Raw genomic sequence first — 57,671 nt, forward strand, 5'->3', positions numbered from 1 at the left:
CTCCTTATTTCTGTGCAGGAGGGAGATTTTTTATAGTTGGTTGGAATAATGAAAGCACTACGACAACAAGTAATGGACCAATTAATATCCCAAGAAATCCAAAGATTTTAAAACCAATAAACATAGCAATAAAGGTATTCAAGGAAGAAAGTCCAATTTTATCGCCAATAATTTTGGGCTCGATCATTCGGCGGATTAGAAATTGCCCAAAGGTTAATAAAATTAAGATAGCTGCATATAAATAATCGCCAGCAAATACCTGATAGATTGCCCATGGGACTAATAAAATAAATGAATCAAGAAAAGGGATAAAGTCTAAAACAACAAGTAAAAGTGCTAATAGTATAGGAAATGGTGTTTTTAAAAAATAAAATGCAGCGAATGATATGGTAAAGATCCCTATCCCTACAAGTAATTGAGCTTTCAGAAATCCAAATAAGGCTAGCTTAACACGTTGTCCAATAAAGATAATTTTTTGATGGTAATGAAAAGGAACAGGCGTTAATAATTTGCGATTAATTGTTGGTAATTCTAAAAGCAACATATACAACACAATCCAATAAACAAAAATATCAAATAGACGTGTGGGAATATATGTTAGTAATGTGGACCAAACATTGATGTTAGTTAAGGATAAGGAAAATTTTTCGATGGATGCTAAGGCTTTTGCAATCATGAATTGAATTTGTGAAACTAGCTCTACAGGTAAATGATAGGTGTAGTTGCTGAGCTTAGATTGCATTTGTATCCATAGGGCAGACAATTGATTAAGATAATCTGGTATATCAATAATAAAGGAAGAAAATTGTTTCCAGCTTATATAGAGGATAAGTGTACATAATAATAAAGATATACTTAGAAAAAATAAAAAAAAGAAGAAAACAACGATTTTCCGTTTTTTTCTAAACCGTTTGCACATTCGAACAATGATTGGTTCTAAAAGTAACGCGGTTAAGTAGGCAAGTAGAATTGGTAACGATATAGAGATTGACCAAAGGATAAGTATACCCATTGCGATAACAATAATGGGATGACGAAAAAAAGGACGATTAAAAAATGATAACATTTTTCCCACCTACATCTTGTAATAGATATAGGTAGTATGAGAAGAAAAAATTTTTTTACTCAAAATAAAAAAGACTGGACCACCAGTCTTTTTACAACCATGAAGCTATTTACACTTACTTGTAGTCACTTTAATGTACGAAAGATTAGCGTGCGTTAACAGGTTCAAAGTTATTTTTATTTGTAGGTTCGATTGAGAATTGATCTAATTCTAATTTAACCTTTTTTAAGATTTCTTCACATTTTTTTACAAGGTGTGCTGGATAAACTTCGTCATCGCCATATTCAACACCATGTGGATAATAGTATTTACCAAGGACTGGTTTCATTAATGTAAGGATGGCATCGTGTGCACCTACGTCACCAGAAATAGCATATGCGAATACGCGTAGGTAATAACGACCTTCACGAGTATCGAATCGTTTATCGAATGTCATACGCTCGTAATCCCAGCCGCCATCACATTCTAAACCATGTTTTTTCATAATGCTGACAAGTAGTTCTTGATCAGCTGTTAAATTTTCAAGGTTAGTATTTTCAAAATACATGTATAGTCCTCCTTTAGGTTCTCGTACAAAGTATACGCTCATTTTTATAATAGAGCATATTCGACATTGTTGCAATGACAACATTGTGTCAACCCAATTACAATTGATATAATAACTTACAATAATGGTGATGAAAAGGAGTCCTGTATGAAAGCTTTATTCCGCATTTTAATGGTTTGTGGTGCAGTTGCATTAATTGGCTTTATGTTCTTTAATACCCCTAAGGAAAATGAGCCACTAGAAGGCCCAAATACCAACTCGAATATCATACCTCAAACACAACTAAAGCAGGAACCTGCAATAGGAGCAATGACACGTCCACAAACGGGTATCTCCACATTGATAGGAAAAAGCACGCAAACTGTTTTAGAACAATATGGGGAGCCAGCAAGAAAAGAGCCATCTTCATTTGGTTATCAATGGTGGGTCTACAATAAAGATGTGTCAACTTTTTTTATGATTGGTATTGATAATAATATTGTGACACAAATTTACATAGCAGGACAAGAAATTGATGCATTTCCTTTTAAAGTGGGCCAAAAACGTGATGAAATATACAGAATGACAATCATTGATTATGAGGTAGCGGCCACTGTAGGCGAAAATATTTTCATTTTCTCGATGAGTGAAGAAGATATGCAAACAAGGCTGCTGATCAAATTTGATGGTCTTTATGCACAGCTTTATATAGATAGAGAGACGAGTGAGTTACAAGGGATACGATATACAGACAGTGAAACACTTGTCCTTCATCAGCCATATGAAATGAGCTACCAAGGGGAGCTTGTAAGACGTACGCCTCCTTCCTCATTTTTACAGCAAGAAATTGATGTGGCTAGCGCTAAACAATTAGATGATTTATTAAATGTAACAAGAGTCCATCATGATTTACTTCCTTTAGAAATGGATGAATCGTTAGAGGAAGCGGCAAGGATGCATAGTGAGGACATGAAGGTGCAAAATTTTTTAGCGCATGAATCTCCAACCTATGGCGATCTAAAAAAGCGATTACAGACGCAACATATCGAGTATAGTGAAGCGAATGAAAACCTGGCAACTGCCTATTTTGATGCGATTGAAGCCATGCATGGCTGGACAAATTCTCCTGAACACAGAAAAGTTCTTTTGAATGATCGATATACCCGCGTTGGTTCTGGCGTTTTTGTAGATTATTACACGCAAATATATATTGAACCTACTACGCAAGAACTGGAAAGAGAAAAGCAAGATGATGATGAAGAGACAAAAAATGAAAAACAAGATAGCGAAGATTCTACAGAGAAATCAGATCAAACCTCACCATAACAGAATAATATTCAAATGAAGACAAGCTTTCAGCAAAAGGGCTTGTCTTCATTTTTTATGTGCATTTCTCCTTCTTTGAGGCTTCTACATTTTTCGTCACACCGTTACAAACGCCGTCATATGATAGAGAACTGAGAGGGGGAATGAGGTTTGCAATTAGCAGAGTTATTAAAAGACTGGCCATGCAGCGTGACAGGGGGATCTATACGGACAGAAATTACTGGTGTAGAGGACTATGCACAGGCAGTACAGCCTGGTGACATATTTATTGTGAGAAAAGGTAAGAAAACATCGGGAAGTCGGTTTGTCAAAGAAGCATTGGCACGCGGAGCAGCTGCCATCGTTTCAGAAGAAAGTATTTCTTTGCCAATTATAGATAAAGAAATTCCTTTTGTATGGGTTCCAAATACAGCATTATTTTTATCGTATGCAAGTGCGAAGCTTGCTGCTTTTCCAGCAGAAGCTTTAACTGTTATCGCCATTACGGGTACAAATGGGAAGACTACAGTGAGTCATTTTGTCAGTCAGCTACTAAATGCACTACATAAACAAGCAGCAGTTATTGGAACAGTTGGCTTTTTCATCAATGGTGAGAAACAACAAACAGCTTATGAGCAATTAACAACATTGCAGGCTAAAGAATTACATCCCATTCTTAAACAGTGTGTGCGAAAAGGTGTGACTCATGTTGTATTAGAAGCTTCTTCAATGGGGTTGCAGCAGCATAGGCTCGATCATTGTGACATTGACTGTGGTGTATTTTTAAATTTATCAGAAGATCATTTAGAAGATCATGGAGGGTTAGAAGCTTATAAACGTGCTAAAAAGCGTTTAGCGGATTTATCAAAAAAGCTAGTATTAAATGGAGATGATAATTTTTGCCGTTCTGTTGGCATTTATGATAAGAAAAAATCTTGCTCATTTGGTTTTGATAATCACAATGATTTACATATCCAAATCGTCAGTGAATCAGTTGGGAAAACCGTTCTTTGTTTACAGACTACAGCGAGTGAACATATTGTAGAAATTCCTTTTGTCGGAAAATATCATGTGCAAAATGCTGTAGCTTCTTTAATGGCAGTATGGCGCTTAGGTGTACCTATGGAAGATATAGTTGGACATATGTGGTCATTAAGGCTACCAGAGGGCAGGCTAGAAAAGATTGAAAATCCATTAGGTATTGATGTATATGTAGATTATGCCCATACAGCAGAAGCTTTACAAGCGGTGTTACAAACCTTTGATCGCTCCAAAACAATTTACCTTGTCTTCAGTTGTGGGGGAAATCGAGATAAGGCGAAACGCTTTGCAATGGGAGCAGTTGCAAGTAAATACGCTGATGTTATTTATTTAACAACAGATAATCCACGTGATGAAGATCCTATTGTGATTAATGAAAGTATTATTGCTGGTTTTTCAGAGCAACAATATTATGAAATTTATTTAGATCGCAAACTCGCTATCCATCAAGCGTTAGCAAAGGCAGAAAAAGGTGACATTGTCCTTGTTGCCGGAAAAGGGCATGAACAAACACAGCAAATTAAAAATCAAAAATTCCCTTTTTCCGATCAACAATGTATTAAAGACTATTTTGCGAGTTTAATTACGGACGACGCTGAATAACAAAGAAAGATCCTGTAGCGATGGCAAGCCTACGACCAGTCTCATCTTCGATATCACATTCCATGACAAGTGTTTGGCGTCCCTTATGGACAAAACGACCACGTGCAATCAATTCTTTATTGGTTGTGGTAGCAATATACGATACATTCATATTCGTAGTAACTACATTATAGCCCTCAGGCACAGACCGCGAAGCAAGCCCTCCCATAGCAGCATCAGCAATCGTGGCAATAATACCTCCATGTGGCACCTTTATCGTATTGTGGATGACAGGTGTAATAGGGATACGAACCTCACTGGCCTCAGGCTCAAATATACCTACCATATGTAAAGTAGCATTAAGATAACGACGGTGAATGCCTTGCTGTTTCTCCCGTAGTCCATTTAAAAGATGTAATAAAACTTCTTCATCTTCCTCGGTACTATCTTGTAAAATCTCGGCAACTAATTGTTCAATCTGACCTTTAGATGTTGTCATCATTTGGAAAACCTCTTTCATTAAAATTATCAATAATGTAAAATTACCATAAAATCTGTTATGATGGGAAAGAGATTGGGGGAATTAAAAATGATGATGACCTCTGACTGGGTAATCATTTTGGATGAGGCGGAAGCGCTTTGTGAGATGATTCTTTCCTCAGAACCTGCGATGGCGCTACAACAAGCTTATGAAGCAGTATATAGTGATGCACAAATTGTTGAAGCTATATATGCATTTAATCGCATGAAAGAGCAGTACGAAGATGTACAACGTTTCGGAAAATATCATCCGGACTACCATACAATTATGAAGTCGATTCGCCAACAGAAAAGGGCCCTTGACTTAAATGAGAAAGTTTCGGCCTTGAAAATTGCTGAAAACGATTTCCAGGATTTACTTGATGAGATTAGCTTATTAATAGGAAAAACAGTCTCTGAAGCGGTAAAAGTTCCTGTTAGTAATCCATTCTTTGCATCTAGTTCATCTTGCGGAGGTGGATGCGGCTCGGGCGGTTCATGCTCTTGCTCAGCGTAAATCGGATGTGTATATAACATATCTCTTCTAGACTGTAGACAACTCGAAGGCAACAACTGAGTTAGTTTACAGTCTTTTTTATCATTAAATTGAAGGAGGAAGCATGAATGAAAACATATCGTATCGCTGTGATACCTGGGGATGGAATAGGAAAAGAGGTTGTGCCAGCTGCAATAAAAGTTCTAGATCAGGCAGCGTTATTAGATGGTCGCTTTCAATTTGAATGGACAACTTTTCCCTGGGGCTGTGAATACTATTTAGAGACAGGGAAAATGATGCCTGATAATGGCATTGAGCTGTTAAAACAGTATGATCAAATTTTTTTAGGTGCAGTCGGAATGCCTAACTTGGTTCCGGATCATGTATCATTATGGGGTCTGCTCATTAAAATTCGGCGCGAGCTACAGCAATCTATTAATGTACGACCAGCAAAGCTTCTACAAGGGCTACCATCACCTTTACGACAACCAAATGGCTTTGATTTTATTGTTGTAAGGGAAAATTCTGAAGGGGAATATGCGGAAAGCGGAGGAAGAATACATAGTGGTCAAGATGAAGTAGCAATCCAAAATGCTGTTTTTACAAGAAAGGGAACAGAACGGGCGATGCGCTATGCATTTGAACTAGCCAAAACACGTAATGGGCATGTGACTAGTGCTACAAAATCAAATGGGATTACATATAGCATGCCTTTTTGGGATGAAGTGTTTGCTCAAGTAGGAAAAGAATATGAAGAGGTAGGTCAAGCATCTAATCATATTGACGCACTAGCGGCATTTTTAGTGATGAAACCAGAAAACTTTGATGTTATCGTAGCATCGAATTTATTTGGGGATATTTTGACAGATCTAGGCGGTGCCATTATGGGAAGCATCGGTATTGCACCTGCAGCAAATCTAAACATTGAAGGGCAATATCCATCAATGTTTGAGCCTGTCCATGGTTCTGCACCAGATATAGCTGGTCAAGGAATCGCCAATCCTATTGGACAAATTTGGACAGGTAAGATGATGCTCGATTTCCTTGGTTATCAAGATATGGGAACAAGGATATTAGATGCTATTGAGCAAACATTAGCGCAGGATATAAAAACGCCTGATTTGGGTGGAACTGCCACACTACAAGAAGTAACTGATGCAATCATAAACTATTTAACATAACGTTTAATGATATGGAAAGTAATAATGGGTCTAACATTTAAATGAAAGGGAAGCACATTCGTTCAGTGTGCTTCCCTTTTATGTCTTGTCTTATTTAGATTCTTGAGCTTGTAATAACTCAACAGCAATATCAGGACGATCGGTAATAATGCCCTTTGCCCCATTATGGAGTAATTTTTTCATCGTATCTATGTCATTGATTGTCCAATAGTGGACTGGAATATTGAGGTTATTTAAAAACTGAATAAATTTAGGAGAATCTAATGCAATAACCCCTGACTTTGGAGGGATTTGAAAAACATCCACCTTAGGGTGATATAAATGTCCAAACTGACTTGAGAAGGAAGCAAATGCTTTTCTTACATCTGATTCACCTGCACCAAGTGCTACTTGATTTTGCGCATATAAATTAAAGCGATCTATTTGCTCACCATAAAAGCTTGTCACAACGACACGATGTTCAGCTTGAAGCTCTTCAATTAAGCGCCAAAGTTTAGAAGGCATTAGACTCCCTTCGTAAGTATCAGGAGCATCTTTGATATCAATGTTGATTAGCATGTTGGGATAGGTTTCAAGCAACTCTCGTAAAGTGACGACATCTAATTTATCCTCTCGATATAGGAAATTTCCTTCTAAATCTTCAAATTGGTAGCCGTGGTTTAAGGCATTGATTTCTGCCAACGTCATATCTGCAATAAGCCCATAGCCGTCCGTTGTACGTTCAACTGTCTCGTCATGAAAAACAATAATTTCCTCATCTTTCGTTAGGCGAATGTCGATTTCAAAGCCATCAACACCTAGCTGTGCAGCTTTTTCAAATGCAACCATTGTATGTTCTGGTGCTAAAAGAGCTCCGCCACGATGTGCAAGAATTATGGGGCGTTCGAATTGTAATGCTTGTTTACCTTCGCGTTGCTGTGGTTTTGAAATAGCTTTACTGCCTGCCCAAGCTGCTGCACTTGCTGCTGCAATTGCAAGCGCAATTTTTGTTTTCTTACCCATATTCGTCCTCCTTAACAATTATCCTCATATAAAAAGTAGTAGTGAATTCATTGTTTAATCAATAGTAGTAAGTACAGGTCCTACTATTAAATGAGTTACTAGTATAAGTGAATGATGATTTTTTTTATGCCGATTTTTGCCATCCTATTTGAAAAACAATCATTATGGAGATGCAAATGTCTTGTAAAGGGTTCATTTGTGGCATGATCATCTTTCAACATTCTTCTGTTCCTGTAATGATGCTACAATTGAATTTAATTAAAACCACTGATTCATCTTCACGATGTTCAACGTCGTATGCTTTTCCATTATAACGGAAAATTGAGCGTTCTGTCAGCTAAACTCTGTTGCTATCATTTTCTGGTCTATGGTATTCTTTTATGTAAGAAATGAGGGAATCCAATATGAACGAACGACAAGGGCTAATCGTTTACGTCCATCAATTAAAACATGCGAAGTCACTTCGGAAATATGGTCATGTTCTTTATATTTCTAGAAGGCAAAAATACGTAGTGCTTTACTGCGATCTTGAGGATATTGACATGATGACAACAAAACTACAACGCCTTCCATTTGTGAAAGACGTTGTGGCGTCTTATCGTCCATTTGTAAAAACTGAATATGAAAATGCAAAACCAGATAAAGCAAAGGAATATGACTATAAAGTAGGTCTATAAACTTATGTCAATGCAGGTATATAGTTATTTAGTCTTAATATACCTATTAAGTATTGATAAAATAGTTTTGATTCCGAAAATATAGATGAGTGCTTTATTTCTACAACTACTGCTTTTCGACCGAGTTGTTCTATTTGTGCTTCAAACATTTTTTGTCGCTGTGTTGGCTGTTCTTCATTGTATGGGATGCCCTCTCGACAAATATAAATAGGCATGAACTTACTTTCGCCGACTGGTTTAAGGGCGACAGCTAAAGAAATCACCTTCTTGTCTTCTTTTGTAGATGTTAGTAAAAAGGCTTGATGAAAACGTTCCTGGTTGGTTTTAATAATTTCGAGTAGCTCGTAAACATCACCATAGCCTTCACCTAATTCTATAAATTGTTGTGGCATAATAATTGCACATCCTTTCCAATATTCATAGTATCATGCTGCGGGAGGTCAAGCACATGAAATTTGCATTAAGCTTTTTTTCTATTTTAGCACTAATCATTACAGGAACGGTATTTTTCCAATACCATGCTTATTCATCTGATTTAGAAACAGGCATAGGAGATTTTCATTATTCTCAGGAAATAGAAATTGTCTATCGCGAAAATAGCTTAGATATTCGTCAACATTTTAAAAACCTACCAAATCAAAAGGTGAAAATTAAATGGCCTGAAAAAGCAACAAACGCTAGTTGCTTTATTGAAAATGAAAAAAGCTGTGATCGTTTATCAGATGAAGTCTCTTATTTTGCAAAAGGGGAGACAAAATCACAATCTGTGTCATACATAATTCCAATTGAAGGTGGCTTAAAAAATAAGATGCTCCTTCAAAATGTTTTTGCTACACTAATAAATGGTGAAGCGTCCTATTCAATTGTTTCGATTTCTACAGACAGTAAAGTGAAAGGACAATGGGTTACAGGTTTACCCCTAGTAGGTCAACAACAACTTGTACTTGTCAATTACACAATGTTTAGAGGAAACGGTACTGTTCAAGATTTATATTGGCAAGCTGGGGAGCTTAAAGCGCAAGAGCAAACACCTGTATTATCAATTTATGCACAGCAAGAAGTCCCTAATGATTTTCTGAAATCAGTAGAAAATATACAGCTTCTAAGTGATGAACATATTGCAATTATTCAAGAAAAAAGTCCAGTAGCAGTTCATGACGAAAGATTGTTATTTTTACCAACACTTACTGCACAAGCTGTAGAGCAGGAAGTAATTTTATCACAAATAAAATCACAATATAATTTTGTAGATTCTCCAGAATGGTTGCCTGAGGTTGTGGCATCCTATTTAATAAACGATCCAATTGGTGGAGAAAAAACAAAGAAAATCATCAAGACATTAAATGATTACATGACGGATAGTCAACAACAAGCTTGGCAGGAAACATTGAAAAAGCTTGGAGATGAATCGATTTCACCAGATACAATGGACAAGTACTTATCACAGGTATTAGATGCCAAAACATCTTATTTTGCCTTAAATGCAGCTCAGCAAAATGGAACCTATCCACTTTTATTTGAGGATGCACGTGATATCTATGTGGATGATACGTTGAAAGAAGATGTACATGTTATTCTATATGATGGACAGGTGTTATATACGGCAGATACATTATTGCCTTACCTTGGCTACTCGGCTGAGGAAGGAAAGAATGGCTATTATGTAAATAGTGAGCATCGGACATTCCGCTTTCCGAAAGAGCCTGGATTTTATGTATTCAACCAACGTAGATATTCATCAATCTCTGAACCAATTATTAAGATTGCTGATCATTATTATGTAGAAGAAGCTTGGTTACAGCGATTATTCCAAGTTGAACTGCAAAAAAAGGATGAGCGTATTCAAATATTAACACAAGAGCAACAATAACTTTTGCAGCGGAGGGCCAACCTTTCGCTGCAAAATACTTTATATAGACGAAAGCACGGTGAGATATTGATATGAGAGTTGTAGCAGGAGAGCGCAAAGGAATGCCGCTTAAAGCAATAGCAGGAAATACGACAAGGCCTACAACTGACAAAGTAAAGGAATCCATTTTTAATATAATTGGGCCGTTTTTTGATGGAGGTTTCGCGCTAGATCTGTTTGCTGGAAGCGGTGGCTTGGGGATTGAATCATTAAGCAGAGGGGCGGAGCGTGCCGTTTTTATTGAGAAAGATCCTAAAGCATTCCAGGTGCTACAAGAAAATATAAAAAAATGCCGTTATGAAGAATATACAGAGCTTTTTCGTATAGATGCAAAACGCGCTGTGAAAGCGCTATTAAAACGTGACATTACGTTTAAACTCGTTTTTTTAGATCCACCATACCATCAGCAGGAATATTATGACCTCGTACAGATTTTGGTCGATAACAGTAAAATACAACAAGATGGTATTATTTTATGTGAACATGCAAAAGAGGTACAATTACCTCAAAATTTTGGGGAATTTGTTTTAACAAGACAAGAAACATATGGCGGAACAATTATTTCTGTTTATCGCTGTACAGAGGAAGAGGGAGAATAAGTTGTCTGAAAAAATTGCTGTAGTTCCTGGAAGTTTTGACCCTGTAACATTCGGCCATTTAGATATAATTAAACGTGCGGCGGATGTGTTTGATATCGTATATGTAGCAGTATTAAACAATTCAGCAAAGAATCCTTTGTTTTCTGTAGAGGAACGTATGGCTTTGATGGCTGAAGTGACAAACACCTTACCTAATGTTCGTATAGAGAGTTCTTCAGGCTTATTGATTGATTATGCTAAGGAAAAAAAGGCGAAGGCAATTGTTCGTGGCTTACGAGCAGTGTCAGATTTTGAATATGAGATGCAAATTACATCGATGAACCGTTTCCTGGATGAAACAATCGAAACATTTTTCATCATGACGAAAAATCAATATTCATTCCTAAGTTCTAGTATAGTAAAAGAGGTTGCGAAATACGGTAGTGATGTTAACGAGCTAGTCCCTACATGTGTCGTAAAGGCTTTAAAAGAAAAATATGGTTTTGCACAATAAGGATGCAGAGGATGTCAAAAGAACAACGACATCCTCTTTTTAATATTTAGAGCGATTGTTATTTTAGAAAAAATAGAGCATAAATAGTAGGTACAATGATTATGCTAAGGAGGCGGAATTTAATATAAGGTCGTACAGAAAGTTTTGCAGATTTGGCGATAACAAAAATTTGTAAGTGAATACTTATACTTTGCATCGTTAAAAAAATCACAACAAGTAAATGGATATACGGAAGATCTGGAAATGCTGTAACTGTCATTTTAAGACCGTTCGTTACCTCCAGAACAGCTGCTATGGAAAGCTCAAGCGTATAGGGAAGCTTTGGTATCAGCTGATCTAAGCCTTGTTGTACGATGGTTTGAATCGTTGTGAAAAAGATGATGGTTGTACCAACTAGCAGAATTGTTGGGGCTGTTTCTTTAATACTTTCCGAAAATGGAGCACTATAGAGTGGTGTGTTGTGTACGGAGATATTAGGTGAATCAGTTTTGCGAAAGAAAAAGTAGCCAGTTACTAGGCAACAAATATTAAACGTATGTAGTAAACATAAAAACAACCATCCAAATGTATTATTGTGTAGTAAATCAAGACTTACAAAACCTAATACAAAAAGTGGACTGGGGGCATGACAAACAGCTAGCAAAAAATTTGCCTCTTTAGGGTGTAGTTGACCACTATTTTTCAAATAAACAATAGTGGTTGCGCCAGTTGGATAGCCTCCAAGAGCACTAATAATGTAGGCTTGTACGTATAAAGAAGCCCTTTTTGTTTTGGTACGCATAGGGGCTGTTAAACGCAGAAGCCATTGTGTTAACACAAGATACGGCAATAAGTACGGAAAAAGTGCTTCCATGAAAAGATTTAAGCCTAAATCAGTACCACTGTGAGCGGTTTGTGGGAATAACAAGAGTAAGAGAATTAGAATTACGCAGAGCACTATTTGAATTGTAGCAAACATGTTATCATCTCGTTTCAACTTTTTGTCATTCACATAGGCAAATGCTAAAATCAATATATGTGAGAAAGGCAAAAACATGAACGTATGGTTTTGCAAGCGTCCTAGGAGGTGTTTTCAAGTGAAGAAAAAAATTAGTATTTATGCAGTGTTAATAGTCGTGATTTGTTTTATGATGTTATACCGACTAGACGCGTATATTATGAAACCTGGAAGTGCCTATGATGTCAGTAAATTCGTTACTGTGGATAGTAAAGAGGCAGATAGTGAGGGGTCTTTAAGTTTAATGACAGTTGCTATGCAGCAAGCCACACCATTTTCGTATTTGTGGGCGAAAGTTCAAAAATATCAAAAGCTAATGGATATTGAGCAAGTACGAAATCCTTTAGAGGATGATGAGGAATATAATATTCGACAGTTAAAGTTAATGTCTGATTCACAATTTAATGCCAAATATGTAGCCTTCCAAAGAGCAGGACTAGAGACAAAGGTTCTTTTTAATGGTGTATTCATATTAAATGTATTAGACGGAGGAGCTTCTGACGGTATTTTAAAAGCTGGTGATGAAATTATCGAGGTTGATGGTCAAAGAATAACTAGCCAGCAAATGCTTGTGGATCTATTAAAACCTAAGCAGTTTGGCGATAAAGTAACCATTCAATTTATACGTAATGAAGAACAACATCAGGAGACTATTACACTACAGGAAATTCCAAACGCCCAAGAACATAGAGCGGGTTTAGGTATTTCCTATACAGAAAGCAAATCAATTGAAACGAATCCGAAAGTGACGATGAAAACAGAGGATATTGGGGGACCTTCTGCTGGGCTGATGTTTACACTTGAAATATTAGACCAACTGCTTGATGAAGATTTAACAAAAGGTTATGCAATTGCTGGTACAGGTGAAATGCTAATAGATGGATCGGTTGGCAGAATTGGTGGAATAGATTATAAGGTTATTGCCGCTGATCGTGACGGTATGGAAATCTTTTTTGCACCAGATGATGAAATCACTCAAGAAATGAAAGCGAAGTATCCAGAGCTAGAATCGAATTATGCAACGGCTGTCAAAACGGCCAAAGAGATTAAAACAAAAATGAAAATCGTTCCCGTGAAAAGCGTTGACGATGCAATCAATTATTTAAAGCAACTTCAACCAAAATAATGTAAAGGGATGCTAAGAGGACTTTAGCATCCCTTTTGATGTCTTTAGCAACGAATAGGTGGTGTTTGATAATCCCTTGGCAGCGTAAGCCCCTTTGTTCCTTGCTCGATACTTAAATTATAAAGCTCTGCTGCATGAATATCGATAGCTAACATCGCATCATTTGTAGCTGCAACTCGACTGATTAAGGGTAATTCTATATTCTTTTTTTGCTTACCTAAATAAGCTTGTCCCATCGAACTCATCCCCAATAGCCGAATAAAAGAGGGCAAGTTAAAACTTTGAAGCTGCTCTTTGGTAAACCCTGTGTAGATATGTGTTATCATGCGTTGAAGGCGGGTCCAAGTATAACGCTTAGACTTTATTTTTTCCATAAAGCTATTAAATGTAGAGCTCGTTTTGGCTGCTTTCACAATTGCGTTTTCAATCCCCTCTGTTACTTCTGCATAACGGGTAAGTTCTGAAGGGGTATGTCTTATAATGGTGAACTGTAATAACGGCCAAAAGGTTTCCCAGCTTGCAAATTGGTTATACTTTGTATGCCAGTCTGTTAAATAATCAAAAGTAGCAGTAGGAACAACATTTTGTACACTTTGTAAAGAATTTGTAGAGGCAAGGGCTTTACGTATGCCAGTGGCACTGGCGATCGATGCATCTTCCTTTAATGCATCATGATATCCTGCTGCAACGCGAGGAATTGTTAATGGTTTAATGTTGCTGTTAAGTGCCCTTGCTGCTTCAAGATAATGAAAACCCAATATATTATTTGGTTGTGCAAGATCGATGTATGGAGCAGGGTACATCTGAGAAAGCTGTTCATAGGCGTAATGTAGGCTTTTTGGGTAGCTTGCACCTGTTTTAAGGCTGTCTTTAATGAACTGGTCATATTCTGTACGGTGGCTGTCAATCAGCTCAAAAGTGTTTTGAAAGGGCTGAATAGAGCCGTCTTCACTTCCAAAGGCAAAAGAGTTGCAACCAACAGCACTTAATAAGGAAATGGCTCCTTTTGCGAAGTCTGTGGCAGGTGCTGTACTATAGACATAAGGCAGTTCAATAACAATATCTACACCGCCAGAAAGTGCCATTTTCGTACGTGTCCATTTATCTACCATGGCAGGTTCTCCACGTTGTAAAAATGTGCCGCTCATAACAGCGATTACGAGATCTGCCTGTGCTGCTTTTTTAGCCTGTTCTAAATGATAAGCATGTCCGTTGTGAAAAGGATTATATTCAACAACAATTCCAACTGCTTGCATGCTTCTCCCCCTTATAATTTGTGTCTTTATTTTAAACTGTTAGGAGTAAATACACTTCTCATAGTATATAATTATAGGTGGGTTTTAAAGTGGTGACAAGAAATTATCTTGACATCTATTTTTACACATTATATAATCAACAGTGTTGTCTCGAGGTGATTAAACGAATGAAATGGTCAATTCATCAATTATCTAAATACCGCCAAAACGGGATGCCAATCGATGCCTTTGTCCAGCTGGACGAAGTGATGGAGCGAAACCAGGATATTCGAGCAATTTCGCCCGTTCATGTAAAAGGGCTATGTACTTTTGGTGCATCGCAAATGACATGTCAGTTAACTGTGACAGCAACGTTAACACTACCATGTGCTCGCACATGGGAGGATGTTGAGTTTCCAATTGAAGTTGAGACAGTTGAAATTTTTAGCTGGATTGACGAAGATAAACGAGGAGACGATGACGGAGACATTCACTATATTGACGGTGAAGTCATCGACATGAAACCAGTTCTTGAGGAATTAGTTTTGCTTGAGGTACCAATGCAAGTGTTCAAGGAAGATTCTGAAGGACAAGTGCATGGTGGTAAAAACTGGTCTTATGCAACAGATGAAGACGTAGAGCTACACAAAAAAGCTGACGAACAAAAAGTGGATCCAAGACTAGCTGCTTTAGCTAAGTATTTTGATCAAACAGACGAATAGACGATCTGTAAGGAGGTGCCATCAATGGCTGTACCATTTAGAAGAACTTCTAAAACTGCAAAAAGAAAGCGTCGTACGCATTTCAAATTATCTGTACCTGGTATGGTAACTTGCCCTAACTGTGGTGAGGCTAAATTATCACACCGTGTTTGCAAAGCTTGCGGACAATACAAAGGTAAAGAAGTAGTAAGCAAATAATACAGTGTTTGCTCACTTAAAAGGCTAGTAGAGAGACCATGGCTCTTTACTAGCCTTTTTGTTTGCTTGAAAAGACGGAATATTTCGTTGATTATGAAGTTCTTTACAATAGTGAAATAATTGTGTGATACAATTTATTCATTGCGACAAAGGGGGTAGTAATATGTCTTATACAATTGACAATCATGATGGCATTATGACGTTTACCATTAACCGAGAAGAGAAACGGAATGCGGTCAATGATGAAGTGATGAACGGTCTTCAAGAAGTCATTACATATATTCGTGGGCACGAAGATGTGCGTTTCTTAGTAGTGACTGGTGCTGGCGATAAATCGTTTTGCTCAGGAGGGGATTTATCTGAGTTTCATTCATTGGAAACAGAGGATGAGGCATTTGGTATGTTAAGTAAGATGGGGAAAATATTATATGACCTTGCTACACTTCCTGTACCAACTATAGCACTTATAAATGGTACTGCTGTTGGAGGGGGTTGTGAGATTGCAACAGCTTGTGATTTTCGTTTAGTCGCTAGCCATGCAAAATGTGGTTTTATTCAAGGAACACTAGCCATTACAAGTGGCTGGGGTGGTGGTACATATTTGTTTGAACGAGGTTTGCGTCACGATCGTGCAATGAAGATGCTAGTGGATGCGAAGCCTTACCCTGCGCAATTATTATATGAGATAGGATGGGCTATGCGTGTGTTTGAAGGCTCAAAAGAAGATGCCTTGAACGATTTTATTGAACATATGCGAAAAATTCACCCTTCTGTTCATAAAGCTTATAAGGAGATCGAGCTTCGAAAGTGGCGTGAACGAAATATGTATGAGCGTGTGATGGAAGAAGTTCGTACCTGTGCAAAGTTGTGGGAAAGCGAAGCGCACCATCAGGCGGTTAATAATTTCTTGACAAAGAAGAATAATAAGTAATGTATAAAGACAGTGATGAGAGTAAAAACATCATCTCTGTCTTTTTTCATGCAATGATTCTATTTTGCTTGCTTTTGCATATAGTAGTAAAAAATGCGAGGGTGATAGATTATGGAATTGAAAAAAAGAAAAGATCAATGGACAAAGGAAGATGATGAAAGACTAGCAGAAATCGTATTGCATAATGTGCAAAATGGCAAAACACAGCTAGAGGCCTTTGAAATGGCGGCCATAGAACTAGGTCGTACAAAACAAGCGTGTGGTTTCCGTTGGAATAAAACATTGCGTGGTCAATATAGTCAGTCACTATTAGCTGTGCGAAATCAGCCCCAACAATCTATGCGAAGTCATTTGAAATTAGCGTTGACAAGTTTTGACGAATTAACGGAGGCTTATCAAACGCTTGAAATGAAGCATCGTGAATTGCAAAATGAGCATGATAAGCTAGTGAAATGGCTTCAGCAAGGTTATTCATTAATGAAAGATTAAAATTATGCTTACGAGGCTTTTGGAACATGAATTACATTGCTTTTCTTTTATGGACATAAAACCCTTTCTGTATATCGTCAATAATCAGTCTATCCTGTATAATAAAAGAACCTGCGTAGAAGGTGCCTTAGATGTATTCTAAGGCACCTTATTCTTATAGTTTTATGAATGTATTATTCAGAGGTGAAGCATCAGATGGGTGTTTTAGAAGTCTACTGATATAAGGGCATGCAAAAAAAGTGCGTAACCCTCTTTGATGGTGTGAATAATATCGTGTTGCTTCAAAGTATCCAGAGTGTTTCAATTTTTTTGAACAATCTGGATGTAAAGACCTCGAGGTAACATTGATCAGTAAAGATGGAAAGGGTGTAGACAATGAAAGTAGCGATAATTGGGGCAGGGGCGGTTGGTCAATTAACAGCAAGCTTTTTAGCGGAGTCTGGTGTACCGGTAACGTTGGTTGCCAGGAGGCAGGAACAAGTAAATGAACTAAATGCCAAGAAGTTAACACGTATCAACGTTGATGGGACTAAAACTGTGCAAAGGATTGTTTCTACTACGGATTTGGCTAATCTCCCAAAGCAAGATTTACTAGTGATTGCTGTTAAATATGGACATTTGCAAAAGCTCTACAATCAATTATCCTTATTCTCAAGTGATATGCCGTTGCTTTTTATGCAAAACGGCTTAGCGCATTTTGAGGAGGCGCTACTCTTGCCACAAAAAAATATCGCCTTTGGTTCAGTGACCTTTGGAGCTCAATTGTTGGACCAATCAACAGTTCAGCATAGAGGAGTAGGACTATGTAAAATAGCGATAGAACGAGGAGAACACCAGGCTTTTCAACAGCTACTACAATTACAACATTCCTCATTTCCTATTGAATTGGCTAGTAATGCAGAGCAAATGCTTTTTGCAAAAGCGGTACTTAATAGCTTAATTAATCCATTGACAGCTGTATTGCAAGTAAAGAACGGAGAGTTAGTGACTAATCAACAAGCATTTATACTGCTAGAGAATATTTATCGAGAGCTTACGGAAGCTTTTGATGAGATTGAACACACCATATCTTTTAGTGATGTGATAGACTTATGTAGGAAAACGGCCAACAATACTTCATCTATGCTAGCAGATCGTCTGCAGGGGAGAAAAAGTGAAATCGAAACAATTGTTGGTGTCATTCTAAATAAAGCTTTAGCAAACGGTCATAATTTACCTACTTTGCGTACTTTATATCATCAAGTGCTTGCAATAGAGGAGAGCGGTGAAAGAAGTTGAAAGACCTTTTACATATAGTTATTAGTATTATAATTTTTTGTCCAATTGTTCTTTTCATCATTGTTTATCTGGTTGGCAGGAAAGTTAAAATTCGTGGCACACATGCTTTTGGAGCAGCCTCTGATGTTACGACATTGTGCTTGTTTTTTTCTGTTCCATTAGCTATCGGTGTGCTTTGGCGTGTGAATGTTGGGGCGCTTTTGGTGATACTCGCGATAATGATGGCCATGATTTTTACATATATTGATTGGCGGACAAAAAAGGAAATAGAAGTAAAGCCGTTATTAAAGAAAATTTGGCGTTTTTTATTCTTATTACTTAGTACAGCTTATCTAGTGATATGTATCGTGGGTGTTATTCAATCCATTATGGAATATTTACAGGTTGTCTAAGCATTTTCTTTTCATGTTGAAGCTTTAAGCGTTAAAATAATAGCATTAAAATAGTTATAAAAATCATTCTATGGGGATGAGAATATTGATTGCATTCATAAACCTTCGTAACAAGAAGTGTAGTTTAGTAACATGGACGAAGTGAACCAGCACATGTTTTTTGTACCAAAAGCAAAGTTGGGTATAGAAAATCCTGCTTGAGGGAGATTGATGGCTTTTTAATGAGTTTGAAATGTCTGCTGAAACATTGTCAAAAAGTGTTTGATGATACACTGTTACCTCAAAGCCGCTAGATCGCGGATTTTTTTGAGCTATTTGAACGTCAAGGCGACATTGGAAGCCTCATGTGCATAGTATGAATGAAATTCAATTTCTTGTTATGAGTAAGGAAATGATTTAGTGAGTAGAGGAGTTTATGTTAAATGAAACTGGAGTCAATCCAAGTACCTATAAAAAATCATGTACTAGCAGATTACTGGTCGCCAAATACTGCCATTCATCAATTTTTTGAGTATGAATACAATGATCAAGCTTTTGAGAAAAGAGCGGAGCATTTAGCGAGAAATTCCCGTGATCAAAAAGAATTAACAACAATCATCCGTCAATTTATGGAGCCGCTGGGGTTATCAAAAAAAGCGAATGAACATTTAGAACAACTAGAGCAAGGAGCTATGGTAATAGTCGGTGGACAACAAGCAGGTATCTTAACAGGCCCTCTTTACTCCGTTCATAAAGCGATTTCAGTTATTGCATTAGCGAAAGAGCAAAGTACGAAGCTTCAACAGCCTGTTATTCCTGTTTTCTGGATAGCTGGAGAAGATCATGACTTAGAAGAAATCAATCACACCTATACGGTACATGGGGAATTGCTGAAAAAAAGAGCTTATGGGGAGCGCTCTAGACGTAAAACGATGGCTTCTGCAACAGCCCTAAACAAAGAGTCGATGACGCAATTAATTAATACGATTATTCGTGATATTGGAGAAACAGAGTATACAGAAACGCTGATTAAGCAATTAGTTGACGCATTGAACAATAGTGAAACATTTACAGATTTCTTTGCCTGTCTTATGAATCAATTATTCAAAGAGGAAGGCTTATTATTAATCGATGCCGCCAACTTTCATTTCCGTCAATTTGAACATAAATATTTTGCACAAATCATTCAATCCAATGAAGAAATTGCTAGAGTAGTAACGGAAAAGGAAGAGGAGCTTGAACGTGCTGGCTACGGTAAGCCTATTTTAGCAACATATGAAGCCGCTAATTTATTTTATGTAGAAGATGGCGAGCGATATCTTTTAGAAAGAAAAAATGATCTGTTTGTTAATTTAGCGGCAAACCTTAAATTTACAAAAGAAGAACTATTAGAAGTGGCAAATAATCATCCTGAACGTTTAAGTAATAACGTAGTAACGCGTCCATTGATGCAGGAGATGACATTGCCAGTATTAGCGTTTGTTGGGGGGCCAGGAGAGTTAGCTTATTGGGCAACACTGAAAAATGCATTTTCAGCGTTAGGTTTACAAATGCCGATTTTTGCTCCACGCCTACATATTACTATTGTGACTCGTCATGTAGAGCAATTATTACGTGAGCATCAACTAACCGTTACTGACGTATGGGAAGGAAAAGCGTTACAACTGAAAGAACGTTTTATTGCAGATGTACAGGACAGTGAAGCCAAACGTCAAATTCAAGCTATGCAGCAGTTGTTAACAGAAAAATATGAAGAGCTTGCCTACTATTTAGAGAAACAGCATCTCCAATTAAATAAGATTCTTGAGAAAAATCAAGAAAATCATGCGAAGCAATTTGATTATTTGCAGCAAAAAATTGAACAAACTGTATTGAGTAAGCATGAAACGACGATTCGTAAATTTATGACGCTACAAAATGAATTGTATCCAAATGATGGTTTCCAAGAGAGATCCTTTAATCCGTATCAATATTTCAATGAGTTTGGACCTATGTTAATTACTGAAATGCTGAAGCAAAATTATAGTATCGGTAAACACCACTATTTACTTTATTTATAAAATTAATAAATAGATACTTTTTACCTAAGTAGTAATTTGATATCCTGTGAATTTGATGAATAATGTCGAGATAAATAGTATTTAAAGAGCTATCCTACTAGGGGTGGCTCTTTTTTTGTATCATTTAGCATATGTCAAAAAAATTCCTAAAGGTCTAATTGCACATTAAGTGATAAAATGTCAAGTTTTTTTTAAAAAAAGTGGAGGAAAGTGGGGGGATGTGGTACATTATTTAATAAAGTGGGGTGAGTAGTATGTTCATGGGAGAATATCAACACTCCGTTGATGCGAAAGGGCGATTAATCGTACCGGCAAAATTTCGTGAAGCTTTAGGCGAAACGTTTGTTGTCACAAGAGGTCTCGATAACTGTCTATTTGGCTATCCTATGAATGAATGGCGAAAACTCGAAGAGAAATTAAAAGGTTTACCAATGACCAAAAAAGATACACGAGCATTTGCGAGGTTTTTCTTTTCTGGAGCAACAGAGGTAGAGATAGACAAGCAGGGGCGCATCAATATCCCAACTACCCTTATGCATCATGCGCATCTAGTAAAAGAATGTGTGGTGCTGGGTGTTTCAAATCGAATAGAGATTTGGGCTAAGGATGCTTGGGAAGCTTACTTTAGTGAGTCTGAACAATCTTTTAATGAAATTGCAGAAAATATGATTGGCTTTGATTTTTAACTTGTAATAGGCATTGCAACGTGATAGTTGAATGAGGTTAAGGCCTGAGAGGAGCGAGTGGTATGTTCGATCATACAACCGTGTTATTAAAAGAAACTGTTGATGGGTTGAACATAGATCCTGATGGTGTATATGTGGACTGTACACTTGGTGGTGCGGGACACAGTGAATATCTAGTACAACAATTATCAGATAAAGGCCGCTTAATTTGTTTTGATCAAGATATGACGGCTATTGAAAATGCGAAAATTCGATTAGCACCTTATATACAGCGTGTTACATTTATCCATTCGAATTTCCGTTACTTAAAAGAAGAACTATTAGCTCATGGCATTAAGCAGGTTGATGGTATTTTATATGACTTAGGCGTATCTTCTCCACAATTAGATACACCTGAGAGAGGCTTTAGTTATCACCACGATGCACCACTTGATATGCGTATGGATCAAACTGCAACACTGACAGCGTCAGATGTTGTTAATCAATGGGCATACGAGGATCTTGTTCGTATATTTTTCCGTTATGGAGAAGAAAAGTTTTCTAAACAAGTTGCCCGTAAAATTGAAGAGGCTCGAAAAACAGCACCGATTGAAACAACTGGTCAACTTGTAGAATTAATTAAAGAGGGTATTCCAGCAGCGGCACGCCGAAAAGGTGGACATCCGGCAAAGCGCATTTTCCAAGCAATACGAATTGCTGTTAATGATGAGCTAGGCGCAGCAGAGGATTCTTTAGTCGATGCGATTGATATGATTAACGTAGGGGGGCGCATTAGTGTCATTACGTTCCATTCATTGGAGGACCGCCTATGCAAGACAATCTTTAAGGAAGCGTCATCATTACCGGAATTACCACCAAATTTACCTGTAATTCCTGATGACATGAAGCCAACTTTAAAGCTTATCACACGAAAGCCTATTATTCCATCTGATGAAGAATTGGCAGTTAATAATCGTGCGCGTTCAGCGAAGCTTAGAGTGGTGGAGAAAATTAACGACAAAGGGCGTGAGTAAATGGCAGCAGTTCGTGTAAGGCAACAGCACCAACATCAACAAGTGCAACAACCGATAACACCACCTAGTCCACAACCCACTATCATACGTCGTAAAAAAACGAACCAGAAGTTTGAAAAGACAATGCTAATTGTTTTAATTGGCATTATTGCTGTACTAGGAATACTTGTATTAAATAAACAAGCAGCGATTCAAACAACAAGTATAGACATTCAAAAAATCGAATCAGAAGCAGAAGAGATTGCGAAACAGAATGTTGACTTAACGGTTCGTGTAAGTGAACTTTCTACATACGAAAACATATGGAAAAAAGCCAAAGAACTCGGTTTAACTCAAAATGAGAAAAATGTAAAGGTAGTGCCGGGAGAATGAAAAAAAAGAGATTTCGATTCCAATGGGGAGCCTTTCTATTATTAATTTTTTATGGAGGGCTCTTTTTTCTATTATTCACAAGAATGGTGACATTACAGGCTACAGGTGAAGTAGAAGGACAAGAGCTTGCAGCGAGAGCAGCAGCTAAGTATGGTAAGGAAAGTGTAATTACAGCTAATCGTGGGAAGATTTATGATCAAAATGGACAAGTAATTGCAGAGGATACATTAAGTTATCGCATGATTGCCATTGTAAGTGAAAAGGCTACAACAGATCCTAAGAATCCCCGACATGTAGTGGATTCGGAGAAAACGGCAAAAGTACTAGCGAAATATATACCAGCGATGAAGGATAAGGAAGACGAGATTGTTAAAAAGTTGAACAATCGATATAGAAGTGATGGTGAACCTTTATATCAAGTTGAGTTTGGTAGCGCAGGCCGTGGCATTAGTCACGAGGTCATGAGTAAAATAAAGGAAGAAAAATTACCAGGAATTCTCTTTGTAAGTGACTTAAAACGGTATTATCCAAATGGTGTATTTGCCTCTCATTTAATTGGCTATGCTCTCAAAAAAGATAATGAAGACGGTACGGTTACAACCAAGGGAGAAATGGGTCTAGAATATACGTATGATAAAGAACTAACAGGCGTTAATGGCAAAGTGGAATATGAGACAGATGCTTTCCGCTATTTGCTTCCGAACAGTGAGAAAATGATTACTCCTGCAAAAAATGGGGACGACATTTATTTAACACTTGATAAAACAATCCAAAGCTTCTTAGAGGAAGCAATGACAAAGGTTGAACAGGAATATAATCCTGAGTCCATGACCGCGGTTGTGGCAGATCCGAAGACTGGAAAGATTTTAGCAATGTCACAGCGTCCTACATTTAACCCAGAAACACGTGAGAGTCAAAATATGAAGTGGCTGAATGAGGTGATTGAGGAGACAATTGAGCCTGGATCAACGATGAAAACTTTCACGCTTGCTTCAGCTATCGATACGGGAAAATGGACACCGAATGACTTATTTAAATCAGGATCATATACAGTATTTGACCGTACGATTCGAGATCACAATAGATATGGTTGGGGTTATATCACTTATTTACAAGGGTTCCAACGCTCTGCCAATACTGCTATGGCCCATTTATTAACAAAGATTGGCGATGACGTATTTATTGATTATCTGGACCGCTTTGGTTTTGGGCACAAAACGGGTATTGACTTACCGAATGAAGCAACAGGTACTATATTATCGAAGTACCCTATTCAAAGAGTAACAACAACCTACGGCCAAGGTTCTACAGTAACACCTATTCAGTTAATCCAAGCGATGACTGCTATTGCGAATGATGGCAAAATGATGCAACCGTATGTTATCGACCGTATTGTGGATTCTTCTACTGGGAAAATTATTCAAAATCATGAGCCTGTTGAAAAAGGGCAGCCGATTAAAGCTGATACAGCGAAACAAGTACGAGAAATCCTAGCTTCAACATTAACATCAGAATATGGTACTGCTAAGGATTTTATATTGGAGGATTATGAGGTTGCAGGGAAAACCGGTACTGCCCAAATTCCAAAAGCTAGCGGTGGATATCTTTCAAACCAATATCTTTATTCATTTTTAGGCTTGGCTCCTGTAGATGATCCACAGCTAATTGTCTATGTCTCAGTGAAAAAACCTAAGCTGAACAATGAGCTTGGCTCCGTACCAGTATCAAAAGTCTTTAATCCAGTTATGTTAAATAGCTTAAAGCACCTTAATATCAATCCAGACGATGTTCAACATGTCAATAAAGTCAGCATTCAAGATTATACAGGTCAAAGTTCTGAAGCAGTTGAGGTAGAATTAGCGAATGATGGTTTACAACCAATCGTTGTAGGTAGTGGCGGTAAAATTATTGAACAATATCCAACAAACACTCAAAAACTCGTAAAAGGTAGTTTTGTATTTTTAAAGACTGAAGGCGAGATAACATTGCCAGACTTCACGAATTGGTCATTACGTAATCTACTAGTCTTCAAATCTATGACTGGACTAGAGATGGAAATATTCGGTGAAGGTTTTGTTGCAAGTCAAAGTGTTTCAGCTGGAACCGTCATCACCGATAGTTCACCGATAGTCGTCAAGCTCAAAACACCTGCTGAGAGCTTTGTACAAGACGTTGAGTCTGCTTCTGAGGGCGAAGTTGAAGAAGTAGAGGGTGAATAATACTGAATAGAAGTCCACTTTATTTCATACGTTGTAAAAAACAAGGTGTGATGTCGAATGAAGTGGATTTCTATCCATTCTAAAAAGCGTTTACGTATTTTATATGTGTTGTTTATGTGTGTAGCAGTGGCAATTGTTGTTAGGTTGTTTTTTTTGCAAGTGTTAGATCAAAAAGAACTAACTACCAAGGCAGAGGAGAACTGGGACAGGGAAATTCCATTCGCGAATGAACGAGGGCATATAACAGATCGAGATGGAGAGAGTATTGTAACTAATAAGCTAGCGCCTACTTTATATTTCATGCCTTCACAAAGTAATGATATTGAAGGAGCTGCAGAAAAAATTGCGCAAGTTCTCGAAGTGGATAAAGCGAAGCTATTAGAAAAAATGCAAAAAAAAGCCTACTTAGTGAAACTAGCGCCTGAAGGCAAAAATATACCTTATGAAAAAGCGGTAGAATTACAAGGTATGCAAATTGAAGGATTGTATAGTGGAGTTGATTATTCAAGGGATTATCCTTACGGCACGCTCTTATCTCGATTTTTAGGTTTTACGGGCTATGATGCTCAAGGATTAGCTGGAATAGAATATGAATATGATAAATTCCTGCAGGCCAATTCTTCTGCTATCCGTCTATTCACAGATGCAAAGGGTAATAATTTGCCTAATGTTTCAAGTGCTTGGAAAGCAGGAGAAGATGGTGCCACAATTGAGCTAACAATTGATGTCGATGTACAACAAGTCGTAGAGCGTGAAATATCGCAAGCTATGAAGCGCTATGAAGCTGACCAAGCATTGGCCATTGCTATGAATCCAAACACTGGCGAAATCTTGGCATTAGCCTCTTATCCGACTTTCCATCCAGCTGAATATCAATTAGTAGAGCCAGCCATCTACAATCGTAATTTGCCTGTATGGATGACGTATGAGCCAGGTTCAACTTTTAAAATTATTACCCTTAGTGCTGCGTTGGAAGAAAACTTAGTGGATTTGGAGCATGATACATTTTATGATCCAGGTTATACAATGGTGGCGGGAGCAAAGCTACGCTGTTGGAAACGTGAAGGGCATGGTCATGAAACATTTTTAGAGGTAGTTGAAAACTCCTGTAACCCAGGCTTTATAGAATTAGGTCAGCGTCTAGGCAATGAGCGACTACTTCAATATATTAAAGATTTTGGTTTTGGAAAAAAGACAGGATCTAATATAGCTGGTGAAGCATCAGGGATTTTATTTTCTAGGGAAGCCTTTGGTCCTGTCGAGCAGGCAACCACTTCATTTGGTCAAGGAGTAGCCGTGACACCTATTCAACAAGTTCAAGCAGTTGCTGCTGCCATAAATGGAGGCAAGCTTTATACGCCATATGTTGTGAAAAAGGTATTTAATCCAAATACAGGGGAAGTCATACAAGAAACGCAGCCAGTTGTTAAAAATCAGGTAATTCGTGAAGAAACCTCTGCTAAGGTTCGAGGTGCCTTGGAATCAGTAGTAGCGAATGGTTCAGGTCGACAAGCCTTTCGAGATGGATTGCGTATTGGTGGTAAAACTGGAACAGCACAAAAAGTTGAAAATGGCCGTTATAAAAGTGGAGAATACATCGTATCCTTTATTGGCTTTGCACCAGCAGACAATCCGCAAATTGTTGTCTATGTAGCTGTTGACAATCCGAAAAAGACTACCCAGTTTGGTGGTGTTGTAGCAGCACCTATAGTGGGGCAAATTATTGAGGATGTTGCGCCTTTTGTAGGTATTGAAAAATCGAAGGAACAACTTGAAAAGGATTATCGTTATGGTGACCCAATTACTGTGAAGGTACCGAATTTTATTGGTCAAACGAAGGATGATATTGCCAAGCAATTTTACCCATTCCGTATTGAATGGCATGGAGAAGGGACCAAAATTGGTAATCAGTTACCTGAAGTGGATAGTGTTATCAAACAAGATGGTACCATTCATTTATATTTGGAGAACTAGAATAACTTTACCTTTAAAAAATGGGAAAGAACCACTATTATTATGAAGGGTAGTAATAATAAAATGAAAGTTAATGCTTTTTTCTTAAAGAAGAAAGTGAAACAAGATTTAAAGGAGATTTTTCAATGAAACTCGCAACAACACTTACCATTTTAGCTCTTGCTTTCTTAGTAACAGTTATCCTGGCACCAATAAGTATTCCACTTCTTCGTCGTCTAAAGTTTGGGCAAAGTATTCGAGAAGAGGGACCAAAATCACATATGAAAAAAGCTGGTACACCAACAATGGGAGGAATTATTTTCTTAATATCCATCCTCCTTACAACTGTTGGTGTAGGTAGCTTTTTAGATTTATTAACGACACAGACCGTAGTACTTTTATTAGTATTAGCAGGATTCGGCTTAATAGGTTTATTAGATGATGGTTTAAAGGTTGTATTTAAAAGAAATCTAGGTTTAACCTCTCTTCAAAAATTGATTGGGCAAATTGTTATTGCTATTCTTGCGTATTTCCTTCTACATGTAGGATCGTTTGATACAACGCTAGCCATTCCATTTACGGAGTGGACAATTGATCTTGACGTATTCTATGTAGCCTTTTTAATTTTCTGGTTAGTAGGCTTCTCTAATGCAGTGAATTTGACGGATGGACTAGACGGGCTAGTGGCAGGTACTGCTTCGATTGCCTTTGCAGCATTTGGGGTTATTGCGCTATTCCAAAGTCAGGCAGATATTGCACTATTTTCGTTTGCAGTAACAGGTGCTTTATTAGGCTTTTTATTATTTAATGCTAATCCTGCCAAGGTATTTATGGGGGATACGGGGTCATTAGCATTAGGTGGTGCATTGGCTATGGTATCTGTTTTAGTAAAAGAAGAGTTCTTGCTTTTACTAGTTGGCTTAGTGTTTGTTATCGAAACACTTTCCGTTATTTTGCAGGTAGGTAGCTTTAAGCTTCGAAAAAAGCGTATTTTTAAAATGAGCCCTATTCATCATCATTTTGAATTATCAGGTTGGTCAGAATGGAAAGTGGTGCTTGTCTTCTGGTCAACGGCCTTAGCAGTAGCATTAATTGCAGTTTTATCGGAGGCGTTCTAATGAAAAACTATACAGATTTACAACATAAAAAAGTACTTGTGTTAGGTCTAGCAAAAAGTGGTGTGGCTGCTGCTGAAATTTTACACGAGCTTGGCGCATTCGTAACAGTTAATGATTCGAAGCCATTTGATGAAAGTCCAGATGCACAAAGGCTATTACAAAAGGGGATTACAGTAATCTGTGGTCGCCATCCTGAAGATCTACTTGATGAAGGCTTTGAGCTAGTGGTGAAAAATCCAGGTATACCTTATAGCAATCGAATTGTGGCAGATGCCCTTAGTCGAGAGATTCCGGTCTGGACAGAGATTGAGCTAGCTTATTTAATTAGTGATGCACCATTTATTGGTATAACGGGCTCGAATGGCAAAACAACGACGACAACTTTAATATTCGACATGTTAAATAATGGAAGTAAAAATCCGTTAATTGCTGGAAATATTGGAACAGTTGCATGTGGCGTCGCAAAAGAAGCTAAACAAGATGACATCATTGTAACAGAATTGTCTTCATTCCAATTGATGGGGATCAAAACGTTTAAGCCTAAAATTGCTATTTTGACAAACCTTTATGATGCGCATCTAGACTATCATGGAACATTTAATAACTATGCTGAAGCGAAGTTTGGTGTTACTCGAAATCAAGATGACAGTGATTATTTTATTTACAATGCCGATCAACCGATAGTGGTTGGATATGCAGCACAATCTCATGCACAGAAGATTCCATTCAGTTCAAAGGGACGTACTGAAAATGGCATTAGTGCAGATGAGACAACAATTTATTGGCAAGGTGAACCGTATATGGATCGCGCCAACATAGCCTTGCCTGGCAAGCATAATTTAGAAAACATCTTGGCAGCCGTCGCAGCTTGTATTTTAGTAGGCTGTGACAAAGAGAAGATGGAAGAGGTTTTAGCGACATTTGGGGGAGTTAGACACCGTACACAATTCGTACGTGAATGGAACGGTCGAAAGATTTATAACGACTCTAAGGCAACCAATTGTTTAGCAACAAAGAGTGCTTTAGATGCTTTCCAAGCTCCTGTCATTTTACTCGCAGGTGGCTTAGATCGTGGACATTCTTTTGAAGAACTTCGCCCTTGTATGAGTCATGTAAAGGGTGTTGTTGCATTTGGAGAAACTGGCTTACGCTTTGTAGAATTTGCAAAATCGTGTGGTGTCCAACAAACCGTCATTGCTCAAAATGTAGAAGACGCTGTTCAATATGCAGCACCGATGTCTGCAGAAGGAGATATTATCTTACTATCTCCTGCATGTGCAAGCTGGGATCAATATGACAGCTTTGAAATACGTGGAGATGTTTTTATTGATGCTGTAATGAAGCTGTAATGAGCCTGTAACTATTTTAGAATATACTTGACTTGGAAGGATGGCATTACTGAGAGGTAAAGAAAGCTACTTATTGCTCGTCACAACTTTGATGCTATCAATAATCGGCATTATTTTCGTCTATTCTGCAGGTACCTATTGGAGTGCCGTTCATTATAGTGGAAAAATGCCGTTTTATATGAAGCAAAGCGTATACTTTGTGGTAGCCATTGTCGTATTTTTAATCACGATTCGATTAAATATTTTGAGAGAGCAGTCCTTTTGGAAAATGGCCTATATATTTTCGTTAATATTACTCGTTCTCGTACTGATTCCTGGTATAGGACTCGTGCGAAATGGTTCGCAAAGCTGGATTGGTGTAGGTCCATTAACAATACAGCCAGCAGAGTTAGCGAAAATTACCGTCATTGTGTACTTGAGCCATATATTAGCCCAACATAAAACGGGCACTCCTGTTGTTAACTGGCGACATGGTTTCATCCTGTTATTACCTGTTGTTCTCATCATGTTGCAGCCAGATTTTGGCTCAGTATTTATTCTCGTTGTATCTGTATTTTTATTATTTTTTGTCGCTGGCTATCCTCTAAAACTATACGCCATGATTATGCTAGCTGGTGTCGCTGGATTAGTAGGTCTCATAGCGACAGCGCCATATCGTCTAAAGCGTATAGAAGCATTTCTTGATCCATGGGCTGATCCCTTGGTTAGTGGGTTCCAAGCGGTGCAATCATTAATGGCTATCGGTCCAGCCGGGATTTTTGGGCATGGCTTTGGACAAAGCAGACAAAAGTTTCTGTATTTACCAGAGCCTCAAAATGATTTTATTTACGCCATTATTTTAGAGGAAGTCGGATTGATTGGTGGCCTCGTTATTTTAGCGCTTTTTGTACTAACGATCTATGCAGGCTATAGATTTGCTGTACAGGCTAAAAATCGAACGTCCTATTATGCGATTATCGGGCTTGTCACAATGCTTATGGTGCAAGCATTCTTAAATATAGCCGTAGTAATAGGTTTAGTGCCAGTAACGGGTGTCACATTACCTTTTATTAGCTATGGTGGAACATCTTTAGTAACAATGTGGTTAATAATAGGTATTATTTATCAATTAGCGAAATAAATATAAAGGAGGAGTACTTTTTGGAGAAAGTAATTGATATAGAAGATCGCATACCTACGCTAAAAAAGCGACGAAAAAAGCGTACAAACCGTAAATTTATCGTGCTAATATTACTTTTCTTTATTGTGTTAGCAGTACTCCTTTATTTTCAATCTCCATACAGTAACATCAATAAAATCACAGTCAATGGTGCAAAGCTAGCAAATGACCAATATTATTTGGAGGCAAGTACTCTTGCACCGGGAAAATCAATGTGGAGTTTCAAAGTGGAAGATATTGAGCAGATTTTATTAAAGGATAAATGGGTAAAAGAAGCACATGTTAACCGTAACTGGTTACAAGGCGTAACAATTGATATTAAAGAATGGAAAAAAGTTGCGTACTTAGCTGGAGACGGCACTTATTATCCTTTGCTAGAAAACGGCAAGCGCTTTGAACAAACAGGAAATGATACACCCATTGATGCACCTGTTTTTATCGGGATAACTGGTGAAAAGACCATAAATAAGCTTGTTGAACAGCTAGCACAATTAAAGCCAGAAGTATTAGCTTTAATTTCTCAGGTTAACACGAATAGTAATGAGGCAAATCCAAATGCAGTCAAGCTTTATATGAATGATGGCTATGAAGTTCGTGCTGTTATTCAGACACTAGCGGAAAAGTTAAATTACTACCCCTCTATTGTCGCACAAATTGCCAACTTAGAAAAAGGTGTGATTGATTTAGAGGTCGGTTCATACTATCGTCCTTTTAACGAGGAATACAACAAGATTAGTATTGATATGGAAGCGAATGCAGATGGGGAAATGGTTAACCAGGAAGTGACGGATGATGAACAACAAGAAGACGAATAGCAAAGGGAGTTTTTTTACTAGAAAACAATTTGAATTACTAATTGTTTGTGTAACAACAGGATTTATCATCGGCTATTCATACAACCAGGCAAAAGATAACCGAGAAGCAGGCACTATTGATTCTGAACTTTTTGAGCAAGAAGAATCTTATCGGGAGGAGCTAATCACCCAACAAGAGCGCAATAAAGAACTCACAGAAGAACTAAATAATTTACAAGAACAAATTCGAAAGTATGAAAAATCCTTTGCTTCAAACGAAAAGGACTATAAGAAGCTTGTTGAGCAAGCAGAAGATTTACGGCTTTTACTCGGTGAACTAAAGAGTGAGGGGAAGGGCATACGCATAACCCTTCAGGATGGAGACTATGATCCAAAATCCTTAAATCCAAATGATTATATTGTCCATGAAAGTCATGTTTTTAAATTGTTAAATGAACTAAAAATTTCAGGCGCGCAAGCTATTGCTATTAATGGACAACGTGTATTAGCGAGTTCTTATATTCGCTGTAATGGTCCAGTAATAACAATTGATGGTACACAACATCCAGCTCCATTTGTGATCGAAGCGGTTGGTGATTCAGATACATTGATGGCTTCTTTAAATTTAAATGGGGGCGTAGTGGATCAATTATTAAATGACAATATTGTGGTGTCACTTGAAGAAAATCAAAAGCTTACAATGCCAAAAGTAAAAGTAGAAAGTTAGGACAAGTTCTATACTTTAAGCTTCAAGTTTAATTTAGCCTCCAGTTTTATAGTCAATTGTAGATAATTATACAATTCAAAGTCGTATTCTGAGGGGCATACGATACGTCTAGGAGGGGCTATTTTGAAAAGAAATATGTACACCCGAATAACGATCGTGCTATTTATTATCGGTTTGATGATAGCGGTACAATACAATACCATACAAAAACCAGCTGAGCGAGATACACGAGATATTTGGGCAATAAGAGAGGAATTAGCACAAGAAAAACAAAGACATTCCGCATTACTGGCAGAAATTCGCTCACTTCATGAAGTAGTGGATCGCTATGAGCAATCTGAAAAAGTAAATCAGCAAGCAGCCTTAAATGAAACATTGAATCGTTTAAAGCTACAAGCAGGATTAACAGAAGTTATCGGGCCAGGTGTTGTACTTCGAGTCGAACCTGCACCTGAACTGATAGAAATGGGCTATGAAATTAAAGAAATTTCACCCGATTTGTTAACTCAATTATTAAATACCCTTTTTAAGAACAATGCGACTAATGTCTCGATTGATGGTAATCGTGTAGTACAAACAACAGCCATACGAGATATAAATGGCAAGACAACAGTAAACAGTATACCATTGTCTTCGCCTTCTTTTGAGATATTTGTAGGGACAAGCGATTATAAAGCAGCGCAGAAAATGTATAATTCCTTGCAGGCCTCAACATTTATAGACTCATTTTATTTAGATAATTTTAATTTAGTAATTGAAGAACCAATTGAACAGTTACAAATTCCAGCATTTGATCAGCCGTTGACAAATGATTATTTAGCAGAGGTTAAAAAAGGAGATTAATATATGTGGCTACCATTTTTAGGTTTGGTATTTGGACTTGCCCTTGGCTTGTTAACAAATATACAAATCCCCTCTATGTATGAAAATTATCTGTCAATAGCTGTTTTAGCAGCTTTAGATACATTATTTGGAGGTATTCGTGCTCAATTGCAGCAAGTTTACGATGATAAAGTTTTTGTATCAGGATTCTTTTTTAATATAGTTCTAGCAGCAGGTTTAGCTTTTATAGGAGTGAATTTGGGGATAGATTTGTATTTAGCAGCGATTTTCGCTTTTGGAGTACGTTTATTCCAGAATATAGCAATAATTAGGCGTATATTACTAACTAGGTTAGATGAGAAACGTCACAAGCGAAAAAAATCTTCCATAGAATGAGAGAAAAATTGACCAAAATACTCGATTTGCTTAGACATTATGCCAAATTTACAATAGAATGAAAACAAGAGCATTTTTCAAGGAGGTGCAGCGAATTGAATCAGCAAGATTTATACATTTCCCTTGATATTGGGTCCTCCTCTGTCAAGGTATTAATAGGTGAAATGAGTGACGGGCAATTACATGTAATTGGCGTCGGAAATGTAAAGTCGAATGGAGTTCGAAAAGGTGCAATTGTTGATATTGATGCAACAGTACAATCTATTCGAAAAGCAATAGAACAGGCCGAACGAATGACGGGTTATCAAATCCATGAAGTCGTTTTAGGCGTTCCAGCTAACCAGACGATGTTACAGCTAGTTAAAGGTGTTGTCGCTGTAAATAGTGAAAATAGAGAAATTACAGATGATGATTTAGACAGAGTGGTAGAATCTGCACAAGTCATGTCAATACCTCCTGAACGTGAATTAGTTAACATCATTCCAAGACAGTTTATTGTGGACAACCTTGATGAAATTAAAGATCCTCGTGGTATGATTGGCATTCGTCTTGAAATGGATGCAACAATGATAACGACATCCAAAACGCTTTTACACAATGTTCTTCGCTGTGTTGAGCGAGCGGGTTTAAGTATACGAGAAATATATTTGCAGCCATTAGCATCGGGCTATTTTGCTTTAACAGAAGATGAAAAAAACCAAGGAACTGCCTTTATTGACTTAGGTGGCGGATCTACAACAATCGCAGTATTTGAAGAGGGTTTATTAACACATACTGGTGTCATACCAGTTGGTGGTGATCATATAACGAAGGATATTTCAATCGTTTTAAAAACACCAACAGAACAAGCAGAACAAATTAAACACCAGTTTGGACATGCCTTTTATGATGACGCATCAGATGACGAACTCTTTGAAGTGCCCGTCGTAGGTACAGATTCTACTGATCAGTACAGCCAACGTTATATATCGGAGATTATCGGTGCTAGATTAGAAGAATTACTAGAGCTAGTTATAGATGAATTAGCGCGTTTAGGTGTTAGAGATTTACCAGGCGGTGTGGTTTTAACTGGTGGTGTTGCAAAGCTTGAGGGGATTGCCCAATTAGCACGTCAAATTCTACAAACGCGTGTTAGAATCTATACACCCGATTATATCGGGGTTAGAGAGCCTTCATTTGCGACGGCAGTTGGACTTATTCGTTACGCCTATTTAGAAGATGATTTTTACGGTAAAAGTACGAATACGCAGCCTGTTGAATATGCAGTTGTAGGGGCTCAACCAGCTATAAGCAAAAAGCAAGAGTATTCTGCACCTTCAGAACCAAAAGAAAGCGTAATTGGGAGAGCAAAAAAATTATTTGATAAGTTCTTTGATTAACTAGAATGCGTAATGAATGATACAGAGTCGAGTTACCGTGGGAGGAAAAAGAGATGTTAGAATTTGATACAAGTGTTGATGAACTTGCAGTAATAAAGGTCATAGGTGTTGGTGGCGGCGGTAACAACGCTGTCAATCGAATGATAGAACATGGTGTGCAGGGTGTTGATTTTATCGCAGTTAACACGGATGCACAGGCATTAAATTTATCCAAAGCAGAAGTAAGGCTACAAATTGGGGCTAAATTAACGCGTGGATTAGGTGCAGGTGCAAATCCTGAAGTAGGGAAAAAAGCTGCAGAAGAAAGCAGAGAACAGCTAGAAGAGGTTTTACGAGGAGCCGATATGGTATTCGTGACTGCTGGTATGGGCGGCGGAACGGGTACGGGTGCAGCTCCAGTGATTGCACAAATTGCACGTGAATTGGGAGCCCTTACAGTAGGTGTTGTCACACGTCCATTTACTTTTGAAGGTCGTAAGCGTCAAACACAAGCAATCGGTGGAATTGGCGGTATGAAAGAAGCAGTAGATACACTGATTGTGATACCAAACGACAAGCTACTACAAATAGTTGATAAATCAACACCAATGCTAGAAGCATTTAGAGAAGCCGATAATGTATTACGTCAAGGTGTACAAGGTATTTCAGATTTAATTGCTACACCGGGTCTTATTAACTTAGACTTTGCAGACGTGAAAACGATTATGTCCAACAAAGGTTCAGCCTTAATGGGAATTGGTATCGCGACGGGCGAAAACAGAGCTTCTGAGGCTGCAAAGAAAGCTATTTCAAGTCCATTGCTTGAATCGTCTATCGACGGTGCAAAAGGTGTTCTTATGAACATTACAGGTGGTTCAAATCTTAGCTTATTTGAAGTACAAGAAGCGGCAGATATCGTAGCTTCTGCGTCAGATGAAGAGGTAAATATGATTTTCGGTTCTGTTATTAATGAAAATCTTAAAGATGAAATCATTGTTACAGTCATTGCGACAGGCTTCACAGAGGAAGCTTTACAGCAACAACGACCAACAGCAAAACCGACACTTAACATGAACAGACAATCTGCTCCACAGCAACAAGCACCTATTCGTGAACAACGACAAGAAATGCATGTGCAACATGAGCAGCCACGTCAAAATCAGCAAAATTATGCACAGGATGACATGCTTGAGGTTCCAGCATTTTTACGTAACCGCAAAAATCGTGGTTAATTAACTTCTAAAAAGCTCGTATTTTACATATGTAAAATACGAGCTTTTTATATTGACTGTCATGATGTTCAAATGTGTAAGGAAACCATGTTTTTTGTCAAAACATTTTTAGGAAATGATGCGATTGTTTGACAATATTTGTGGGAGTAACGTGCTAACTTTGTAAGTAGGAGGCGGCTGTTATGTATGGAGAATGGCTGGTGCTCATTAATACGCTTTTTAATCTAGCGATACTCACGTTTACAGCAAGAGTAACAGGAGTCCTTGTAAAAAATTCAAGATTATTAATGAGTTCAATTTGTAGTAGTTTTGTAGCTGTCATTGGCGGTCAAATGCTGTGGACGACAATTCTTAGTTTTATATTATTAATTGGTATAGCGTTTCATTTTAAGATTCGAAGCTTTCAGAAGCAAGGACCGATTGTGTTAACAGCAACGATCGTTATTGGCGGATTGTTAACAGCACTACAACCTTTTTTAAAAAATCTTTCTGCCATCCATTTCATAATCATTTGCTTTTTGCTGGCAGTTTTAAATCTTGTTGCATTTTATAAGCAATGGGGTTTTGTAAAGTTAGAACGCTTAAGTGGTCAATTTGTATTTGATACAACTTTAACAATCTTTGGGGCAACAATACCACTTTCTGCCTTTGTAGATACAGGAAATCAAGCTATTGAGCCATTATCAGGCAAACCGGTTCATTTTGTTTCCTATACTGCTTTGAGACCACATTTACCTTCGGCGTTCAGGGAAGCATTAATGGAATGGCAAGAAACAGATCCGTACAATGTATCTATGTTTTCAGAAGATTATCAGCGTTATATACGATTTATTCATGTCAATACAGTACAACAGCAAACCGTTGTCCTTGGTTTTCGCTTTGATGAGTGGCATATAAAGGGGGAGCCTTCACAAGTGAAAATGAATGAATATATTGTATTAACCAAAAAAGCTAAAAATTTTCCACATAGCACAGCAGCAATTTTACATTTTTCAGCGCTTTCAAATAACTCATAGAGGGGGAGAACTATTGCTTCTTAGGCTACTTGCTAGCTTGAAAAAATTATGGAGTAAGTTTCGGAGTCGTGAAACGTACTATATAGGGGGAAATGATTCATTGCCAGTGCCATTAAGTCGAGAAGAAGAAGTTACAGTCATTGCATCCTTTATGAACGGTGATTTACGAGCTAGAGACACACTAATTGAACGTAATTTACGTCTTGTTGTTTATATTGCTAGACGTTTTGATAATACGGGAACGCCAATCGAAGACTTAATCAGCATTGGCTCCATTGGTTTAATAAAGGCGATTGAGACGTTCAATACGGATAAAAATATTAAGCTTGCAACTTACGCATCACGCTGTATTGAAAATGAAATTTTAATGCATTTACGAAAAACAAGTCGTATGAAGGGTGAAGTTTCCTTAGATGAGCCACTAAATTCTGATGCAGATGGAAATGAATTATTACTGTCAGATATTTTAGGAACAGAAGAGCATATTATTTTAGATAATGTGGAGAAAAAAATTGAACGTCAGCATATGTTCCACGCTATTAATTTACTAGGTGCGCGTGAACGTTATATTATGGAATGTCGCTTTGGTCTCAATGGAAAAGTTGAAATGACACAAAAAGAAGTTGCAGATCATTTAGGCATATCGCAATCATATATTTCCCGTTTAGAAAAGAAAATTATTCAAGATTTACGTGAAAATTTAAATCAACCAATTTCTTAGAAAGGGAAATTTAACCTACCTAAAATTGGTCGCAGCTTTTGTGCATATTCTTGTTTCTCTCGGACAAACTGATGTCACGGTTTAGTCAGAGAATAACATCCGGAGGAATCGAATATGCGAACAAAAGTAGATCTTTGCGGCTTAGATACATCGACTTTGCCAATTCTAAAGCACGAGGAAATGAAGGAACTCTTCATCCGGTTACAAGCTGGAGAAACAGAGATTAGAGAAGAGCTTGTGATGTGCAATTTAAGGCTAGTGCTTAGTATTGTCGGTAGATTTGCCTATAGAGGTGAACAGGCAGATGATTTATTTCAAGTGGGCTGTATTGGCCTCATGAAAGCCATTGATCATTTTGATTTAAAGCATAATGTACGATTTTCGACATATGCTGTACCAATGATTATTGGTGAAATTCGTCGCCATCTGCGTGATCATCATGCATTACGTGTATCTCGCTCTCTAAGAGATATAGCTTATAAGGCAATGCAGGCAAAAGAGCAATGGATAACCGATAATTTGCGAGAACCAACGATTGAAGAAATTGCTGAAATGATTGACATGAAAAAGGAAGATGTTTTATTTGCTTTAGATGCAATTCAAGATCCAGTTTCATTACAAGAGCCCATTTATTCAGATGGCGGAGATGCTGTTTATATGATGGACCAATTACGTGATGATGATGTATCTGAGGATCAATGGGTTGCCTATGTGTCGGTAAAGGAAAGCTTGCAAAAGCTAGATGAACGTCAGCAAATGATCGTTGCCAAACGATTTTATTATGGAGAAACCCAAACTGAGATTGCCAAAGAACTTGGGATTTCTCAAGCACAAATATCACGTCTTGAAAAAAATGCAATTGAAACAATGCAAAAAGATTACAAATAAAAAAATGCGCATCGTATAATTCGGTGCGCATTTTATCTTCATTCAATGAACAAGTAATACATAAATATAAAGTAACAGCAAAGTTTGATGGTAGAAATGATTATACGAAAGTAAACAATAGAGGAGGTATGTCATTGCGTTTTTCGATGTTACAACAAAAAGAAGTCATTGAAGCAGGAAATGGACGATTTATAGGCTTTGTAATAGATGCTGAAGTATCAAAAGAAACGGGCTATGTGACAGCGTTTTTGATTGCAGAGCCTCGCAAATATCTTGGTTTTTTTAAAGGCGAAGAGTCTGTGAGGAAAGTGTATATGAAGGATGTGCTTGTTGTTGGCAAGGATGTCATTTTAGTCAAAGCCCTTTCCTAAGACGTAGGCTCATTAAAATTATGAGGATTGTATGCTGACATAGGTCAGGCTATTCATTGATAAATCAAGCATTGCTTGTTACAATAAAAGAAACTATTGTTGTAAAGTTGGGAAAAACAGTGACAAAAATCTTAACAAATTTAAACAAACTAAATGAATTAATAACAGCAGCAGAAAAAAAAGGGAATCGTGAGGGCGAGAAAGTCCAAATAATTGCCGTGACTAAGGAAGTTTCTGTTGAAAGAACGCAAGAAGCAATTGAAGCAGGACTCACTCATTTAGGAGAAAATAGACCAGAAGGCTTACATCGCAAAATTACTGAGATTCACGCTGATGTACATTGGCATTACATTGGGTCGCTTCAAACACGTAAAGTAAAACAAGTGATAAACAGCATTGATTATTTGCACTCCTTAGATCGTTTGAGTTTGGCAGAAGAAATTGAAAAAAGAGCAGAACAACCTGTTAAATGTTTTGTACAAGTAAATGTTTCTGGTGAAGAATCAAAGCATGGGTTAACTATCGAAGAAGTTTTGCCTTTTGTAGAAGCATTAAAAGGTTTTACTAAAATTCAAGTTGTAGGTTTAATGACTATGGCACCAAACACCGAAAACGAAGCAATTATTCGCTCTGTTTTCAAGCAATTAAAACAATGTCAACAGCAAATAGCCGAGCAAGGATTCGCACACGCACCTTGTACCGAGTTATCAATGGGCATGTCTAATGACTTTGAAATTGCGGTAGAGGAAGGGGCTACTTTTGTTCGAGTCGGAACGGCTCTTGTTGGAAATGAAAGAGGGGAACAGGATGAGCATGAAAAATAAGATTAAAAACTTCTTTTACCTTGAAGAAGAATTAGAAGAAGAAATCACGCAAGCTCCTATTCAGCAACAACAACCCATACAACAACAGCAACCGATTCATTCAGTTAAGCCAAAAAAAATGATGAAAGAACGCAAAGCACCTATTCATGAAATCATGCCACAAAGCACAGCAACTCCTAATAACATTGTCAGTTTGCAGGCAGCGATGAGTTCTAAGGGAGCAAAAGTTGTTTTAATAGAACCGAGAGTTTATGCAGAAGCACAGGATATCGCAGAGCATTTAAAAAATAAACGCGCAACAATTGTCAATTTACAACGTATTGAACGAGAGCAAGGCAAACGCATTATTGATTTTTTAAGTGGTACAGTCTATGCTCTTGCTGGAGATATTCAACGTATCGGTAAAGATATCTTCCTTTGTACGCCAGATAATGTAGAAGTGACTGGTGAAATTACAAACTTTATTTTAGACGATAATTAATAGCGAGGATTGTAGTTTATATGACTTTTTTTATTATACTTGGTTATGTATCATTAGCATTTAAGATTTATTCATTCATGCTAATTGCATATATCTTAATGTCTTGGGTGCCTGCCGCTCAAAATTCAGCCATTGGTCGCATGCTTGAAAAAGTGTGTGAGCCATATTTAGGGATTTTCAGAAAATTCATTCCGCCACTTGGTATGATTGATATTTCGCCAATTGTAGCCATCTTTATGCTGAATTTTATAGAAAGAGGGCTTTATATAGTCATTCAGAAAATATATTTTATGTTCGCTTAGAAATAAATCCTCACGTTTTGGTGGGGATTTTTTATTTATTTTAATTATCTCCGCTATTAAAGCGACTAATAAAAAGTTTTAAAACAATGACGTCCAAACGTCATTAATTGGGAATACTAAGTTTCCAACTAATAAAGCAAAAAGGAACGAGTGAAAGAGGAGACAACAAGATGGAACACTTAATACAGCATTTTCGAAAAGATGAACAGCCCTTTATTGAACAGGTAATAAACTGGCAGCGTGAGGTTGAAGATCGTTATGCACCTAAGCTGACAGATTTTCTTGACCCAAGACAGCGTTTTATTGTGACATCGATTATCGGGCAAGATGATACCCTGAAAACTGCCTGTACAGGTTTATTTGAAGGGGCAGAGAGGCAGCGTATGCTCATTTTTCCTACTTACTATGAAGCGACAAATGAAGACTTTCAGTTAGTAGCATTTACGATTCAGTACCCGGTGAAATTTGTCCAATTACGACATCCCGATGTTTTAGGTGCATTGCTATCATTAGGTTTAAACCGTGGCAAATTTGGCGATATACGTGTAAATGATCAGCAGGTGCAATTTGTTGTAGCTCAAGAAGTAGCAGAATATGTTCGGTTACATTTAACAGGTATTGGTAAAGTAAAGGTGCATATCGAGTCTTTAAAAGAATTAGAGTCCCTTATTAATAATGAGGAAGAATGGCTGGAGGAATCTCATACAGTATCTTCGATGCGATTAGATGTAATTATTGCGACTATATTAAATGTATCACGCCAAAAAGCTCAAGCTTTAATTACTGGAAAAAAAGTACGTGTTAATTGGACAGAACGAGATACAGTTGCTTTTGAATTACAAGAGGGAGATATATTATCGATACGAGGAAGTGGTCGAGTGAAAATTATTATGACTGAAGGCCGAACAAAAAAAGATAAAATCCGTCTTCAAATCGGTCGATTGGCCCAAAAAAGCTGAAAGTGAAGTAAATTTCATTAATTTTTACTGCTAAGTTGTCGGAACAATTGTATAATAGGAGTTACGAATGTACATGTAAAGGAGAGAAGGATTGTATGCCATTATCACCTATTGATATACATAATAAGGAGTTTACAAAAGCCTTCAGAGGTTATGCTGAAGATGAAGTAAATGAATTTTTAGATCAGATTATTAAAGACTATGAAATTCTGCTTCGTGAAAAAAAGGAAGTTGATAAGCAATTAGAGATGGCTTTAGAACAAGCGAGACATTTTAACTCCTTAGAAGAAACTTTGCAGAAGTCTATTGTCGTTGCACAAGAAGCGGCTGATGAAGTGCGAAGAAATTCTCAAAAAGAGGCAAAGCTCATTGTAAAAGAAGCTGAAAAAAATGCTGATCGAATTGTCAATGAAGCTTTGACGAAGGCTCGTAAGGTGACAATTGAAATTGATGAGCTGAAAAAGCAATCTAAGGTATTCCGTAATCGTTTCAAGATGCTTGTAGAAGCACAGCTAGATTTACTAAATGCAGATGATTGGGATCATTTGCTGCAATATGATATTGATTTAACAGAAATTCAAGCATCTGTTGATGAAGCACAGGATGCTGAAGATATTTAACTTTTCTTTTTAATTGTTGCAATTGACAAATGAAACTTGACGCGATTGTGTGAATTTCATATACTTTGTAATAGTAATTATTTTGAACAGATATGCATAAAAGCAGAGACGAAGACAGTATTTGTTAGGCGTTGTTAAGCGATTTGGGGACAGTGAGAGCCCAAACATACAACTAGCATTGAACATCACTTCTGAGCTAAATAACTGAAAAAAGTAGGTTATTTCGTGATGCACGACGTTAAATGTGCTTTTAAGAGGTAGTGCAATTTTTTGTGCTACAAGTAGGGTGGTACCGCGAGTAGAAGCTTCTCGTCCCTTAGTGGGATTGAGGGCTTTTTTTGTTTGTTTCCGAATCGTTTTAGATAAATTTGCCAATAACTGTCTTATGAGAAAAATGTCTAACTGTTTATGTAAAATAAAGGAGGAATTTTAATGGTTGAATACAAAGATACTTTATTAATGCCAAAAACTGATTTCCCAATGCGTGGAAATTTACCAGCGAATGAGCCAAAAATGCAAGAAAAATGGAATGATATGGATATTAACAAATTACAGATGGAACGTACGGAAGGTCGTCCAGAATTTGTTCTACATGATGGTCCTCCCTATGCAAATGGTGATATCCATATCGGCCATGCTCTAAATAAAGTATTGAAGGATATGATTACACGTCATCGTTCCATGACTGGCTACCATGTCAACTATATTCCAGGCTGGGATACACATGGTTTACCAATTGAGCAAGCATTGACTAACAAAGGTGTAAAACGTAAAGAAATGTCAGTAGCAGCATTCCGCCAACTTTGTGAAGAGTATGCTTACGAGCAAATTGACAATCAACGTGCTCAATTCCGACGTCTAGGCATCCGAGGTGATTGGGAAAATCCTTATATTACGTTGAAGCCTGAGTTTGAAGCACGTCAAATTGAAGTTTTCGGTAAAATGGCGGAAAAAGGGTATATCTATAAAGGGTTAAAACCAGTTTATTGGTCTCCATCTTCTGAATCTGCTTTGGCGGAAGCTGAAATTGAATATAAGGACATCAAATCCCCATCAATTTATGTAAGCTTTGCTATTAAGGATGCGAAGGGCGTTGTTCCAGAAGATGCAAAATTTATCATTTGGACAACAACACCATGGACATTACCAGCAAACTTAGGGATTTCTTTGAATCCTGAATTTATCTATGTAGTAGTTGCAGTGGCTAATAAAAAATTCATCATTGCCAAAGAATTATTAGAGTCAGTGGCAAATACGCTTGGATGGGAAGACTATGAGGTTGTACAAGAAGTAAAAGGTGAGGCACTAGATCGTATTGTAGCGCAACATCCATTCTATGATCGTGAATCTCTTATTATGGTAGGTGAACACGTAACTGCTGAAGCGGGTACAGGTTGTGTTCATACAGCACCAGGACACGGTGAAGACGATTATCATATTGGTAAACAATATGGTTTAGGTATTCTTAGTCCTCTTGATAATAGTGGCTGTTATACAGACGAAGCACCTGGCTTTGAAGGCGTGTTTTATAATGATGCGAATAAACTAGTCACAGAAAAACTAAAAGAAGTAGGAGCGTTAGAAAAGCTTGATTTCTTTACGCACTCCTATCCACATGACTGGCGTACGAAAAAGCCTGTTATTTATCGTGCGACTCCACAATGGTTTGCATCTGTTGAAGCATTCCGTGGGGAGTTATTAGAGGCTGTAAAAGCAACAGCATTTACACCAGCTTGGGGAGAAACTCGTCTTTATAATATGATTCGTGATCGTGGAGACTGGGTAATTTCTCGTCAACGTGCGTGGGGTGTGCCAATTCCAATTTTCTATGCTGAAAATGGTGAACCTATTATTACACCTGAAACAATTAGTCATGTCTCAGCATTATTCCGTGAGCATGGATCAAATATTTGGTTCCAAAAAACAGCGAAAGAATTATTACCAGAAGGCTTTACACATCCAGGTAGCCCGAACGGCGAATTTACAAAAGAAAATGATATTATGGACGTTTGGTTCGATTCCGGTTCATCTCACCAAGGTGTACTTGTTGAACGAGGCATGAAATATCCAGCTGATTTATATTTAGAAGGCTCTGACCAACACCGTGGTTGGTTTAACTCATCACTAATTACATCTGTAGCTATCAATGGTTACGCACCATATAAAGGACTTTTAACGCATGGTTTCGTTCTTGATGGTGAAGGACGTAAAATGAGTAAATCATTAGGAAATGTCATTATTCCACAAAAAGTAATGGATCAATATGGTGCAGATATTCTTCGACTTTGGGTTGCTTCTGTGGACTATACAGCAGATGTGCGCATCTCTATGGATATGTTAAAGCAAGTGTCAGAAGTGTACCGTAAAATTCGTAACACGTTCCGTTTCTTACACGGCAATATTGCTGATTTCGATCCAAAGCAAGATCGAGTAGCTTATGCAGAGCTTCGTGAAATGGATCAATATGTGTATATGCGCTTACAGGATGTCTTAAAAGCTGTGCGTGCTGCATATGATCGCTATGATTTTGCTGCTGTTTATCATGTAGTCAATAATTTTGTAGCTGTGGAGTTATCTTCATTCTATCTTGATATTGCAAAAGATGTAGTCTATATCGAGGGTCATGACAATAAGGATCGTCGTGCGATGCAAACAGTTATTTATGATACATTGATGACATTGGTAAAAATCATGACACCAATTATCCCACATACAACAGATGAAATGTGGTCTTACCTACATGCTCAAGGTATTGTAGAAGAAGTTTCTGTTCAATTAACAGATTTCCCAGAGGTAGATGTTCAAGCGAATTTTGATAGCCTACGTACAAAATGGGAAAAAATTATTGATGTACGCGATGATATTTTAAAAGCATTAGAGGAAGCACGTAATGCGAAAACAATTGGTAAATCACTTGAAGCAAAAGTCACTGTCTACGCAAAAGAAGATGTTGTTGCATTATTGAACGATGCGAACATTGACTTTGCACAACTTTCTATCGTCTCAGCTTTTGAGGTAGCTGCCATTGATGAGGCACCTGCACAGGCTTTAGCACTTGAGCATGTATCCATTGTTGTTGAGAAGGCTACAGGGGAAAAATGTGAGCGTTGCTGGTCAATTTCTGAAACAGTTGGTTCAAATGAGGCGCAACCTACAGTATGTGCTCGTTGTGCAGACGTTGTAGAAAAGTATTACGTTTAATCGATAAATAATAAGAATCTGCATTTTAATGTAGAGGATGTGCAAGTCTCCTTGATGGAGGCTTGCTTTTTTCATGGAAGTTTTGCAGATTCTTTTCCATTATTTAAATAAAATTTCTGTCGTATTGCGATAGTCCGTTGGAGAGATACCTACATATTTTTTAAAGGTTAAACTATAGTAATTTGGTGTATTGAAGCCACAGGTGAAGGAGATTTTTTCTATGGTGTAGTCGTACTTGCGTAAAAAAGGTAAGGTTTTGATAATACGTGTATAAGCAACATAGTCAACAAAATTGCGACCCGTTTCTTTTTTAAATAGTCTACTAAAATGAGTTGGGCTAAAGTTAATATATTTTGCAACATCACGAATGGTCAATTGTTCGTCGTAATGTTCTTCAATATACTGGATAGCTTTTTGAAGCTGCTCATGTTTAGTTAAATCTTCGTAATATCTGATGTGTATATTATGAATAGGTGGTTTTCTACGTGCTTTTCTTGCCTGACTATAGGATTCCTTCACTTGCATAGCATCCTGAAATACACCCCCAACCCCCATAAAAAGATGAATAGAATAATCCCTTTTTAGTGTCTCGATCACCTCTAATAAACAGGCTTCACCCTCTGTCCAATGTTTAAAAGAGTTGTACTCAGACGGAATTCGCATGAGAAGTAATAAATAGCGTTCAAAATGTAAAAAGGATATTGAGGCCTTATCAGCAAAGTGCTGGCGAAAAACAGTTGTAATACGACTACTTGCATCATGTGGGAGAGCTCTCTTATTATCCCCATCAATATAACCTTGAATTAAAAATACAATATTAGGAATACAGCTTGTCGATAAAAATGATGCAGATTGTATTATTTCTTGTTCATTGTCAATTTCTCCGCGGATCAGACGTTTTAAAAATGCTTCCCTGAATGGAGAGGTATGTTGTTGGGATACTTGTTGTGATAGCTCAAGCATTGTAAGTGTACTCGCCTTTTTTTCCTGATAGGACGTATACAGCTTTTTTACGATTCGCAAAAACTTTGATTTTTGTAATGGTTTTATAAGAAGTGCAGGTAAAGCTAATTCAATTGCTATACCAGTCGAGTAGGTAAGGTGTTCTGTAACAAACGGGACAATTATACTATTAGGATAATTTCTTTTTAATCGATTAATCTTTACCCAATCAAATAACCGATTGACTTCATAGACAATAATGACCTCATCTTCTGGCTTTGGCACTTTACATTCCTCTAAAGCGTTTGGTAAAACCTCTTTTAACCATTCACTCATTTGCTGCTTGTCAAATGAGCTTTCCATATACCATACCACCTTTAAAATGCTATCAGCCCCCTACGAATAAAAAGATAAAAATATTTTAACTTAAAATAGCAATTTTTTGTACTAATACAGCAATATTTTATATCTATATTGAAGTTGAAATAGAATAGAATAATTGTAGTGAATAATAATTTGAAATTTCAGACAATTATTCACTTATCAGAAAAGGGGGAGTTTGCTGATGGCGGAAGTAGGCAGTCATGATTATGACTATGTAGAAGCAGGAACAATTGATGTGAGAGATCTACCACCTTTAGATGCGACAACAAACAAAATTATGAAAGATGAATTTACTACAGGTTTAGGTTTAACGATATTTTATTTTATATTGATTTTTAGTATCCCTGTTATGAATTGGTTTGCGCCAGCATTTGCATTTAAGAAGATCTGGGGTGGTATGACAGTCACATGGTTTGTGACAACGATTGTAATGATGGCTATGGCATTTATTATTGCATATGTTCACACAGCCATGTACGAGAAACGTCTAAAAAAATACGATATAGCAAATAAGTAGTTGGTACGAAGGGGGAAATGTTGAATGATGGAAGCTCTATTAGAACCAAAGATGTTAATGACCATTGCTTTAATGGGAACAATTGTATACATTACGTATTTAACAAAAAGAAATGCAACAGCATCGGATTTCTTTGTAGGAGGCCGAAGCTTCGGATGGTTTACAAATGGTTCTGCTATCGGTGGGGATTACTTAAGTGCAGCAACATTCCTGGGCATCGCAGGTTTAACATTTCAACTTGGATATGATGGTGCTTATTATGCTTTTTGCTTCTCCATTGGGTTAACATTATTAGCGATTTTTGTGGCGGGTCCTTTAAGACGCTTTGGTGCGTTTACTGTTGCAGATTTTTTAGGCTATCGTTTTCACAGTAGACGAGCACGGCTTGTAGCAGTGGCAGTGGTTTTAGCTATTTCTGGTTTTTATGCAGCTCCCCAATTATTAGGTGCTGCACAAATTTTAAGTATGTTTTTTGGTACTTCTTATGAATTTGGCATTATTTTTACTTGTGTGGTAATGATTTTTTATGTAGGTATTGGAGGTATGAAAGGCACAACCATCAACCAAGCATTAGAGTTGTGGATTCGTCTTGGTGCGTTTATCGTGATGTTAATTGCAGCGGTTTATGGTGGTTTGCATTACGATAAAATTTTAGCAGCCATCCATTCATTTAGTGGTCCGATCACAGGCACTTCACCGTATGCCTTAGATGGCAATGAAATAAATTTTGATGGTGCTGCTTGGACAGGCACGGGCTTCTATTTCCCGACGTTCTGGCAAACCATTAGTATGACGATTGGATTAGCGCTAGGTACAATTGGACTTCCTCATATATTATTGCGCTTTTATACAAATCCAAGTGCTAAAGCAGCACGTAAATCTGCACTCATGGCCATTGGGATTGCAAGTGCATTCTTCTTATTAGCTGTTTATTTAGGTGTTGTAGGTCGATCTATTTTCATTTCTGGAACAGCTAGTGAGGAAGTTATGCGTGATTTAGTGCTAGGTGGTAATAATATGGTTATTCCTACTACAGCCCTTGCACTAGGGGGCAAATGGCTACTAGGATTAGTTATAGCAGGAGCATTTGCAGCGATCTTCTCCAATCTTTCAGGGTTGTTTATTACAAGCTCAGGTGCACTAGCTCATGATTTATATGCCAATATCATGAAAAAGGATATTACACAAAAGCAACGAGTGATTGCTGGGAAAGTGGCTATTGTATTATTAGGTATTTTATATGGAGCATTGGGCTTACTTGTAAAAGATGCATCCATTGGTCATTTAGTGGCGCTTGCCTTTACTGTCGCTGCAAGTACATTTACACCAATATTTATTTTAGGTATTTGGTGGAGAGGCATGACAGAGAAGGGAGCCATTGCTGGATTATTAATAGGACTTGGTGTGTCGATGTGGATGATCTTTTTACCAGGAACGTTACCAAGCTTCTTGCAGTTTAAAATTCCAGGTATTGTGACTGTGCCTGTGGGCTTCTTATCTGTTATTATTGTGTCATTAATAGATCGTAAAGTACCTGCTGATGTAAATGACTTCATGAAGCGAGTACATTCAAAAGAATCTGAAACTGTCTAACCAATAAGTTATGGCTATTTCTATTGCTTAAACGTAATAGGGATAGCCTTTTTATATTTCTTGAAGAGATTTAGAATCAGCCATATTTAGATGTGATATTAGTTATTGTGAATGGTACTGTTATGGTAGAATAGGTAAGATGTTGAGTGAACGGAGGAATGTCTGTGTATAAATATTATGGATTAGCCGCTTTTGTCGTTTTATTGGATCAATGGACAAAATGGCTAATTGTGAAAAATATGGAATATGCTGAACGCATTGCTGTATGGGACCCATGGTTTGGTATTTTGTCTCATCGAAATAGAGGAGCAGCATGGGGGATGTTAGAGGGGCAAATGTGGCTGTTTAGTATTGTTACAGTTGCTGTTATCTGTGCGATTATCTATTTTTATCATAAAGAAGCAAAGGGAAAGCCTGTTTTTCAAGTCGGCTTAATGCTCTTGCTTGGTGGTGCAGTAGGAAACTTTATTGACCGTCTATTTAGAGGAGAAGTGGTCGATTTTGTAGATGTATTAATTCCAATTATTAATTATGATTTCCCTATTTTTAATGTAGCGGATGCTGCATTAACAATAGCGGTAGTTGTGCTGATGATTGGCTTAATTATGGAAGATAAAAAAGAGAAGAAACAGGTGAAACAATGACGCAAGTAACATATACAATCGAAGAACAGCAGCAAGGAGAGCGCATTGATAAAGCACTTTCCAGCATACAATCTGAGTGGTCACGCACGCAAATTGGGAACTGGATTAGTGAGGGAGTCATTAAAGTAAACGGTGATGCTGTAAAGGCAAAATATAAGGTGAAAGCTGGTGACATCATCGCTATTGATGTACCAGAAGTGGAAGAATTGGATGTTGTCCCAGAAAATTTAGCTTTAGATATTGTTTATGAGGATGCAGATGTTCTTGTTGTGAATAAACCAAAGGGTATGGTGGTACATCCAGCACCGGGCCATATGGGAGGTACACTAGTAAATGGGTTAATGTATCATTGTAAAGACTTATCAGGGATTAATGGTGTACTACGACCAGGAATTGTCCATCGTATCGACAAAGATACATCGGGCTTATTGATGGTTGCTAAAAACGATATGGCTCATGAATCATTAGTCAATCAATTAGTGAATAAAACAGTTACTCGTAAATATATTGCTCTTGTCCACGGGCATATTGCACATGATAAGGGGACAATTGATGCGCCAATTGGACGTGATCAAAAAGATCGCCAAAAACAGGCAGTCGTTGATAATGGTAAACATGCTGTCACACACTTCCAAGTTGTTGAACGTTTTGGTGACTATACGCTAGTGGAATGCCGTTTAGAAACGGGACGTACACACCAAATTCGTGTGCATATGAATTATATTGGTTTCCCACTTGTTGGAGATCCAAAATATGGTCCGAAAAAGACAATCGACTTTGGTGGACAAGTTTTACATGCAGCGACTTTAGGATTCGATCATCCTTCATCTGGAGAATATTTGGAGTTTGAAACACCACTTCCTGCTGATTATGAACAATTATTAAATGATTTACGAAATAGGCATTGACGTATACGAAAAGAAAGTCTATACTAACGACAGTGAATGAACAACCTAACTAAATATTCACCTTTAATGGCAGTCCAGAGAGGCTGAGAAGGGACATGTGATAGTGTTGTGGAAATTTGTGCTGCAAATTTTTCCAACATGCTTTTTCGACACGTATACAACCCTCTCAGGCTATTCGCCTCGAGAGGTTTTTTTATGGACACATGGCCAACACTAGATTGAAGAGAGGAGGATAAGAATATGGCACAAAATGAATTATTAGATGGCCCATCAATGACACGAGCATTAACACGTATTGCCCATGAAATTATTGAACGTAATAAAGGAATCGATGAATGTATTTTAGTTGGCATTAAAACAAGAGGTGCCTTTCTAGCCAGACGTTTAGCACAGCGAATTGAAAAAATAGAAGGTAAACCAATTCGTACAGGGGAACTTGATATTACACTTTACCGAGATGATTTAACAACAAAACATGAAAACGAACAAGCACATGTAGAACAAGTTGATATCGAGTATCAAGTGAAAAATCAAAAGATCATCTTAGTGGATGATGTACTTTATACAGGTCGAACAGTACGTGCGGCTTTAGATGCGGTAATGGATTTAGGAAGACCTGCACAAATTCAGCTAGCTGTTCTAGTGGATAGAGGACATCGAGAGCTACCAATTAGAGCCGACTATGTAGGGAAAAACGTTCCAACTTCTGGCTCTGAGCGCATTGTTGTCAATTTACAGGAAGTTGACGGAGATGATTGCGTCATTATTTACAAAGAAGACGAACAATAAAGTGAGGAAACAGTATGTCAAATGCAGTTTTAGATATTAAGGATAAACCGACCCCGCTCCAGCTTGTGACATTAAGTTTCCAGCATATGTTTGCGATGTTTGGTTCAACGATTTTAGTACCACAGTTAGTAGGTCTTAGTCCAGCGATTGCCCTTTTAACAAGCGGAATTGCTACATTATTCTTCCTATTAATTACGAAATTTCAGGTACCCGCTTATTTAGGATCATCTTTCGCCTTTATTGCACCAATTTTACTTGCTGCAGGTGGTTTAAATGAAGACGGTTCAAGTGTAAACCCAGGCAATGCCATGATCGGTGCCATGGCTGTCGGCATTACGTACGGAATTGTATCCTTAATTATTTGGAAAAGTGGTTATAAGTGGATTATGAAAATCTTGCCACCGATTGTGGTAGGCCCAGTAATTATGGTAATTGGGCTTGGACTTTCTGGTACGGCTGTGAATATGGCGATGAATGTCAATGGAGAGTATAGCTTTTTACACTTCTCAGCTGCTTTAGTGACGGTCTTTACAGCTATCATCTTTACGATTTTCTTTAAAGGAATTTTAAGCACTATGCCAATTTTGATGGGTCTAATTGTAGGATACATTTACTCCATGATGATCGACATAGTAGACTATACACCGATTGCTAAAGCAAAATTCTTCGCAATGCCTGATTTCTTACTACCAGGTGTGCATTATGAGTTTGAAATAACAACAAAAATTCTACTTATCATGGTGCCAATCGTAATTGTAACAATTTCGGAACATATTGGTCATCAACTAGTATTAGGAAAAGTAGTAGATCGGGATTATATTAAAGAGCCAGGACTACACCGTTCGCTACTAGGTGACGGGCTTGGTACATTTGTGAGTGCTTTAATCGGAGGTCCTCCGAAAACAACGTATGGTGAAAATATTGGTGTACTAGCCATTACTCGAGTATACAGTATCTATGTTATTGCAGGGGCAGCAGTGGTTGCTATCTTACTATCATTCTTCGGGAAAGCAATGGCCGTAATTGCAACGATTCCAACCGCAGTACTTGGTGGAGTTTCCATCTTACTCTTCGGAATTATCGCAGCAAGTGGCTTACGTATGCTAGTAGATAATCATATTGATTTTGGTAACAGTCGTAACCTAGTAATTGCTTCAGTAATTTTAGTCATTGGTATTGGTGGTGCCAAGTTTGTAATCTCAGAATCATTGAGTGTGGAAGGAATGGCACTAGCAGCGATTATCGGTGTGCTATTAAATGCGATTCTACCAGGTAAAAAAGAAGCTGATATACCCGTACAATACAATCAAAATAAAGATTCATAGTAGTACCTTTTAATGAATTGTCCAGAGAGGCAAAAAAAGGGAAGTTGTGGACAGGCTGAAGTAGGATGTATGTCTTGCTGTAGTTTGTCACGCCTCCTCATGCCTCGTTGATGACATCAACGAGGCTTTTACTTTATATACAGAGGACGTCATACATAGACGTTCACGATTCACAACCTAATGGAGGTCACATGATGAAGAACTTATTATCGATGGAACATTTAACAACAGAAGAGATTAACCAAATCCTAGATCTTGCGCAAGCATTTGAAAATGGTGAAACATCATCGTTATCTCGAACATACAAAGTTGCCAATCTATTCTTTGAACCAAGTACTCGTACAAAAACAAGCTTTGAAATGGCAGAATACAAAATTGGCTGTCATGTTATTCCTTTTGATGCAGGGTTTTCGAGTGTTACGAAAGGGGAAACGATGTACGATACTGTCAAAACGTTAGAAATGATTGGTTTAGATGCTGTCATCATTCGAGCGTCAGAAGATGAGTATTACAATGAGCTGCTGGATGGTATTAATGTAGCGATTATTAATGCAGGGGACGGTGCTGGACAGCACCCTTCACAATCCTTATTGGATCTTTATACCATCAAAAAAGAGTTTGGCTATTTCGAGGGGTTGAATGTCACAATTGCTGGAGATATCTCACATAGTCGAGTAGCGAAATCAAATGCAACAGCATTACAAAATTTAGGGGCAAATGTTCATTTCCTTTGTCCGGAAGAATGGTCTGGCGGTTTTGAAGCGCACCATTCATGGGATAATCTGATCGAAATAAGTGATGTCATTATGTTACTACGTGTGCAACATGAACGTCATAAGGTAAATAAAAGCTTCTCAAAGGAAGGTTACCATCAAGAGTTTGGTTTAACAATTGAACGAGAAAAGCAAATGAAAGAATCAGCCATTATCATGCATCCAGCACCCGTCAATCGTGATGTCGAAATTGCTTCTGAGTTAGTCGAGTGTGATCGCTCTCGAATTTTTGAACAAGTGCGGAACGGTGTTTACACACGGATGGCTATTATGGAAACCATTTTAAAGGGGAGAGAATAACATGACAAAGGTACTTCAAAATGTACAAATGCTAGATGAACAAGGTGAATTGAAGACAGTCAATATTGCAATGGCAGACGGAAAGATTACGGCTATTGGTCAGGATGTAACTGTAGCAGGTGCAGAACTGATTGAAGGACATGGTTTAATCGTGGCACCAGGCTTTATCGATGTTCATACACATTTACGAGAGCCAGGATTTGAGCATAAGGAAACCATTGCAACAGGTTCGGCATCAGCAGCAAAAGGTGGCTTTACAACAATTTGCGCAATGCCTAATACAAAGCCAGTACCTGATTCAGTTGAAAACATGCAGCTCATCAATGGGCTCATTAAGGACAGCGCTGTTATTCGAGTACTCCCATATGGTTCCCTAACAAAGGATATATCGGGTGAGGTTCGAACAAATATCGAAGAATTAAAAGCACATGGAGCAGTAGCATTCTCAGATGATGGTGTTGGCATTCAGCTAGCCTCTACGATGTATGAGCAAATGAAAGATGCAGCCCAGCACGATATGGTCGTTGTAGCACATTGCGAGGACAACTCATTAATCTATGATGGTGTGATGCACGAAGGAAAGCGTAATAAAGAGCTTGGCCTTCCAGGAATACCTTCCATTTGTGAATCCGTACAAATTGCTCGAGATGTACTACTTGCAGAAGCAGCAGGCGCTCGTTACCATGTTTGTCACGTATCGACGAAAGAATCTGTGCGTGCGGTAAGAGATGCAAAGGCTGCAGGAATCCGTGTCACAGCAGAAGTTTGTCCACATCATTTATTACTAGAAGAGATGGATATTCCATCTGATGATGCGAATTGGAAAATGAATCCACCATTACGCGCAGCGGATGATAAAGATTCTCTACATGCAGCACTACTTGATGGCACAATCGACTGCATTGCAACAGATCATGCGCCACACACAGTAGAAGAAAAATGCTGCGGTATGGTTGGCGCACCATTTGGTATTGTAGGTTTCGAAACAGCTTTCCCACTACTTTATACACAGTTTGTAGAAACAGGAAAGTGGACGTTAAAACAATTAGTTGATTGGATGACAGTGAAAGCAGCTGAGATTTTTGATCTGCCATATGGCACATTAGAAGTGGGTGCTTCAGCTGATATGATTTTAATTGATATTCAAAAAGAACAAACAATTGATGCAGAAGGCTTTGTATCAAAAGGTCGTAATACACCATTCAATGGCTGGGTGGCAAAGGGTTGGCCAGTACTAACGATTTTTGAAGGCAATATCGTATATCAGGAGGCAGAGTAATGAAAAAACGTTTACTAGTTTTAGAAGATGGCACAGTATTTACAGGTACAGCATTTGGTAGCGAGCGCGCTTCACAAGGTGAGGTTGTATTCACAACAGGGATGACAGGTTATCAGGAAACAATTTCAGATCCTTCATTCTATGGACAAATTGTCACTTTAACTTATCCTTTAGTTGGTAATTACGGCATTAACCGTGATGACTTTGAATCGATTACGCCAGCCATTCGTGGATTTGTTGTGCGTGAATTAGCTAAAAATCCTTCAAATTTCCGCTGTGATTTAACTTTAGATGATTATTTGACATCAAAGGATATCCCAGGAATTGAAGGGATTGATACACGAAAATTAACACGTATTATTCGTAGTAAAGGTTCCGTAAAAGCGATTTTGACAGCTGCTGATGAAGAAGTAAATGTGGATGAAATTGTGGCACAATTACAAGCAACGCCAGCCATTACGCACCATGTTCGTGAAGTATCACCAAAAGCGGCCTACCCATCTCCAGGACGTGGTAAACGAGTTGTCCTAATAGATTATGGTATGAAGCATGGGATTTTACGTGAATTAAACAAACGTGATTGTGATGTGCTAGTAGTACCTTATAATACGTCAGCTAAGGAAATTTTAGCTTGGCATCCAGATGGCATCATGCTGTCGAATGGACCAGGAAATCCTGAAGATGTTCAGGAAGGCATTGAAACAGTACGTAACTTAATTGGGAAAGTGCCAATGTTCGGTATTTGTTTAGGCCATCAAATCTTTTCTTTAGCAAGTGGTGCGAAAGCCTTTAAATTACCGTTTGGACACCGTGGTGGTAACCATCCAGTAAAAGATTTACGCACAGGTCGTACAGATTTAACATCTCAGAACCATGGCTATGCCATCGATATCGAATCATTGAAAGATACTGATTTAGAATTAACACATATCGCGTTAAATGATGGAACATGTGAAGGTGTGCGTCATAAAAAATATCCAATTTTCACAGTGCAATATCACCCAGAAGCATCACCAGGTCCAGAAGATTCAAACCACTTATTTGATGAATTCATCGAAATGATGGAAGTAGAAGCAGGGAAGGGGAAACAACATGCCTAAACGTACAGATATTGAAACTATTTTAGTAATCGGCTCAGGCCCAATTGTTATCGGACAAGCAGCAGAATTTGACTATGCAGGAACACAAGCATGTCTTTCATTAAAAGAAGAGGGCTACCGCGTTATTTTAATCAATTCAAACCCTGCTACAATCATGACAGATACAGAAATTGCAGACAAAGTCTATATTGAGCCAATTTCTCTTGATTTTGTATCACGTATATTACGTAAAGAACGCCCAGACGCGATTTTACCAACACTTGGTGGTCAAACGGGCCTAAATATGGCGATCGAATTAGACAAATCAGGTATTCTAGATGAGCTTGGGATTGAAATTCTTGGTACTAAATTAGATGCCATCCATAAAGCAGAGGACCGTGATTTATTCCGTAATCTAATGTATGAGCTAGGAGCTCCAGTTCCTGAATCTGATATTATTCATAACTTAGATGAAGCAAAAAGATTTGTTGCGAAAATTGGCTATCCTGTTATTGTTCGACCTGCCTTTACACTTGGCGGTACAGGGGGCGGTATTTGCTACAACGATCAAGACTTAGAAGAGATTGTGACATCGGGTTTAAAATATTCACCTGTAACGCAATGTCTATTAGAGAAATCAATCGCAGGCTATAAAGAGATTGAATACGAAGTAATGCGTGATGCAGCTGACAATGCCATCGTTGTATGTAACATGGAAAACGTTGACCCAGTAGGGATTCATACAGGTGACTCAATCGTTGTTGCACCAACGCAAACACTATCTGATCGCGAAAACCAAATGCTACGTAATATTTCACTCGATATTATTCGCGCATTAAAAATTGAAGGTGGCTGTAATGTACAGCTTGCACTTGATCCATATAGCTTTAATTACTATGTGATTGAAGTAAATCCACGTGTCTCTCGTTCATCTGCATTAGCATCAAAAGCAACAGGTTATCCAATTGCTAAGCTAGCCGCTAAAATTGCAGTAGGCTTAACGTTAGATGAAATTAAGAACCCTGTAACAGGCTCAACATATGCTTGTTTTGAGCCTGCACTGGACTATATCGTAGCAAAAATTCCTCGCTGGCCATTCGATAAATTCGAATCTGCTAAACGTAATCTTGGTACGCAAATGAAAGCGACTGGTGAAGTAATGGCGTTAGGTCGTACTTTTGAGGAAGCTATGCTAAAAGCGGTTCGTTCTCTTGAGACAGGTCAAGTACATTTAGAGTTAAAACATGCTGAGGAAAATTCAGATTCTTGGATTGAAAAACGTATTCGCAAGGCTGGGGATGAACGTCTATTCTTCATCGGTGAAGCTTTACGTCGAGGTGTAACAATTGAACAAATTCATGAATGGTCAGCAATCGATCTATTCTTCTTAAATAAATTTAAAAATATTGTGGATATGGAACAAACGCTTGCAGACAATAAGAATGACAAAGACATACTACGAACAGCTAAACGTTTAGGCTTTGCAGATAAGAAAATTGCTGAGCTTTGGGAAACAACACCAGAAGAACTATATACTTATCGTAAAGAGCATGGTATTATGCCAGTCTATAAAATGGTGGATACATGTGCAGCAGAATTTGAATCAGAAACACCATATTTCTATGGCACATATGAAGACGAAAATGAATCGATTAAGTCAGAAAAACCTTCTGTTGTGGTACTTGGTTCAGGTCCAATCCGTATCGGGCAAGGGGTAGAATTTGACTATGCCACTGTACACTCAGTATGGGCGA

Annotated in this window: 58 protein-coding genes and 1 other annotated feature (1 of these 59 only partly in view); of the genes, 50 read left to right on the forward strand and 8 right to left on the reverse strand. The window is 37.9% G+C overall.

Features of this window, described 5'->3' with window-relative positions; genetic code table 11:
* Positions 1-4 precede the first annotated feature (4 nt).
* The gene (gene ytvI / locus CD31_RS09260) at positions 5-1,066 is read right to left on the reverse strand and encodes a sporulation integral membrane protein YtvI (protein WP_081977483.1); all 1,062 of its coding nucleotides are present in this window, start codon (positions 1,064-1,066) and stop codon (positions 5-7) included.
* Positions 1,067-1,211: 145 nt separating this feature from the next.
* On the reverse strand, positions 1,212-1,613 hold the full coding sequence (locus CD31_RS09265; protein WP_004224795.1) for a YugN family protein: 402 nt from the start codon (positions 1,611-1,613) through the stop codon (positions 1,212-1,214).
* A gap of 147 nt (positions 1,614-1,760) precedes the next feature.
* Here CD31_RS09265 and CD31_RS09270 point away from each other — a divergent pair, with 147 nt between their 5' ends.
* Entirely contained in the window at positions 1,761-2,918 is a 1,158-nt protein-coding gene (locus CD31_RS09270; RefSeq protein WP_016992777.1) for a CAP domain-containing protein, read from the forward strand.
* A 150-nt stretch (positions 2,919-3,068) separates the two neighbouring features.
* On the forward strand, positions 3,069-4,541 hold the full coding sequence (locus CD31_RS09275) for a UDP-N-acetylmuramoyl-L-alanyl-D-glutamate--2,6-diaminopimelate ligase (RefSeq protein WP_016992778.1): 1,473 nt from the start codon (positions 3,069-3,071) through the stop codon (positions 4,539-4,541).
* Here CD31_RS09275 and CD31_RS09280 read toward each other — a convergent pair.
* A complete protein-coding gene (locus CD31_RS09280) occupies positions 4,522-5,022 on the reverse strand; it encodes a PaaI family thioesterase (RefSeq protein ID WP_036077089.1) in 501 nt (166 codons plus the stop codon). The genes CD31_RS09275 and CD31_RS09280 overlap by 20 nt on opposite strands.
* Before the next feature lie 87 nt (positions 5,023-5,109).
* Between CD31_RS09280 and CD31_RS09285 the strand changes: the two genes are divergently transcribed.
* On the forward strand, positions 5,110-5,556 hold the full coding sequence (locus CD31_RS09285; protein WP_016992780.1) for a YlbF/YmcA family competence regulator: 447 nt from the start codon (positions 5,110-5,112) through the stop codon (positions 5,554-5,556).
* 107 nt (positions 5,557-5,663) lie between these two features.
* Positions 5,664-6,716, forward strand: coding sequence for a tartrate dehydrogenase (locus CD31_RS09290; RefSeq protein WP_036077091.1), 1,053 nt, complete (start codon positions 5,664-5,666; stop codon positions 6,714-6,716).
* A 90-nt stretch (positions 6,717-6,806) separates the two neighbouring features.
* Here CD31_RS09290 and CD31_RS09295 read toward each other — a convergent pair whose 3' ends face one another.
* Positions 6,807-7,718: a glycerophosphodiester phosphodiesterase family protein gene (locus tag CD31_RS09295; RefSeq protein WP_036077092.1), complete on the reverse strand. Its 912-nt coding sequence runs from the start codon at positions 7,716-7,718 to the stop codon at positions 6,807-6,809.
* A 404-nt stretch (positions 7,719-8,122) separates the two neighbouring features.
* Here CD31_RS09295 and CD31_RS09300 point away from each other — a divergent pair, with 404 nt between their 5' ends.
* Positions 8,123-8,395, forward strand: coding sequence for a YlbG family protein (locus CD31_RS09300; RefSeq protein ID WP_036077095.1), 273 nt, complete (start codon positions 8,123-8,125; stop codon positions 8,393-8,395).
* 2 nt (positions 8,396-8,397) lie between these two features.
* On the opposite strand, the gene CD31_RS09305 is transcribed toward CD31_RS09300, so the two are convergent.
* A complete protein-coding gene (locus tag CD31_RS09305) occupies positions 8,398-8,787 on the reverse strand; it encodes a DUF7147 family protein (protein WP_036077099.1) in 390 nt (129 codons plus the stop codon).
* A 56-nt stretch (positions 8,788-8,843) separates the two neighbouring features.
* Between CD31_RS09305 and CD31_RS09310 the strand changes: the two genes are divergently transcribed.
* From CD31_RS09310 to coaD, 3 genes are all read left to right on the forward strand, one after another.
* Positions 8,844-10,265 carry a hypothetical protein gene (locus CD31_RS09310; protein ID WP_036077102.1) on the forward strand — a complete coding sequence of 474 codons (1,422 nt, stop codon included), beginning with the start codon at positions 8,844-8,846 and terminating at the stop codon, positions 10,263-10,265.
* A 71-nt stretch (positions 10,266-10,336) separates the two neighbouring features.
* The gene (rsmD, locus tag CD31_RS09315; protein WP_036077105.1) at positions 10,337-10,903 is read left to right on the forward strand and encodes a 16S rRNA (guanine(966)-N(2))-methyltransferase RsmD; all 567 of its coding nucleotides are present in this window, start codon (positions 10,337-10,339) and stop codon (positions 10,901-10,903) included.
* A gap of 1 nt (position 10,904) precedes the next feature.
* The gene (coaD, locus tag CD31_RS09320; protein WP_036077107.1) at positions 10,905-11,396 is read left to right on the forward strand and encodes a pantetheine-phosphate adenylyltransferase; all 492 of its coding nucleotides are present in this window, start codon (positions 10,905-10,907) and stop codon (positions 11,394-11,396) included.
* A gap of 58 nt (positions 11,397-11,454) precedes the next feature.
* On the opposite strand, the gene CD31_RS09325 is transcribed toward coaD, so the two are convergent.
* On the reverse strand, positions 11,455-12,354 hold the full coding sequence (locus CD31_RS09325) for a hypothetical protein (protein WP_244905053.1): 900 nt from the start codon (positions 12,352-12,354) through the stop codon (positions 11,455-11,457).
* A 118-nt stretch (positions 12,355-12,472) separates the two neighbouring features.
* Here CD31_RS09325 and CD31_RS09330 point away from each other — a divergent pair, with 118 nt between their 5' ends.
* On the forward strand, positions 12,473-13,519 hold the full coding sequence (locus tag CD31_RS09330) for a SepM family pheromone-processing serine protease (RefSeq protein ID WP_036077111.1): 1,047 nt from the start codon (positions 12,473-12,475) through the stop codon (positions 13,517-13,519).
* A gap of 44 nt (positions 13,520-13,563) precedes the next feature.
* Here the strand turns inward: CD31_RS09330 and CD31_RS09335 are convergent, their stop codons facing one another.
* Entirely contained in the window at positions 13,564-14,775 is a 1,212-nt protein-coding gene (locus CD31_RS09335) for a nucleotidyltransferase (protein WP_036077113.1), read from the reverse strand.
* Between the two features lie 167 nt (positions 14,776-14,942).
* Here CD31_RS09335 and CD31_RS09340 point away from each other — a divergent pair, with 167 nt between their 5' ends.
* The 31 genes from CD31_RS09340 to ileS all read left to right on the forward strand — a co-directional run bounded on the left by CD31_RS09340 (position 14,943) and on the right by ileS (position 45,384).
* On the forward strand, positions 14,943-15,476 hold the full coding sequence (locus CD31_RS09340; protein WP_004224818.1) for a YceD family protein: 534 nt from the start codon (positions 14,943-14,945) through the stop codon (positions 15,474-15,476).
* Positions 15,477-15,500: 24 nt separating this feature from the next.
* Positions 15,501-15,674 (forward strand): 50S ribosomal protein L32, encoded by a 174-nt coding sequence (gene rpmF / locus CD31_RS09345; RefSeq protein ID WP_004224819.1) that lies wholly within the window; start codon positions 15,501-15,503, stop codon positions 15,672-15,674.
* Between the two features lie 163 nt (positions 15,675-15,837).
* Positions 15,838-16,605 (forward strand): enoyl-CoA hydratase/isomerase family protein, encoded by a 768-nt coding sequence (locus CD31_RS09350; RefSeq protein WP_016992547.1) that lies wholly within the window; start codon positions 15,838-15,840, stop codon positions 16,603-16,605.
* Positions 16,606-16,716: 111 nt separating this feature from the next.
* Entirely contained in the window at positions 16,717-17,094 is a 378-nt protein-coding gene (locus tag CD31_RS09355; protein WP_016992546.1) for a transcriptional regulator, read from the forward strand.
* A 375-nt stretch (positions 17,095-17,469) separates the two neighbouring features.
* Positions 17,470-18,372 carry a ketopantoate reductase family protein gene (locus CD31_RS09360; protein ID WP_016992545.1) on the forward strand — a complete coding sequence of 301 codons (903 nt, stop codon included), beginning with the start codon at positions 17,470-17,472 and terminating at the stop codon, positions 18,370-18,372.
* On the forward strand, positions 18,369-18,764 hold the full coding sequence (locus tag CD31_RS09365) for a DUF3397 domain-containing protein (protein WP_016992544.1): 396 nt from the start codon (positions 18,369-18,371) through the stop codon (positions 18,762-18,764). Before CD31_RS09360 ends, CD31_RS09365 begins: the two co-directional genes overlap by 4 nt.
* Positions 18,765-19,186: 422 nt before the next feature.
* Positions 19,187-20,803, forward strand: coding sequence for a bacillithiol biosynthesis cysteine-adding enzyme BshC (gene bshC, locus CD31_RS09370; protein WP_036077116.1), 1,617 nt, complete (start codon positions 19,187-19,189; stop codon positions 20,801-20,803).
* Between the two features lie 254 nt (positions 20,804-21,057).
* Positions 21,058-21,489: a division/cell wall cluster transcriptional repressor MraZ gene (mraZ, locus tag CD31_RS09375; protein ID WP_016992543.1), complete on the forward strand. Its 432-nt coding sequence runs from the start codon at positions 21,058-21,060 to the stop codon at positions 21,487-21,489.
* Positions 21,490-21,551: 62 nt separating this feature from the next.
* Positions 21,552-22,502, forward strand: coding sequence for a 16S rRNA (cytosine(1402)-N(4))-methyltransferase RsmH (gene rsmH, locus CD31_RS09380; protein ID WP_036077119.1), 951 nt, complete (start codon positions 21,552-21,554; stop codon positions 22,500-22,502).
* Positions 22,503-22,874: a cell division protein FtsL gene (gene ftsL / locus CD31_RS09385; RefSeq protein WP_004224836.1), complete on the forward strand. Its 372-nt coding sequence runs from the start codon at positions 22,503-22,505 to the stop codon at positions 22,872-22,874.
* Positions 22,871-25,093 carry a penicillin-binding protein gene (locus CD31_RS09390; protein ID WP_052125361.1) on the forward strand — a complete coding sequence of 741 codons (2,223 nt, stop codon included), beginning with the start codon at positions 22,871-22,873 and terminating at the stop codon, positions 25,091-25,093. The genes ftsL and CD31_RS09390 overlap by 4 nt, the downstream gene beginning before the upstream one ends.
* A gap of 57 nt (positions 25,094-25,150) precedes the next feature.
* Positions 25,151-27,067 carry a stage V sporulation protein D gene (locus CD31_RS09395; protein WP_036077124.1) on the forward strand — a complete coding sequence of 639 codons (1,917 nt, stop codon included), beginning with the start codon at positions 25,151-25,153 and terminating at the stop codon, positions 27,065-27,067.
* A gap of 125 nt (positions 27,068-27,192) precedes the next feature.
* Positions 27,193-28,164, forward strand: coding sequence for a phospho-N-acetylmuramoyl-pentapeptide-transferase (mraY, locus tag CD31_RS09400; protein ID WP_016992541.1), 972 nt, complete (start codon positions 27,193-27,195; stop codon positions 28,162-28,164).
* Entirely contained in the window at positions 28,164-29,513 is a 1,350-nt protein-coding gene (murD, locus tag CD31_RS09405; RefSeq protein ID WP_036077127.1) for a UDP-N-acetylmuramoyl-L-alanine--D-glutamate ligase, read from the forward strand. Before mraY ends, murD begins: the two co-directional genes overlap by 1 nt.
* A 40-nt stretch (positions 29,514-29,553) precedes the next feature.
* Entirely contained in the window at positions 29,554-30,633 is a 1,080-nt protein-coding gene (gene ftsW / locus CD31_RS09410; protein ID WP_036077129.1) for a putative lipid II flippase FtsW, read from the forward strand.
* A gap of 20 nt (positions 30,634-30,653) precedes the next feature.
* Complete coding sequence (locus CD31_RS09415; RefSeq protein WP_036077132.1) at positions 30,654-31,487, forward strand: cell division protein FtsQ/DivIB; 834 nt, start codon at positions 30,654-30,656, stop codon at positions 31,485-31,487.
* Entirely contained in the window at positions 31,465-32,193 is a 729-nt protein-coding gene (locus tag CD31_RS09420) for a DUF881 domain-containing protein (RefSeq protein WP_036077199.1), read from the forward strand. The genes CD31_RS09415 and CD31_RS09420 overlap by 23 nt, the downstream gene beginning before the upstream one ends.
* Positions 32,194-32,316: 123 nt before the next feature.
* Positions 32,317-33,036, forward strand: a complete 720-nt coding sequence (locus CD31_RS09425; protein WP_036077135.1) for a DUF881 domain-containing protein — start codon at positions 32,317-32,319, stop codon at positions 33,034-33,036.
* 3 nt (positions 33,037-33,039) lie between these two features.
* Positions 33,040-33,411: a small basic family protein gene (locus CD31_RS09430; RefSeq protein WP_036077137.1), complete on the forward strand. Its 372-nt coding sequence runs from the start codon at positions 33,040-33,042 to the stop codon at positions 33,409-33,411.
* A 95-nt stretch (positions 33,412-33,506) separates the two neighbouring features.
* A complete protein-coding gene (gene ftsA, locus CD31_RS09435; protein ID WP_004224856.1) occupies positions 33,507-34,790 on the forward strand; it encodes a cell division protein FtsA in 1,284 nt (427 codons plus the stop codon).
* A 53-nt stretch (positions 34,791-34,843) separates the two neighbouring features.
* Positions 34,844-36,001 (forward strand): cell division protein FtsZ, encoded by a 1,158-nt coding sequence (ftsZ, locus tag CD31_RS09440; RefSeq protein ID WP_004224858.1) that lies wholly within the window; start codon positions 34,844-34,846, stop codon positions 35,999-36,001.
* Between the two features lie 182 nt (positions 36,002-36,183).
* Entirely contained in the window at positions 36,184-37,017 is an 834-nt protein-coding gene (locus tag CD31_RS09445) for a sigma-E processing peptidase SpoIIGA (RefSeq protein ID WP_036077139.1), read from the forward strand.
* 13 nt (positions 37,018-37,030) lie between these two features.
* A complete protein-coding gene (sigE, locus tag CD31_RS09450) occupies positions 37,031-37,738 on the forward strand; it encodes an RNA polymerase sporulation sigma factor SigE (RefSeq protein WP_009373518.1) in 708 nt (235 codons plus the stop codon).
* A 114-nt stretch (positions 37,739-37,852) separates the two neighbouring features.
* Positions 37,853-38,626 carry an RNA polymerase sporulation sigma factor SigG gene (sigG, locus tag CD31_RS09455; RefSeq protein ID WP_004227313.1) on the forward strand — a complete coding sequence of 258 codons (774 nt, stop codon included), beginning with the start codon at positions 37,853-37,855 and terminating at the stop codon, positions 38,624-38,626.
* A 128-nt stretch (positions 38,627-38,754) separates the two neighbouring features.
* Positions 38,755-38,997 carry a PRC-barrel domain-containing protein gene (locus CD31_RS09460; RefSeq protein ID WP_225340754.1) on the forward strand — a complete coding sequence of 81 codons (243 nt, stop codon included), beginning with the start codon at positions 38,755-38,757 and terminating at the stop codon, positions 38,995-38,997.
* Positions 38,998-39,116: 119 nt separating this feature from the next.
* On the forward strand, positions 39,117-39,821 hold the full coding sequence (locus CD31_RS09465) for a YggS family pyridoxal phosphate-dependent enzyme (protein WP_036077201.1): 705 nt from the start codon (positions 39,117-39,119) through the stop codon (positions 39,819-39,821).
* Positions 39,805-40,302 (forward strand): cell division protein SepF, encoded by a 498-nt coding sequence (locus tag CD31_RS09470; protein WP_004227319.1) that lies wholly within the window; start codon positions 39,805-39,807, stop codon positions 40,300-40,302. Before CD31_RS09465 ends, CD31_RS09470 begins: the two co-directional genes overlap by 17 nt.
* 20 nt (positions 40,303-40,322) lie before the next feature.
* Positions 40,323-40,604 (forward strand): YggT family protein, encoded by a 282-nt coding sequence (locus CD31_RS09475; protein WP_004227322.1) that lies wholly within the window; start codon positions 40,323-40,325, stop codon positions 40,602-40,604.
* A 170-nt stretch (positions 40,605-40,774) separates the two neighbouring features.
* Positions 40,775-41,563, forward strand: a complete 789-nt coding sequence (locus CD31_RS09480; protein WP_036077143.1) for a YlmH family RNA-binding protein — start codon at positions 40,775-40,777, stop codon at positions 41,561-41,563.
* Between the two features lie 95 nt (positions 41,564-41,658).
* Entirely contained in the window at positions 41,659-42,183 is a 525-nt protein-coding gene (locus CD31_RS09485) for a DivIVA domain-containing protein (protein ID WP_016994237.1), read from the forward strand.
* Positions 42,184-42,279: 96 nt separating this feature from the next.
* Positions 42,280-42,503: a binding site (T-box leader), on the forward strand.
* Positions 42,504-42,615: 112 nt separating this feature from the next.
* Complete coding sequence (gene ileS / locus CD31_RS09490; RefSeq protein WP_036077144.1) at positions 42,616-45,384, forward strand: isoleucine--tRNA ligase; 2,769 nt, start codon at positions 42,616-42,618, stop codon at positions 45,382-45,384.
* Positions 45,385-45,483: 99 nt separating this feature from the next.
* Here the strand turns inward: ileS and CD31_RS09495 are convergent, their stop codons facing one another.
* On the reverse strand, positions 45,484-46,689 hold the full coding sequence (locus tag CD31_RS09495) for a helix-turn-helix transcriptional regulator (RefSeq protein WP_036077145.1): 1,206 nt from the start codon (positions 46,687-46,689) through the stop codon (positions 45,484-45,486).
* 202 nt (positions 46,690-46,891) lie between these two features.
* Between CD31_RS09495 and CD31_RS09500 the strand changes: the two genes are divergently transcribed.
* From CD31_RS09500 to carB, 10 genes are all read left to right on the forward strand, one after another.
* Positions 46,892-47,227 (forward strand): DUF485 domain-containing protein, encoded by a 336-nt coding sequence (locus CD31_RS09500; protein WP_036077146.1) that lies wholly within the window; start codon positions 46,892-46,894, stop codon positions 47,225-47,227.
* A 24-nt stretch (positions 47,228-47,251) separates the two neighbouring features.
* Entirely contained in the window at positions 47,252-48,820 is a 1,569-nt protein-coding gene (locus CD31_RS09505; RefSeq protein WP_016994242.1) for a sodium/solute symporter, read from the forward strand.
* 164 nt (positions 48,821-48,984) lie between these two features.
* On the forward strand, positions 48,985-49,464 hold the full coding sequence (gene lspA / locus CD31_RS09510; RefSeq protein ID WP_016994245.1) for a signal peptidase II: 480 nt from the start codon (positions 48,985-48,987) through the stop codon (positions 49,462-49,464).
* Positions 49,461-50,372: an RluA family pseudouridine synthase gene (locus CD31_RS09515; protein WP_036077147.1), complete on the forward strand. Its 912-nt coding sequence runs from the start codon at positions 49,461-49,463 to the stop codon at positions 50,370-50,372. The genes lspA and CD31_RS09515 overlap by 4 nt, the downstream gene beginning before the upstream one ends.
* 240 nt (positions 50,373-50,612) lie before the next feature.
* Positions 50,613-51,161 carry a bifunctional pyr operon transcriptional regulator/uracil phosphoribosyltransferase PyrR gene (gene pyrR / locus CD31_RS09520; protein ID WP_016994248.1) on the forward strand — a complete coding sequence of 183 codons (549 nt, stop codon included), beginning with the start codon at positions 50,613-50,615 and terminating at the stop codon, positions 51,159-51,161.
* 14 nt (positions 51,162-51,175) lie between these two features.
* Positions 51,176-52,486 (forward strand): uracil-xanthine permease family protein, encoded by a 1,311-nt coding sequence (locus CD31_RS09525; RefSeq protein ID WP_036077150.1) that lies wholly within the window; start codon positions 51,176-51,178, stop codon positions 52,484-52,486.
* Between the two features lie 194 nt (positions 52,487-52,680).
* Positions 52,681-53,559: an aspartate carbamoyltransferase catalytic subunit gene (locus tag CD31_RS09530; RefSeq protein WP_016994252.1), complete on the forward strand. Its 879-nt coding sequence runs from the start codon at positions 52,681-52,683 to the stop codon at positions 53,557-53,559.
* Between the two features lies 1 nt (position 53,560).
* Positions 53,561-54,838: a dihydroorotase gene (locus CD31_RS09535; RefSeq protein WP_036077153.1), complete on the forward strand. Its 1,278-nt coding sequence runs from the start codon at positions 53,561-53,563 to the stop codon at positions 54,836-54,838.
* Complete coding sequence (gene carA, locus CD31_RS09540; protein ID WP_036077154.1) at positions 54,838-55,938, forward strand: glutamine-hydrolyzing carbamoyl-phosphate synthase small subunit; 1,101 nt, start codon at positions 54,838-54,840, stop codon at positions 55,936-55,938. The genes CD31_RS09535 and carA overlap by 1 nt, the downstream gene beginning before the upstream one ends.
* Positions 55,931-57,671: the 5' portion of a carbamoyl-phosphate synthase large subunit gene (gene carB / locus CD31_RS09545; RefSeq protein WP_036077156.1), read on the forward strand. It continues 1,457 nt past the right edge of the window; 1,741 of the gene's 3,198 nt are visible here — the first part of the coding sequence; the start codon lies at positions 55,931-55,933; its stop codon lies off the right edge, out of view. The genes carA and carB overlap by 8 nt, the downstream gene beginning before the upstream one ends.

It is taken from the genome of Lysinibacillus boronitolerans JCM 21713 = 10a = NBRC 103108 (assembly GCF_000772935.1).
GTDB lineage: Bacteria > Bacillota > Bacilli > Bacillales_A > Planococcaceae > Lysinibacillus > Lysinibacillus boronitolerans.

What these genes read in the sequence shown, in the direction of transcription:
- ytvI (WP_081977483.1), bottom strand. Translation starts at nt 1,066, where the DNA reads ATGTTATCATTTTTTAATCGTCCTTTTTTTCGTCATCCCATTATTGTT.
- CD31_RS09265 (WP_004224795.1), bottom strand. Translation starts at nt 1,613, where the DNA reads ATGTATTTTGAAAATACTAACCTTGAAAATTTAACAGCTGATCAAGAA.
- CD31_RS09270 (WP_016992777.1), top strand. Translation starts at nt 1,761, where the DNA reads ATGAAAGCTTTATTCCGCATTTTAATGGTTTGTGGTGCAGTTGCATTA.
- CD31_RS09280 (WP_036077089.1), bottom strand. Translation starts at nt 5,022, where the DNA reads ATGATGACAACATCTAAAGGTCAGATTGAACAATTAGTTGCCGAGATT.
- CD31_RS09285 (WP_016992780.1), top strand. Translation starts at nt 5,110, where the DNA reads ATGATGATGACCTCTGACTGGGTAATCATTTTGGATGAGGCGGAAGCG.
- CD31_RS09290 (WP_036077091.1), top strand. Translation starts at nt 5,664, where the DNA reads ATGAAAACATATCGTATCGCTGTGATACCTGGGGATGGAATAGGAAAA.
- CD31_RS09295 (WP_036077092.1), bottom strand. Translation starts at nt 7,718, where the DNA reads ATGGGTAAGAAAACAAAAATTGCGCTTGCAATTGCAGCAGCAAGTGCA.
- CD31_RS09300 (WP_036077095.1), top strand. Translation starts at nt 8,123, where the DNA reads ATGAACGAACGACAAGGGCTAATCGTTTACGTCCATCAATTAAAACAT.
- CD31_RS09305 (WP_036077099.1), bottom strand. Translation starts at nt 8,787, where the DNA reads ATGCCACAACAATTTATAGAATTAGGTGAAGGCTATGGTGATGTTTAC.
- CD31_RS09310 (WP_036077102.1), top strand. Translation starts at nt 8,844, where the DNA reads ATGAAATTTGCATTAAGCTTTTTTTCTATTTTAGCACTAATCATTACA.
- rsmD (WP_036077105.1), top strand. Translation starts at nt 10,337, where the DNA reads ATGAGAGTTGTAGCAGGAGAGCGCAAAGGAATGCCGCTTAAAGCAATA.
- CD31_RS09325 (WP_244905053.1), bottom strand. Translation starts at nt 12,354, where the DNA reads ATGTTTGCTACAATTCAAATAGTGCTCTGCGTAATTCTAATTCTCTTA.
- CD31_RS09335 (WP_036077113.1), bottom strand. Translation starts at nt 14,775, where the DNA reads ATGCAAGCAGTTGGAATTGTTGTTGAATATAATCCTTTTCACAACGGA.
- CD31_RS09340 (WP_004224818.1), top strand. Translation starts at nt 14,943, where the DNA reads ATGAAATGGTCAATTCATCAATTATCTAAATACCGCCAAAACGGGATG.
- rpmF (WP_004224819.1), top strand. Translation starts at nt 15,501, where the DNA reads ATGGCTGTACCATTTAGAAGAACTTCTAAAACTGCAAAAAGAAAGCGT.
- CD31_RS09350 (WP_016992547.1), top strand. Translation starts at nt 15,838, where the DNA reads ATGTCTTATACAATTGACAATCATGATGGCATTATGACGTTTACCATT.
- CD31_RS09355 (WP_016992546.1), top strand. Translation starts at nt 16,717, where the DNA reads ATGGAATTGAAAAAAAGAAAAGATCAATGGACAAAGGAAGATGATGAA.
- CD31_RS09360 (WP_016992545.1), top strand. Translation starts at nt 17,470, where the DNA reads ATGAAAGTAGCGATAATTGGGGCAGGGGCGGTTGGTCAATTAACAGCA.
- bshC (WP_036077116.1), top strand. Translation starts at nt 19,187, where the DNA reads ATGAAACTGGAGTCAATCCAAGTACCTATAAAAAATCATGTACTAGCA.
- mraZ (WP_016992543.1), top strand. Translation starts at nt 21,058, where the DNA reads ATGTTCATGGGAGAATATCAACACTCCGTTGATGCGAAAGGGCGATTA.
- rsmH (WP_036077119.1), top strand. Translation starts at nt 21,552, where the DNA reads ATGTTCGATCATACAACCGTGTTATTAAAAGAAACTGTTGATGGGTTG.
- ftsL (WP_004224836.1), top strand. Translation starts at nt 22,503, where the DNA reads ATGGCAGCAGTTCGTGTAAGGCAACAGCACCAACATCAACAAGTGCAA.
- CD31_RS09390 (WP_052125361.1), top strand. Translation starts at nt 22,871, where the DNA reads ATGAAAAAAAAGAGATTTCGATTCCAATGGGGAGCCTTTCTATTATTA.
- CD31_RS09395 (WP_036077124.1), top strand. Translation starts at nt 25,151, where the DNA reads ATGAAGTGGATTTCTATCCATTCTAAAAAGCGTTTACGTATTTTATAT.
- mraY (WP_016992541.1), top strand. Translation starts at nt 27,193, where the DNA reads ATGAAACTCGCAACAACACTTACCATTTTAGCTCTTGCTTTCTTAGTA.
- murD (WP_036077127.1), top strand. Translation starts at nt 28,164, where the DNA reads ATGAAAAACTATACAGATTTACAACATAAAAAAGTACTTGTGTTAGGT.
- ftsW (WP_036077129.1), top strand. Translation starts at nt 29,554, where the DNA reads ATGGCATTACTGAGAGGTAAAGAAAGCTACTTATTGCTCGTCACAACT.
- CD31_RS09420 (WP_036077199.1), top strand. Translation starts at nt 31,465, where the DNA reads ATGAACAACAAGAAGACGAATAGCAAAGGGAGTTTTTTTACTAGAAAA.
- CD31_RS09430 (WP_036077137.1), top strand. Translation starts at nt 33,040, where the DNA reads ATGTGGCTACCATTTTTAGGTTTGGTATTTGGACTTGCCCTTGGCTTG.
- ftsZ (WP_004224858.1), top strand. Translation starts at nt 34,844, where the DNA reads ATGTTAGAATTTGATACAAGTGTTGATGAACTTGCAGTAATAAAGGTC.
- CD31_RS09445 (WP_036077139.1), top strand. Translation starts at nt 36,184, where the DNA reads ATGTATGGAGAATGGCTGGTGCTCATTAATACGCTTTTTAATCTAGCG.
- sigG (WP_004227313.1), top strand. Translation starts at nt 37,853, where the DNA reads ATGCGAACAAAAGTAGATCTTTGCGGCTTAGATACATCGACTTTGCCA.
- CD31_RS09460 (WP_225340754.1), top strand. Translation starts at nt 38,755, where the DNA reads ATGTCATTGCGTTTTTCGATGTTACAACAAAAAGAAGTCATTGAAGCA.
- CD31_RS09470 (WP_004227319.1), top strand. Translation starts at nt 39,805, where the DNA reads ATGAGCATGAAAAATAAGATTAAAAACTTCTTTTACCTTGAAGAAGAA.
- CD31_RS09475 (WP_004227322.1), top strand. Translation starts at nt 40,323, where the DNA reads ATGACTTTTTTTATTATACTTGGTTATGTATCATTAGCATTTAAGATT.
- CD31_RS09480 (WP_036077143.1), top strand. Translation starts at nt 40,775, where the DNA reads ATGGAACACTTAATACAGCATTTTCGAAAAGATGAACAGCCCTTTATT.
- CD31_RS09485 (WP_016994237.1), top strand. Translation starts at nt 41,659, where the DNA reads ATGCCATTATCACCTATTGATATACATAATAAGGAGTTTACAAAAGCC.
- ileS (WP_036077144.1), top strand. Translation starts at nt 42,616, where the DNA reads ATGGTTGAATACAAAGATACTTTATTAATGCCAAAAACTGATTTCCCA.
- CD31_RS09495 (WP_036077145.1), bottom strand. Translation starts at nt 46,689, where the DNA reads ATGGAAAGCTCATTTGACAAGCAGCAAATGAGTGAATGGTTAAAAGAG.
- CD31_RS09500 (WP_036077146.1), top strand. Translation starts at nt 46,892, where the DNA reads ATGGCGGAAGTAGGCAGTCATGATTATGACTATGTAGAAGCAGGAACA.
- CD31_RS09505 (WP_016994242.1), top strand. Translation starts at nt 47,252, where the DNA reads ATGATGGAAGCTCTATTAGAACCAAAGATGTTAATGACCATTGCTTTA.
- CD31_RS09515 (WP_036077147.1), top strand. Translation starts at nt 49,461, where the DNA reads ATGACGCAAGTAACATATACAATCGAAGAACAGCAGCAAGGAGAGCGC.
- pyrR (WP_016994248.1), top strand. Translation starts at nt 50,613, where the DNA reads ATGGCACAAAATGAATTATTAGATGGCCCATCAATGACACGAGCATTA.
- CD31_RS09525 (WP_036077150.1), top strand. Translation starts at nt 51,176, where the DNA reads ATGTCAAATGCAGTTTTAGATATTAAGGATAAACCGACCCCGCTCCAG.
- CD31_RS09530 (WP_016994252.1), top strand. Translation starts at nt 52,681, where the DNA reads ATGAAGAACTTATTATCGATGGAACATTTAACAACAGAAGAGATTAAC.
- CD31_RS09535 (WP_036077153.1), top strand. Translation starts at nt 53,561, where the DNA reads ATGACAAAGGTACTTCAAAATGTACAAATGCTAGATGAACAAGGTGAA.
- carA (WP_036077154.1), top strand. Translation starts at nt 54,838, where the DNA reads ATGAAAAAACGTTTACTAGTTTTAGAAGATGGCACAGTATTTACAGGT.